71 protein-coding genes, 2 rRNA genes and 2 other annotated features (1 of these 75 only partly in view) are annotated in these 56,478 nt (G+C 39.5%); of the genes, 71 read left to right on the top strand and 2 right to left on the bottom strand.

What is annotated here, in order from left to right:
* From ACM5BR_RS17660 to ACM5BR_RS18005, 70 genes are all read left to right on the top strand, one after another.
* Positions 1 to 84, top strand: a 23S ribosomal RNA gene (locus ACM5BR_RS17660); the annotation flags it as partial.
* A 54-nt stretch (positions 85 to 138) separates the two neighbouring features.
* A 5S ribosomal RNA gene (gene rrf / locus ACM5BR_RS17665) occupies positions 139 to 254 on the top strand.
* A gap of 205 nt (positions 255 to 459) precedes the next feature.
* On the top strand, positions 460 to 921 hold the full coding sequence (locus ACM5BR_RS17670) for a CtsR family transcriptional regulator (protein ID WP_416829395.1): 462 nt from the start codon (positions 460 to 462) through the stop codon (positions 919 to 921).
* Between the two features lie 20 nt (positions 922 to 941).
* Positions 942 to 1,487: a UvrB/UvrC motif-containing protein gene (locus tag ACM5BR_RS17675; protein WP_416829397.1), complete on the top strand. Its 546-nt coding sequence runs from the start codon at positions 942 to 944 to the stop codon at positions 1,485 to 1,487.
* Between the two features lie 4 nt (positions 1,488 to 1,491).
* Positions 1,492 to 2,565 carry a protein arginine kinase gene (locus ACM5BR_RS17680; protein WP_416829399.1) on the top strand — a complete coding sequence of 358 codons (1,074 nt, stop codon included), beginning with the start codon at positions 1,492 to 1,494 and terminating at the stop codon, positions 2,563 to 2,565.
* A 13-nt stretch (positions 2,566 to 2,578) separates the two neighbouring features.
* The gene (gene clpC, locus ACM5BR_RS17685) at positions 2,579 to 5,014 is read left to right on the top strand and encodes an ATP-dependent protease ATP-binding subunit ClpC (RefSeq protein WP_416829401.1); all 2,436 of its coding nucleotides are present in this window, start codon (positions 2,579 to 2,581) and stop codon (positions 5,012 to 5,014) included.
* A 93-nt stretch (positions 5,015 to 5,107) separates the two neighbouring features.
* Positions 5,108 to 6,487, top strand: a complete 1,380-nt coding sequence (radA, locus tag ACM5BR_RS17690) for a DNA repair protein RadA (RefSeq protein ID WP_416829403.1) — start codon at positions 5,108 to 5,110, stop codon at positions 6,485 to 6,487.
* Entirely contained in the window at positions 6,487 to 7,560 is a 1,074-nt protein-coding gene (disA, locus tag ACM5BR_RS17695; protein ID WP_416829404.1) for a DNA integrity scanning diadenylate cyclase DisA, read from the top strand. Before radA ends, disA begins: the two co-directional genes overlap by 1 nt.
* A gap of 146 nt (positions 7,561 to 7,706) precedes the next feature.
* Positions 7,707 to 8,804 (top strand): PIN/TRAM domain-containing protein, encoded by a 1,098-nt coding sequence (locus tag ACM5BR_RS17700; protein ID WP_416829406.1) that lies wholly within the window; start codon positions 7,707 to 7,709, stop codon positions 8,802 to 8,804.
* 13 nt (positions 8,805 to 8,817) lie between these two features.
* Complete coding sequence (gene ispD, locus ACM5BR_RS17705) at positions 8,818 to 9,495, top strand: 2-C-methyl-D-erythritol 4-phosphate cytidylyltransferase (protein ID WP_416829408.1); 678 nt, start codon at positions 8,818 to 8,820, stop codon at positions 9,493 to 9,495.
* Positions 9,496 to 9,507: 12 nt separating this feature from the next.
* Positions 9,508 to 9,987 carry a 2-C-methyl-D-erythritol 2,4-cyclodiphosphate synthase gene (gene ispF / locus ACM5BR_RS17710; RefSeq protein WP_416829410.1) on the top strand — a complete coding sequence of 160 codons (480 nt, stop codon included), beginning with the start codon at positions 9,508 to 9,510 and terminating at the stop codon, positions 9,985 to 9,987.
* A 47-nt stretch (positions 9,988 to 10,034) separates the two neighbouring features.
* Positions 10,035 to 11,492 (top strand): glutamate--tRNA ligase, encoded by a 1,458-nt coding sequence (gltX, locus tag ACM5BR_RS17715; protein WP_416829412.1) that lies wholly within the window; start codon positions 10,035 to 10,037, stop codon positions 11,490 to 11,492.
* A gap of 53 nt (positions 11,493 to 11,545) precedes the next feature.
* Positions 11,546 to 11,760 (top strand) — a binding site (T-box leader).
* A gap of 65 nt (positions 11,761 to 11,825) precedes the next feature.
* Positions 11,826 to 12,491, top strand: a complete 666-nt coding sequence (epsC, locus tag ACM5BR_RS17720) for a serine O-acetyltransferase EpsC (RefSeq protein ID WP_416829413.1) — start codon at positions 11,826 to 11,828, stop codon at positions 12,489 to 12,491.
* Positions 12,472 to 13,872, top strand: a complete 1,401-nt coding sequence (gene cysS / locus ACM5BR_RS17725) for a cysteine--tRNA ligase (RefSeq protein WP_416829414.1) — start codon at positions 12,472 to 12,474, stop codon at positions 13,870 to 13,872. The genes epsC and cysS overlap by 20 nt, the downstream gene beginning before the upstream one ends.
* A gap of 2 nt (positions 13,873 to 13,874) precedes the next feature.
* Entirely contained in the window at positions 13,875 to 14,282 is a 408-nt protein-coding gene (locus ACM5BR_RS17730; RefSeq protein ID WP_416829416.1) for a Mini-ribonuclease 3, read from the top strand.
* The gene (gene rlmB, locus ACM5BR_RS17735) at positions 14,279 to 15,022 is read left to right on the top strand and encodes a 23S rRNA (guanosine(2251)-2'-O)-methyltransferase RlmB (protein ID WP_416829418.1); all 744 of its coding nucleotides are present in this window, start codon (positions 14,279 to 14,281) and stop codon (positions 15,020 to 15,022) included. Before ACM5BR_RS17730 ends, rlmB begins: the two co-directional genes overlap by 4 nt.
* A gap of 2 nt (positions 15,023 to 15,024) precedes the next feature.
* Entirely contained in the window at positions 15,025 to 15,537 is a 513-nt protein-coding gene (locus ACM5BR_RS17740; protein WP_416829420.1) for an NYN domain-containing protein, read from the top strand.
* 64 nt (positions 15,538 to 15,601) lie between these two features.
* The gene (locus ACM5BR_RS17745) at positions 15,602 to 16,270 is read left to right on the top strand and encodes an RNA polymerase factor sigma-70 (RefSeq protein WP_416829422.1); all 669 of its coding nucleotides are present in this window, start codon (positions 15,602 to 15,604) and stop codon (positions 16,268 to 16,270) included.
* A gap of 205 nt (positions 16,271 to 16,475) precedes the next feature.
* Positions 16,476 to 16,622, top strand: a complete 147-nt coding sequence (gene rpmG / locus ACM5BR_RS17750) for a 50S ribosomal protein L33 (protein WP_416829423.1) — start codon at positions 16,476 to 16,478, stop codon at positions 16,620 to 16,622.
* Positions 16,623 to 16,652: 30 nt separating this feature from the next.
* Positions 16,653 to 16,832, top strand: coding sequence for a preprotein translocase subunit SecE (gene secE / locus ACM5BR_RS17755; protein ID WP_416829425.1), 180 nt, complete (start codon positions 16,653 to 16,655; stop codon positions 16,830 to 16,832).
* 126 nt (positions 16,833 to 16,958) lie between these two features.
* Positions 16,959 to 17,492: a transcription termination/antitermination protein NusG gene (gene nusG / locus ACM5BR_RS17760; protein ID WP_416829426.1), complete on the top strand. Its 534-nt coding sequence runs from the start codon at positions 16,959 to 16,961 to the stop codon at positions 17,490 to 17,492.
* 170 nt (positions 17,493 to 17,662) lie between these two features.
* Positions 17,663 to 18,088 (top strand): 50S ribosomal protein L11, encoded by a 426-nt coding sequence (gene rplK, locus ACM5BR_RS17765; RefSeq protein WP_416829428.1) that lies wholly within the window; start codon positions 17,663 to 17,665, stop codon positions 18,086 to 18,088.
* A gap of 164 nt (positions 18,089 to 18,252) precedes the next feature.
* Positions 18,253 to 18,945, top strand: a complete 693-nt coding sequence (gene rplA / locus ACM5BR_RS17770) for a 50S ribosomal protein L1 (RefSeq protein WP_416829430.1) — start codon at positions 18,253 to 18,255, stop codon at positions 18,943 to 18,945.
* A gap of 47 nt (positions 18,946 to 18,992) precedes the next feature.
* Positions 18,993 to 19,132 (top strand) — a sequence feature (ribosomal protein L10 leader region).
* 38 nt (positions 19,133 to 19,170) lie between these two features.
* Complete coding sequence (gene rplJ / locus ACM5BR_RS17775) at positions 19,171 to 19,671, top strand: 50S ribosomal protein L10 (RefSeq protein ID WP_416829431.1); 501 nt, start codon at positions 19,171 to 19,173, stop codon at positions 19,669 to 19,671.
* A gap of 58 nt (positions 19,672 to 19,729) precedes the next feature.
* A complete protein-coding gene (rplL, locus tag ACM5BR_RS17780; protein WP_416829433.1) occupies positions 19,730 to 20,092 on the top strand; it encodes a 50S ribosomal protein L7/L12 in 363 nt (120 codons plus the stop codon).
* Positions 20,093 to 20,263: 171 nt separating this feature from the next.
* A complete protein-coding gene (locus ACM5BR_RS17785; protein WP_416829435.1) occupies positions 20,264 to 20,863 on the top strand; it encodes a class I SAM-dependent methyltransferase in 600 nt (199 codons plus the stop codon).
* A 256-nt stretch (positions 20,864 to 21,119) separates the two neighbouring features.
* On the top strand, positions 21,120 to 24,653 hold the full coding sequence (gene rpoB, locus ACM5BR_RS17790) for a DNA-directed RNA polymerase subunit beta (protein WP_416829437.1): 3,534 nt from the start codon (positions 21,120 to 21,122) through the stop codon (positions 24,651 to 24,653).
* Positions 24,654 to 24,691: 38 nt separating this feature from the next.
* Positions 24,692 to 28,303, top strand: coding sequence for a DNA-directed RNA polymerase subunit beta' (rpoC, locus tag ACM5BR_RS17795; RefSeq protein WP_416829438.1), 3,612 nt, complete (start codon positions 24,692 to 24,694; stop codon positions 28,301 to 28,303).
* Positions 28,304 to 28,564: 261 nt separating this feature from the next.
* A complete protein-coding gene (gene rpsL / locus ACM5BR_RS17800; RefSeq protein WP_416829440.1) occupies positions 28,565 to 28,987 on the top strand; it encodes a 30S ribosomal protein S12 in 423 nt (140 codons plus the stop codon).
* Between the two features lie 31 nt (positions 28,988 to 29,018).
* Positions 29,019 to 29,489, top strand: a complete 471-nt coding sequence (gene rpsG, locus ACM5BR_RS17805) for a 30S ribosomal protein S7 (protein ID WP_416829441.1) — start codon at positions 29,019 to 29,021, stop codon at positions 29,487 to 29,489.
* A 204-nt stretch (positions 29,490 to 29,693) separates the two neighbouring features.
* A complete protein-coding gene (gene fusA / locus ACM5BR_RS17810; protein ID WP_416829443.1) occupies positions 29,694 to 31,772 on the top strand; it encodes an elongation factor G in 2,079 nt (692 codons plus the stop codon).
* A 121-nt stretch (positions 31,773 to 31,893) separates the two neighbouring features.
* The gene (gene tuf, locus ACM5BR_RS17815; protein ID WP_416829445.1) at positions 31,894 to 33,081 is read left to right on the top strand and encodes an elongation factor Tu; all 1,188 of its coding nucleotides are present in this window, start codon (positions 31,894 to 31,896) and stop codon (positions 33,079 to 33,081) included.
* A 415-nt stretch (positions 33,082 to 33,496) separates the two neighbouring features.
* A complete protein-coding gene (gene rpsJ, locus ACM5BR_RS17820; protein WP_416829447.1) occupies positions 33,497 to 33,805 on the top strand; it encodes a 30S ribosomal protein S10 in 309 nt (102 codons plus the stop codon).
* A gap of 38 nt (positions 33,806 to 33,843) precedes the next feature.
* Complete coding sequence (gene rplC, locus ACM5BR_RS17825; protein WP_416829449.1) at positions 33,844 to 34,476, top strand: 50S ribosomal protein L3; 633 nt, start codon at positions 33,844 to 33,846, stop codon at positions 34,474 to 34,476.
* Between the two features lie 22 nt (positions 34,477 to 34,498).
* On the top strand, positions 34,499 to 35,122 hold the full coding sequence (rplD, locus tag ACM5BR_RS17830; protein ID WP_416829450.1) for a 50S ribosomal protein L4: 624 nt from the start codon (positions 34,499 to 34,501) through the stop codon (positions 35,120 to 35,122).
* Entirely contained in the window at positions 35,122 to 35,412 is a 291-nt protein-coding gene (rplW, locus tag ACM5BR_RS17835) for a 50S ribosomal protein L23 (RefSeq protein WP_416829451.1), read from the top strand. The genes rplD and rplW overlap by 1 nt, the downstream gene beginning before the upstream one ends.
* 27 nt (positions 35,413 to 35,439) lie before the next feature.
* A complete protein-coding gene (gene rplB, locus ACM5BR_RS17840; protein WP_416829453.1) occupies positions 35,440 to 36,270 on the top strand; it encodes a 50S ribosomal protein L2 in 831 nt (276 codons plus the stop codon).
* A gap of 57 nt (positions 36,271 to 36,327) precedes the next feature.
* Positions 36,328 to 36,606 carry a 30S ribosomal protein S19 gene (rpsS, locus tag ACM5BR_RS17845; RefSeq protein WP_416829454.1) on the top strand — a complete coding sequence of 93 codons (279 nt, stop codon included), beginning with the start codon at positions 36,328 to 36,330 and terminating at the stop codon, positions 36,604 to 36,606.
* A 17-nt stretch (positions 36,607 to 36,623) separates the two neighbouring features.
* Complete coding sequence (gene rplV, locus ACM5BR_RS17850; RefSeq protein ID WP_416829455.1) at positions 36,624 to 36,965, top strand: 50S ribosomal protein L22; 342 nt, start codon at positions 36,624 to 36,626, stop codon at positions 36,963 to 36,965.
* 3 nt (positions 36,966 to 36,968) lie between these two features.
* Complete coding sequence (gene rpsC, locus ACM5BR_RS17855; RefSeq protein ID WP_416829457.1) at positions 36,969 to 37,628, top strand: 30S ribosomal protein S3; 660 nt, start codon at positions 36,969 to 36,971, stop codon at positions 37,626 to 37,628.
* A gap of 2 nt (positions 37,629 to 37,630) precedes the next feature.
* A complete protein-coding gene (gene rplP, locus ACM5BR_RS17860) occupies positions 37,631 to 38,065 on the top strand; it encodes a 50S ribosomal protein L16 (RefSeq protein WP_416829458.1) in 435 nt (144 codons plus the stop codon).
* Positions 38,055 to 38,255 (top strand): 50S ribosomal protein L29, encoded by a 201-nt coding sequence (gene rpmC, locus ACM5BR_RS17865; protein WP_416829460.1) that lies wholly within the window; start codon positions 38,055 to 38,057, stop codon positions 38,253 to 38,255. The genes rplP and rpmC overlap by 11 nt, the downstream gene beginning before the upstream one ends.
* A 22-nt stretch (positions 38,256 to 38,277) precedes the next feature.
* Positions 38,278 to 38,541, top strand: coding sequence for a 30S ribosomal protein S17 (gene rpsQ, locus ACM5BR_RS17870; RefSeq protein WP_416829462.1), 264 nt, complete (start codon positions 38,278 to 38,280; stop codon positions 38,539 to 38,541).
* Positions 38,542 to 38,586: 45 nt separating this feature from the next.
* Positions 38,587 to 38,955 (top strand): 50S ribosomal protein L14, encoded by a 369-nt coding sequence (gene rplN, locus ACM5BR_RS17875; protein WP_416829464.1) that lies wholly within the window; start codon positions 38,587 to 38,589, stop codon positions 38,953 to 38,955.
* A 38-nt stretch (positions 38,956 to 38,993) separates the two neighbouring features.
* Positions 38,994 to 39,305: a 50S ribosomal protein L24 gene (rplX, locus tag ACM5BR_RS17880; RefSeq protein WP_416829466.1), complete on the top strand. Its 312-nt coding sequence runs from the start codon at positions 38,994 to 38,996 to the stop codon at positions 39,303 to 39,305.
* A gap of 29 nt (positions 39,306 to 39,334) precedes the next feature.
* On the top strand, positions 39,335 to 39,874 hold the full coding sequence (gene rplE / locus ACM5BR_RS17885) for a 50S ribosomal protein L5 (RefSeq protein ID WP_416829468.1): 540 nt from the start codon (positions 39,335 to 39,337) through the stop codon (positions 39,872 to 39,874).
* Positions 39,875 to 39,907: 33 nt separating this feature from the next.
* Positions 39,908 to 40,093 (top strand): type Z 30S ribosomal protein S14, encoded by a 186-nt coding sequence (locus ACM5BR_RS17890; protein ID WP_416829470.1) that lies wholly within the window; start codon positions 39,908 to 39,910, stop codon positions 40,091 to 40,093.
* Between the two features lie 29 nt (positions 40,094 to 40,122).
* A complete protein-coding gene (gene rpsH / locus ACM5BR_RS17895; RefSeq protein WP_416829471.1) occupies positions 40,123 to 40,521 on the top strand; it encodes a 30S ribosomal protein S8 in 399 nt (132 codons plus the stop codon).
* A 27-nt stretch (positions 40,522 to 40,548) separates the two neighbouring features.
* Entirely contained in the window at positions 40,549 to 41,088 is a 540-nt protein-coding gene (gene rplF, locus ACM5BR_RS17900; protein WP_416829473.1) for a 50S ribosomal protein L6, read from the top strand.
* 32 nt (positions 41,089 to 41,120) lie between these two features.
* Complete coding sequence (gene rplR / locus ACM5BR_RS17905) at positions 41,121 to 41,483, top strand: 50S ribosomal protein L18 (RefSeq protein WP_416829475.1); 363 nt, start codon at positions 41,121 to 41,123, stop codon at positions 41,481 to 41,483.
* Positions 41,484 to 41,504: 21 nt separating this feature from the next.
* Positions 41,505 to 42,005, top strand: coding sequence for a 30S ribosomal protein S5 (rpsE, locus tag ACM5BR_RS17910; protein WP_416829477.1), 501 nt, complete (start codon positions 41,505 to 41,507; stop codon positions 42,003 to 42,005).
* Between the two features lie 19 nt (positions 42,006 to 42,024).
* Positions 42,025 to 42,204 (top strand): 50S ribosomal protein L30, encoded by a 180-nt coding sequence (rpmD, locus tag ACM5BR_RS17915; RefSeq protein WP_416829479.1) that lies wholly within the window; start codon positions 42,025 to 42,027, stop codon positions 42,202 to 42,204.
* A gap of 32 nt (positions 42,205 to 42,236) precedes the next feature.
* Positions 42,237 to 42,677, top strand: a complete 441-nt coding sequence (gene rplO / locus ACM5BR_RS17920; protein ID WP_416829482.1) for a 50S ribosomal protein L15 — start codon at positions 42,237 to 42,239, stop codon at positions 42,675 to 42,677.
* Positions 42,677 to 43,978 carry a preprotein translocase subunit SecY gene (gene secY / locus ACM5BR_RS17925; protein WP_416829484.1) on the top strand — a complete coding sequence of 434 codons (1,302 nt, stop codon included), beginning with the start codon at positions 42,677 to 42,679 and terminating at the stop codon, positions 43,976 to 43,978. The genes rplO and secY overlap by 1 nt, the downstream gene beginning before the upstream one ends.
* A gap of 53 nt (positions 43,979 to 44,031) precedes the next feature.
* Complete coding sequence (locus tag ACM5BR_RS17930; RefSeq protein WP_416829486.1) at positions 44,032 to 44,682, top strand: adenylate kinase; 651 nt, start codon at positions 44,032 to 44,034, stop codon at positions 44,680 to 44,682.
* A 444-nt stretch (positions 44,683 to 45,126) separates the two neighbouring features.
* On the top strand, positions 45,127 to 45,345 hold the full coding sequence (infA, locus tag ACM5BR_RS17935) for a translation initiation factor IF-1 (RefSeq protein ID WP_379971409.1): 219 nt from the start codon (positions 45,127 to 45,129) through the stop codon (positions 45,343 to 45,345).
* A gap of 36 nt (positions 45,346 to 45,381) precedes the next feature.
* Positions 45,382 to 45,495, top strand: coding sequence for a 50S ribosomal protein L36 (rpmJ, locus tag ACM5BR_RS17940; protein WP_000868344.1), 114 nt, complete (start codon positions 45,382 to 45,384; stop codon positions 45,493 to 45,495).
* A 19-nt stretch (positions 45,496 to 45,514) separates the two neighbouring features.
* Positions 45,515 to 45,880: a 30S ribosomal protein S13 gene (gene rpsM, locus ACM5BR_RS17945; protein WP_416829494.1), complete on the top strand. Its 366-nt coding sequence runs from the start codon at positions 45,515 to 45,517 to the stop codon at positions 45,878 to 45,880.
* A gap of 24 nt (positions 45,881 to 45,904) precedes the next feature.
* A complete protein-coding gene (gene rpsK / locus ACM5BR_RS17950) occupies positions 45,905 to 46,294 on the top strand; it encodes a 30S ribosomal protein S11 (RefSeq protein ID WP_379971412.1) in 390 nt (129 codons plus the stop codon).
* 179 nt (positions 46,295 to 46,473) lie between these two features.
* Positions 46,474 to 47,418: a DNA-directed RNA polymerase subunit alpha gene (locus tag ACM5BR_RS17955; RefSeq protein WP_416829496.1), complete on the top strand. Its 945-nt coding sequence runs from the start codon at positions 46,474 to 46,476 to the stop codon at positions 47,416 to 47,418.
* A gap of 44 nt (positions 47,419 to 47,462) precedes the next feature.
* A complete protein-coding gene (rplQ, locus tag ACM5BR_RS17960) occupies positions 47,463 to 47,825 on the top strand; it encodes a 50S ribosomal protein L17 (protein ID WP_416829498.1) in 363 nt (120 codons plus the stop codon).
* A gap of 264 nt (positions 47,826 to 48,089) precedes the next feature.
* Positions 48,090 to 48,932, top strand: coding sequence for an energy-coupling factor ABC transporter ATP-binding protein (locus ACM5BR_RS17965; protein WP_416829500.1), 843 nt, complete (start codon positions 48,090 to 48,092; stop codon positions 48,930 to 48,932).
* Entirely contained in the window at positions 48,908 to 49,774 is an 867-nt protein-coding gene (locus ACM5BR_RS17970; RefSeq protein ID WP_416829502.1) for an energy-coupling factor ABC transporter ATP-binding protein, read from the top strand. The genes ACM5BR_RS17965 and ACM5BR_RS17970 overlap by 25 nt, the downstream gene beginning before the upstream one ends.
* A gap of 2 nt (positions 49,775 to 49,776) precedes the next feature.
* Entirely contained in the window at positions 49,777 to 50,571 is a 795-nt protein-coding gene (locus ACM5BR_RS17975) for an energy-coupling factor transporter transmembrane component T family protein (protein WP_416829504.1), read from the top strand.
* Between the two features lie 5 nt (positions 50,572 to 50,576).
* Positions 50,577 to 51,320 carry a tRNA pseudouridine(38-40) synthase TruA gene (gene truA, locus ACM5BR_RS17980; RefSeq protein WP_416829506.1) on the top strand — a complete coding sequence of 248 codons (744 nt, stop codon included), beginning with the start codon at positions 50,577 to 50,579 and terminating at the stop codon, positions 51,318 to 51,320.
* 152 nt (positions 51,321 to 51,472) lie between these two features.
* Positions 51,473 to 51,910, top strand: coding sequence for a 50S ribosomal protein L13 (gene rplM, locus ACM5BR_RS17985; protein WP_416829508.1), 438 nt, complete (start codon positions 51,473 to 51,475; stop codon positions 51,908 to 51,910).
* Between the two features lie 21 nt (positions 51,911 to 51,931).
* Positions 51,932 to 52,324, top strand: a complete 393-nt coding sequence (gene rpsI / locus ACM5BR_RS17990) for a 30S ribosomal protein S9 (RefSeq protein ID WP_416829509.1) — start codon at positions 51,932 to 51,934, stop codon at positions 52,322 to 52,324.
* Between the two features lie 157 nt (positions 52,325 to 52,481).
* Positions 52,482 to 52,904 carry a DUF2521 family protein gene (locus ACM5BR_RS17995; protein WP_416829511.1) on the top strand — a complete coding sequence of 141 codons (423 nt, stop codon included), beginning with the start codon at positions 52,482 to 52,484 and terminating at the stop codon, positions 52,902 to 52,904.
* Positions 52,905 to 52,966: 62 nt separating this feature from the next.
* On the top strand, positions 52,967 to 53,680 hold the full coding sequence (gene cwlD / locus ACM5BR_RS18000) for an N-acetylmuramoyl-L-alanine amidase CwlD (protein WP_416829513.1): 714 nt from the start codon (positions 52,967 to 52,969) through the stop codon (positions 53,678 to 53,680).
* A gap of 122 nt (positions 53,681 to 53,802) precedes the next feature.
* Entirely contained in the window at positions 53,803 to 54,867 is a 1,065-nt protein-coding gene (locus ACM5BR_RS18005) for an Mrp/NBP35 family ATP-binding protein (protein ID WP_416829515.1), read from the top strand.
* 82 nt (positions 54,868 to 54,949) lie between these two features.
* Here ACM5BR_RS18005 and gerD read toward each other — a convergent pair whose 3' ends face one another.
* Positions 54,950 to 55,534 carry a spore germination lipoprotein GerD gene (gene gerD, locus ACM5BR_RS18010; protein WP_416829517.1) on the bottom strand — a complete coding sequence of 195 codons (585 nt, stop codon included), beginning with the start codon at positions 55,532 to 55,534 and terminating at the stop codon, positions 54,950 to 54,952.
* A gap of 181 nt (positions 55,535 to 55,715) precedes the next feature.
* Between gerD and ACM5BR_RS18015 the strand changes: the two genes are divergently transcribed.
* On the top strand, positions 55,716 to 56,324 hold the full coding sequence (locus ACM5BR_RS18015) for a KinB-signaling pathway activation protein (protein ID WP_416829519.1): 609 nt from the start codon (positions 55,716 to 55,718) through the stop codon (positions 56,322 to 56,324).
* 76 nt (positions 56,325 to 56,400) lie between these two features.
* Here ACM5BR_RS18015 and pdaB read toward each other — a convergent pair whose 3' ends face one another.
* Positions 56,401 to 56,478: the end of a polysaccharide deacetylase family sporulation protein PdaB gene (gene pdaB / locus ACM5BR_RS18020; RefSeq protein WP_416829521.1), read on the bottom strand. It continues 687 nt past the right edge of the window; 78 of the gene's 765 nt are visible here — the last part of the coding sequence; its start codon lies off the right edge, out of view; it ends in the stop codon at positions 56,401 to 56,403.

Here is a 56,478-nt window from a genome sequence, read left to right on the forward strand (position 1 = left end):
AAGATGATCAGGTAGATAGGTCTGGGGTGGAAGCGTGGTGACACGTGGAGCTGACAGATACTAATCGATCGAGGGCTTATCCAAAAAGATTTTTTACACCCTGTTACCTAGTTTTGAAGGAACTTACCTTCTAATAGGTCTAGTGATGATGGCGAAGAGGTCACACCCGTTCCCATACCGAACACGGAAGTTAAGCTCTTCAGCGCCAATGGTAGTTGGGACTTTGTCCCTGTGAGAGTAGGACGTCGCTAGGCAAATCGAAAGAACCAGTCATAATGATTGGTTCTTTTTTGCGTGTTTAAGGCAATGAATGATTTTTCCCCGTAGATTCTATCCGTACAAGATTAAAGAGAATTTAATTTGGCAAAAATATAGTTAAGAGCAAAACAGTTGCAAATTTTTATGGGATATATATAATTAAAGTCAAAGATAGTCAAAGTCAATAAAGGTGGAAGGTGAATGAAGAATATATCAGATATCATCGAACAATACTTGAAGCGGGTTATTGACTTAAGTGAAAATAATCATATTGTAATTAAACGTAGTGAAGTTGCAGACAAATTCGATTGTGTCCCTTCTCAAATTAATTATGTGATCAATACTCGTTTTACGTTAGAGCATGGATTTATAGTAGAGAGCAAAAGAGGCGGGGGAGGTTACATTCGCATTATTAAAGTAAAGCTTCATGATGAAATCGATTTAATCGACCAAATGCTACAACTAGTAGGTACTAGTATTGCACAGACTGGTGCAGAGAACATTATTCATCGATTATTTGATGAAAAAATTATATCGAACAGAGAAGCAAAACTGATGATAAGTGTAATTGACCGTGCTATCTTGCAAATAGATTTACCATACAGAGATGAATTGCGAGCTCGAATTGTAGAAGCTATGCTAACCGCGCTCAAATATAAGTAGCTTTAAAGGTGGGATGGAATATGCTTTGTCAGGAATGCCAAACAAGACCAGCTACGATGCATTTCACAAAAATAGTAAATGGACAAAAAACAGAAACTCATATTTGTGAACAATGTTCAAATGAGAAGGGATACTCTAATTTCTTCTCATCACACAACCATGACTTTTCTTTTAATAATCTTCTAGCTGGCTTATTAAATATGCAGCAGGCTGAAGAGGAAAAAACAGAAAATCCGTTTGAACAGCAAGAACCATATTGTCCAAAGTGTCATATGACATATCAGCGTTTTACACAAATTGGACGACTTGGATGTGCGCATTGTTATGAAGCGTTTGCGGATAATTTGAACCCTGTACTTCGCCGCTTGCATAGTGGAAATATGGAGCATCAAGGTAAAATACCCAAGCGTATAGGAGGAAATCTCCACTTACAAAAAGAATTAGATGAATTAAAGCAAAAATTACAGCAACATATTCAAAAAGAAGAATTCGAAGAGGCTGCGAAAGATCGTGATCGTATTCGAATGATTGAAAAACAACTTAGTGATCATAGAAAGGAGGAGTAGTTCTATGTCACTTGATCACATTATGAATGATGCGATCAGTCCTTGGATGAAGGAAAGCGGTCCCGATTCAGACATTGTGCTAAGTAGTCGTATTCGCTTAGCTAGAAATTTACGAGACTTTTTATTTCCTACATTATTAACAAATGAAGAAGTAAAAGTAATTAATACGAAACTAGAACAAATTATTCAAGAACCACTAACTGATTTTGGCAAAATGGAATTTTTAAAAATGAATGATTTACAGCCAATTCAAAGACGCGTTCTCATGGAAAAACATTTAATTAGTCCAGACTTAGCTGGGAATGCAATATCAGGTTCTTGTCTATTATCAGAAAATGAGCAAATCAGTATTATGATCAATGAAGAGGATCATATTCGTATACAATGTTTATTTCCAGGATTTCAATTATCAGAAGCGTTGCAACTAGCAAATACTGTAGATGACTGGCTAGAGATGCATGTAGAATATGCATTTGATGAACATCTCGGATATTTGACGAGCTGTCCGACAAATGTAGGAACAGGACTTCGCGCTTCTGTTATGATGCACTTACCTGCATTAGTATTAACACAGCAAATGAATCGAATTGCAACTGCCATAAATCAACTTGGCTTAGTTGTACGAGGTATTTACGGAGAAGGCAGCGAAGCACTTGGAAATATTTTTCAAGTTTCCAATCAAATTACGCTTGGTAAATCAGAAGAAGATATTATCGAAGATTTAAAGAGTATTGTTGCTCAATTAATTCAACAAGAGAGAGTAGCAAGAAAGGCTTTGATGAATACATCTGGTATTCAGTTAGAAGACAAAGTATTTCGTTCATATGGAACTCTTGCAAACAGTCGTTTAATTGAATCCGAAGAAGCAGCGAGCTGCTTATCTGATGTTCGATTAGGGATTGATTTAGGTTATATCCAGAATATTTCACGTAATATTCTGACAGAACTTATGATATTAACTCAGCCAGGAGTATTGCAGCAATACGCAGGTGGGCCATTGCAACCGGAAGATCGGGATTCTCGTAGAGCCTCTCTTATTCGAGAACGGTTGCTATTAGAACAGAATAAAAATAAATAGGAGGCGAATTCATATGATGTTTGGAAGATTTACTGAACGTGCACAAAAAGTGTTAGCACTATCCCAAGAAGAAGCAATTCGAATTGGTCATAACAATATTGGTACAGAGCACATTTTGTTAGGGCTTGTTCGAGAAGGAGAAGGTATTGCTGCTAAAGCACTTCTTGCTCTTGGACTAAGTCCAGAAAAAATCCAAAAAGAAGTAGAAGCTTTAATTGGCCGCGGCACGGAAGTAACCCAAACCGTTCACTACACACCGCGTGCAAAGAAAGTCATTGAGCTTTCCATGGATGAAGCAAGAAAACTTGGTCATTCTTATGTTGGTACTGAACATATTCTTCTTGGCCTCATTCGAGAAGGAGAAGGTGTTGCAGCCCGTGTTCTCAACAATCTTGGCGTAAGCTTAAATAAAGCAAGACAGCAAGTTCTTCAGCTTTTAGGAAGCAATGAAGCAACTCCAGGAAGTCAATCTGGAACGACGTCACATGCGAATACACCAACACTTGATAGCTTAGCAAGAGACTTAACCGCTATTGCTCGTGAAGGACGACTTGATCCTGTAATCGGACGAAGCAAGGAAATCCAAAGAGTTATTGAGGTGTTAAGTCGCAGAACGAAAAATAATCCAGTATTAATCGGTGAACCTGGAGTAGGGAAAACAGCGATTGCAGAAGGATTAGCACAACAAATCATTCAAAACGAAGTACCTGAAACATTACGTGATAAACGAGTTATGACACTTGATATGGGAACTGTAGTTGCTGGAACAAAATATCGCGGTGAATTTGAAGATCGTTTGAAAAAGGTTATGGATGAAATCCGTCAAGCTGGAAATATCATTCTCTTTATTGATGAGCTTCATACGTTGATTGGTGCAGGCGGGGCAGAAGGCGCCATTGATGCATCTAATATTTTAAAGCCATCCTTAGCTCGTGGTGAACTACAATGTATTGGTGCAACAACACTTGATGAGTACCGTAAATATATTGAAAAGGATGCAGCCTTAGAAAGACGCTTCCAACCTATTCAAGTAGATGAACCGAGTGCTGCAGAATCTATTCAAATTCTAAAAGGATTACGTGATCGCTACGAAGCACATCATCGTGTATCTATTACCGATGAATCGATTGAGGCAGCTGTAAAATTGTCCGATCGTTATATTACCGATCGTTTCTTGCCGGATAAAGCCATTGATTTAATTGATGAAGCTGCATCAAAAGTGCGCTTACGCTCCTATACAGCACCACCAAACCTAAAGGAATGCGAACAAAAGCTAGAAGAAGTGAGAAAAGAGAAAGATGCAGCAGTGCAAAGTCAAGAGTTTGAAAAGGCTGCATCATTACGTGACACAGAACAACGCTTACGTGAGCAATTAGAGGATACGAAGCAACAATGGAAAGAGAAACAAGGAAAAGAAAATTCTGAAGTGACGGTAGAAGACATTGCAAGTGTTGTATCAACTTGGACTCGTATTCCAGTATCGAAACTTGCACAAACCGAAACAGATAAATTGTTAAATCTTGAAAATGTTCTACATGACCGTTTAATTGGGCAAGATGAAGCAGTTGTCGCTGTAGCGAAAGCTGTACGCCGTGCAAGAGCTGGATTAAAGGATCCAAAACGTCCAATCGGATCGTTCATTTTCCTAGGACCAACAGGAGTCGGAAAAACAGAGCTGGCTCGTGCATTAGCAGAATCTATGTTTGGTGATGAAGACGCCATGATTCGAATTGATATGTCAGAATACATGGAGAAACACTCAACCTCTCGTCTTGTAGGTTCTCCTCCAGGATATGTAGGATATGACGAAGGTGGTCAGCTTACAGAAAAGGTTCGTAGAAAACCATATTCTGTAATCTTACTTGATGAAGTAGAAAAGGCACATCCAGACGTATTCAACATTTTACTTCAAGTGTTAGAAGATGGTCGATTAACAGATTCAAAAGGCCGCACAGTTGATTTCCGAAATACAATTGTTATTATGACATCTAACGTTGGAGCAGCAACATTAAAACAAACGCAGCATCTTGGATTTAATGTACAGGATGAAAGCAGGGAATTTAACGATATGAAAGAGAAAGTGATGAAAGAATTAAAGCAAGCATTTCGTCCAGAATTCTTAAACCGTATCGATGAAATCATCGTGTTCCATCCATTAGAAAAGAAACATATTCGACAAATTGTAACACTTATGGCTCATCAACTGCAAAATCGTTTAAATGAACAAGAAATTGAACTAGAATTAACGGATGCAGCACTTGATTTAGTAGCAGATAAGGGCTTTGATGCAGAATATGGAGCACGTCCATTACGCCGTGCTATTCAAAAGCACATTGAAGACCGATTATCTGAGGAACTTCTAAAGGGTACAATTGAAAAGGGACAGAAGGTTGTACTCGATGTAGAAGGAGAATCATTTGTCATTCGCAGCGTAGAAAAGGTAAAATAATAAATAAGGAAAAGAAAAGGGCTGGTCAGTAGCCCTTTTTCTTTTATCGAAAAACGAAACCTTAAAGTATGTGAATGATGGTAGGGGGAAACAATGGCCAAAAAGAAAACAAAATTTGTTTGTCAAAATTGCGGTTATGAGTCACCGAAATGGATGGGTAAATGCCCTGGATGCTCAGAGTGGAATACACTTGTAGAGGAAATAGAAGCGCAGGTATCTTCTCATCGAGTCATGTTTGCCACAATAAAACAATCGGAAGAAACGAAGCCTCGGCCTATAACAAATGTAGAGACAAAAAATGAAGCACGTATTACGACTAAATTCCAGGAACTAAATCGTGTATTGGGAGGCGGAATAGTGGATGGCTCCCTTGTGCTTATTGGTGGCGATCCCGGAATTGGCAAGTCCACGTTACTTCTACAAGTATCATCCCAACTCGCTGAAAAATCCTATCAAGTTCTATACATATCAGGAGAAGAGTCACAGAAGCAAATTAAGCTTCGTGCTGACCGTCTTCAAGTTAGTAGTGATCAATTATATGTATATTCCGAAACAGATTTACAGCGTATCGTAGAGCATGTAGAGAAAATGAATCCTTCCTTTGTTGTAATCGATTCAATTCAAACCATATATTTACCAGAGGTGACATCTGCGCCAGGAAGCGTTTCACAAGTACGTGAATGTACAGCAGAATTAATGAAATTAGCAAAATTTAAGGGTATTCCTATTTTCATTGTCGGTCATGTTACAAAGGAAGGTAATATTGCAGGTCCGCGTATGCTAGAGCATATGGTAGATGCAGTGTTGTACTTTGAAGGAGAAAGACATCATACATATCGTATTTTGCGAGCAGTAAAAAACAGATTTGGTTCTACAAATGAAATTGGAATATTTGAAATGAAAGAGCTAGGGTTACAAGAAGTTTTAAACCCATCCGAAATTTTTCTAGAAGAACGACCAGTAGGTGTTGCAGGCTCCACCGTAGTAGCCTCTATGGAAGGAACTCGCCCCGTTCTTGTTGAAATTCAAGCATTAATATCTCCAACCAGCTTCGGAAATCCTAGACGTATGGCGACAGGGATTGATCATAATCGTGTATCTCTTATTATGGCTGTACTAGAAAAACGAGCAGGCATGCTTTTGCAAAATCAAGATGCCTATTTGAAAGTTGCAGGTGGCATGAAGCTAGATGAACCAGCAATTGATTTAGCAGTCGCCTTAAGTATTGCGTCAAGCTTTCGGGATAAGGCTACTTCTCCTACAGATGCAGTTATCGGTGAAGTTGGACTAACAGGGGAGATTAGAAGAGTTTCACGGATTGAACAGCGCGTACAGGAAGCAGCAAAGCTTGGATTTAAGCGGGTTATCCTCCCAAAGAAAAATATAGGTGGCTGGACCATCCCAGACGGAATTGAAGTAGTCGGTGTATCCAATATTGGAGAGGCTCTTCGATATACACTAGGAGGATCGTAATGGAAGAAGCAAAACAAAAATCAAATAATATTATTTCTATCTTACAGTTAGTCGCTCCTGGAACTCCATTACGGGAGGGAATTGAAAATGTACTTCGTGCACAAACTGGTGGACTCATCGTGCTTGGTTACAATGAACAAATTAAAGCGATTGTTGATGGAGGCTTTCATATTAATTGTTCCTTTTCTCCTTCTAATTTATATGAGCTAGCAAAAATGGATGGGGCACTTATTCTAAATGAAACAGGTACAAAAATTATATTAGCTAATGCGCAGCTAACGCCAGAGGCTCATATTGGATCAATTGAAACAGGTATGCGACATCGTACAGCAGAGCGAGTTGCTAAACAAACAGGAAATCTCGTTATTGCAATTTCACAAAGAAGAAATGTCATAACGTTGTATCAGGGACATTTGCGGTATACATTAAAGGATATCGGAGTCATTTTAACGAAAGCAAATCAAGCAATACAAACATTAGAAAAATATAAAGCCGTATGGTTAGAAGGAATAACGAACTTAGGTGTATTTGAATTTGAGGAGATTGTGACAATTTCTGAAGTCGTACACGTTTTACATAGTGTAGAAATGGTACTTCGTATTAAAAATGAAATTTATAATTATATCCATGAGCTTGGTACGGAAGGAAGACTGATTCGCTTGCAATTAACGGAATTAATTGCAGATTTAGAGGAAGAAGCGGCACTGCTCATAAAGGACTATTATCAAGGGAAAACACAAGATTATAAACAAGTACTAAAGAAACTTCAAGAATTTTCGAATACAACTTTACTAGAAGACAGTGATATATTAAAGCTTCTAGGATTCTCTATTCAAGTAAACATGGAAGAAAGTATTATGCCTCGTGGCTATCGAATCTTAGGAAAAATTTCAAAACTTCCTCCACTAATTATTGAAAATTTAATCCAACGCTTTAAAAATTTGCATGGGATTTGTCGAGCAACTATTGCAGATTTAGATGAAGTAGACGGAATTGGAGAAGTACGTGCGAAGAAAATACGTGATGGATTAAAACGAATCCAAGAGCATTTATACATGAGTCGGCACAATTAATTTTGTGACATATATGTGACAATATCGTAAGATTTAAACCTTAGTTAAATATGGTATGATATATTGGTAAGCAAACTATTTAAATGCTTTGTTATTACATGTTTTTAATATAGCAAGAATGTCTATAATGTGTAGGAGGTGGTTTCATGATAAAACGAATCGTACAGCTTTTCTTTATCGTTATAGGAGGAGCGTTAGGAATATTTTTAATTCCTAAAATCATAGATGTATTAAATATTGGTCCTGATAGTTGGTTATCTTTATCATATGTGCGTGCCATCATTGGTGCGATAGTGTTATTTCTCGCTACGTTTTGGGTGGTTGATTATATCGTCCGTTTTATTAAAACTGTAGAAGAAGCGATGGTTAAAGCACCAGTTACAGATGTATTATTTGGTAGTTTGGGACTTATTTCTGGACTTATAGTGGCCTACTTAATTCTTTTACCTATTAAATCAATTACCATTCCAATGATTAGTACTGTGTTGCAAATATTTATTACATTGCTTCTTGGTTATTTAGGGTTTCAAGTTGGATTTAAGAAACGTAATGAGCTTGTTGCATTGTTTTCACTCCCGCAGCGTGGAAGCAAGAAGAAGAATGCAACGGAGGAAGAAGGGGAAGAAGCACCCCAAGATAACTTTAAATTATTGGATACAAGTGTTATTATCGATGGCCGCATTGCAGATATTTGTCAAACAGGCTTTTTTGAGGGAACAATTTTAATTCCTCATTTTGTATTAGAAGAACTTCAGCATATAGCAGATTCCTCTGATACATTAAAGCGTAATCGTGGTCGCCGAGGTCTGGATATATTAAATAAAATTCAAAAAGAACTTGCGATTAAAGTTGAAATTTATGATGGTGATTTTGAAGATATTCAAGAAGTAGATAGTAAATTAGTAAAGCTAGCTAAAATATTAAATGGTGTTGTTGTAACGAACGACTTTAATTTAAATAAAGTTTGTGAGTTGCAGGGAGTTAAGGTGTTAAACATTAATGACTTAGCAAATGCCATAAAGCCTGTTGTGCTTCCTGGTGAAGAGTTAAATGTTTATGTTGTAAAGGATGGAAAAGAGCACAATCAAGGTGTAGCATATTTAGATGATGGTACGATGATAGTAGTAGAAGATGGAAGGGATTTCATCGGTACACAGCTTGTTGTTTTAGTAACGAGTGTACTTCAAACATCAGCTGGCCGTATGATTTTTGCTAAAAGAAAGTTACTCGAAAAAGCACAATAAGCAGGAGTAATCTATGAAATATACACTTATCATTCCAGCAGCGGGACGAGGGAAACGGATGGGAGCAGACAAAAACAAATTGTTTTTGTCAATCTCTTCTGTTCCTCTTATTATTCATACATTACGTGCATTTGAACAAGATGTAAAATGCGAACGAATCATACTTGCAATTCACGAAGATGATCAGGCATTGTTCGAACATTTTATTTTAAAGTACGATATAAAAAAAGAAATAGTGTTTGTTAAGGGCGGGCAAGAACGACAAGATAGTGTCTATAATGCTGTTATGAAGGCAATAGACTCGAGCTATGTACTTGTCCACGATGGAGCTCGTCCTTTTATTACACAAGCAGTTATCGATGATGTATTACGTATGGCTCAGTGTAAGGGAGCATCCATTTGTGCTGTTCCTGTAAAAGATACAATTAAGCGCGTACAGGATATGTCAGTGGTTGAAACCATTGAACGTTCTAGCCTTTGGTCTGTACAAACACCACAGGGCTTTCAAACATCTATTCTATATGAAGCGCATGAACGTGCTAAGAAAGATGGTTTTTTTGGAACAGACGATGCAAGTCTTGTTGAATATATCCAAAAAGAAGTAGGAGTCGTACAGGGAAGCTATTATAATATAAAAATAACAACCCCTGACGATTTGGTTGTAGCAGAAAGTTTTCTTTCAGATAGGTAGGGAGGGAGTTCCATGTTTCGAATTGGACAAGGATTTGATGTACATGCATTTGCAGGAGGAAGACCGCTCATTATCGGAGGAATAACCATTCCCTATGAGAAGGGCTTGCTCGGTCATTCGGATGCGGATGTATTGCTCCATGCAATAAGTGATGCATGTCTAGGGGCAATTGCAGCAGGAGATATCGGAAAGCATTTCCCTGATACAGATGTAGCCTTCAAAGATGCAGACTCTGCAGTATTACTTGAAAAGGTATGGGAATTTGTCCAAGAAAGAGGTTATGAATTAGCAAATCTCGATTGTACAATTATTGCGCAAAAACCGAAAATGGCACCTTATATTGAGCAAATGAGACAGCGTATTAGTAACATTTTATCTACATCTATTGAGAATATAAATGTAAAAGCTACCACAACAGAAAAACTAGGATTTACAGGACGTGAAGAAGGAATTGCATCCCAAGCAGTTGTATTGTTGAAAAAAAAGCAATAACCTTATACACTTTATAGGTATGAAATATAGACGGAAGGTGTCCACACATGTCAAACAAAGTAAGATTGAGATATGCACCAAGCCCTACGGGACATTTGCATATTGGGAATACAAGAACAGCGCTATTTAACTATCTATTTGCTAAGCACCATGGAGGAGACTTCATCATCCGCATTGAAGATACGGATTTAAAGCGGAATGTTGAAGGCGGAGAGGAAAGTCAATTAAATAATTTAAAATGGCTTGGAATCGGTTGGGATGAAGGTCCCGATATCGGAGGCCCATATGGTCCTTATCGCCAAACAGAGCGTTTAGATATTTATAAAAACTTGTATGAACAACTGTTAGAACGCGGGTTAGCATATAAATGTTATGTGACAGAAGAAGAACTAGAAGCTGAACGAGAAGCACAAATGGCTGCAGGGGAAACACCTCGATACTCAGGAGCGCACCGCAATTTAACGGAAGAACAAATGAAGGAATTTGAAGCACAAGGACGCGTGCCTAGCATTCGTTTCCGTGTGCCTGATAATAAAGACTATACATTCCATGATCTTGTAAAAGGTGATGTAACATTTAATTCAAGTGATTTTGGTGATTTTGTTATTGTGAAAAAAGACGGCATCCCAACTTATAACTTTGCAGTAGCAATAGATGATCATTTGATGGAAATTTCCCATGTACTTCGCGGCGAAGAGCATTTGTCCAATACACCAAAGCAACTAATGATTTATGAAGCATTTGGCTGGGAAGTACCTGAATTTGGTCATATGACACTCATCGTCAATGAAAATAGAAAGAAATTGAGTAAGCGTGATGAATCGGTTCTTCAATTTATTTCACAATATGCAGAGCTAGGATACTTACCAGAGGCATTATTAAACTTCATTGGTCTTTTAGGATGGTCTCCTGTTGGAGAAGAGGAAATTTTTACAAAGGAACAGTTTATTGAAATGTTCGATGCTGCTCGTTTGTCAAAATCTCCAGCTGTATTTGATACGCAAAAGTTAAAATGGATGAATAACCAATATGTGAAGCAACAATCGCTTGAACGTGTTGTTGAACTAAGCTTGCCTCATCTTGTGAAAGCTGGTCTCGTAAGTAATAATATGAATGACCAAGAAATAGCTTGGGTTACAGATTTGATCGCACTGTATCATGATCAAATGAGCTACGGGGCAGAAATCGTGGAATTGTCTGAACTGTTCTTCCAAGATGAAGTAGTTTATGACGAAGCAGGTCAAGCAATTTTAGGAGAAGAACAAGTACCTGTAGTATTAGCTGCCTTTGCAGAAGAGCTAGAAGTACTAGAAGAATTCACACCTGAGAACATTAAAGCCGCTATTAAAGCAGTTCAAAAGAAAACAGGAAATAAGGGTAAGAAGCTCTTTATGCCAATTCGTGTGGCTGCAACAGGAGAAGAGCACGGACCTGAGCTTCCAAATGCTATCAAGCTATTAGGCAAGGAAAAGGTAATAAATCGAATTAATAAATTGATTCATTAACAAATGGGTCTATTTTGAAATATAATGAATGTACATCTAATAAAAACGTACATGATAAAGCGAAGAGAAGGAAGAGTAAGTTAAACAAATTCTTGTTAGAGAGAACCACCACCCGGCTGAAAGTGGTTTAGGAATTGTTTTTCTGAAGTGCGCCTTCGAGTCTTCTGTTGAATAAAGTAGGCAGAAGCGGCAACGACCGTTATCCCATTAGAGTTAAGTTGCAGTTTGACTTAAACAGAGTGGAACCGCGCACATAGGCGCCTCTGTATACACAGAGGTGTCTTTTTTTTGGCTTTTGAATACTGGAAATAGATAAAGAAGGGGGAGAAACGAATGTTTAAGAGGCTCCGTGAGGATGTGAAAGTTATTTTCGAACAAGATCCAGCAGCAAGAAATTATGCTGAGGTCATTTTGACATATTCAGGCTTACATGCGATTTGGTCACATCGTATCGCTCATGCTTTATATAAACGTCGCTTTTTCTTTCTCGCTAGGGCCACCTCGCAAATGAGTCGCTTTTTTACAGGCATTGAAATTCATCCAGGAGCAAAAATTGGGCGACGTTTCTTTATCGATCATGGTATGGGAGTTGTGATAGGGGAAACGTGTGAGATTGGAGATAACGTTAGTGTGTTTCAAGGTGTCACTTTAGGCGGTACAGGAAAAGAAAAGGGAAAACGACATCCAACCATTCAAGATAATGTATTAATTGCTACTGGGGCAAAGGTGTTAGGTTCTATCACGGTAGGAGAAAATTCAAAAATCGGAGCTGGTTCGGTTGTATTAAAAGAGGTACCGCCGAATTCAACCGTAGTGGGGATCCCGGGCCGAGTCGTCATTCGTGATGGTGTGAAAATAAAGAAGGATTTAAATCATTCAGATTTACCGGATCCGATTGCGGATAAATTACGGGATATGGAAAAAGAAATTCACCAATTAAAGCATCAATTGGAGATCAGGAAGGAAGGGAAGAATTCTAATGACTATTTATCTTTATAATACGTTAACGCGCATAAAAGAAGAGTTTATACCGCTAGAAGCAGGCAAAGTAAAAATGTATGTATGCGGTCCTACGGTTTACAACTATATTCATATTGGGAATGCACGTCCAGCAATCGTCTTTGATACGGTAAGACGCTATTTAGAATATAAAGGGTACGAAGTGCAGTATGTTTCCAATTTTACAGATGTAGATGATAAATTAATTCGTGCTGCAAAAGAACTTTCAGAAGATGTGCCATCTATTGCGAATCGTTTTATAAATGCTTATTTTGAAGATGTGGAGGCACTTGGCTGCCGTCATGCGGACGTTCATCCCCGCGTAACAGAAAATATGGATATCATTATTTCCTTTATTCAGGAATTAGTGAACAAAGGCTTTGCTTATGAATCGGAAGGCGATGTGTATTATAAAACTAAGGCATTTGAAGAGTACGGGAAGCTATCCCATCAGTCTATTTCCGATTTGCGTTCTGGTGCACGTATTGAAGTAGGTGAGAAGAAGCAAGATCCGCTTGATTTCGCATTGTGGAAGGCTGCCAAGGAAGACGAAATCTCATGGGATAGTCCATGGGGAAAGGGACGTCCAGGCTGGCATATTGAATGCTCTGCAATGGCACGTAAATATTTAGGAGACACGATTGATATTCATGCAGGCGGGCAAGACCTCTCTTTTCCACACCATGAAAATGAAATCGCACAATCTGAGGCATTGACAGGAAAACCATTCGCTCATTACTGGCTTCATAATGGCTATATCAATATAAACAATGAAAAAATGTCAAAGTCACTCGGGAATTTTGTTCTTGTTCATGATATTATTCAACAATATGAAGCAAGATTAATTCGATTCTTCATCTTGTCTGTTCATTATCGTCATCCTATTAACTTTAGTGAAGAACTGCTGCAAAGTACACAAAATGGGCTGGAACGAATTCAAACTTCGTATCTTAATTTAAAGCATCGTCTGAAAAGCAGTACGAACTTAACGGAAAACGATGATGCATGGCTTCAGGACCTAAAGGAATTCCGTAAACAATTTGAAGAGGCAATGGACGATGACTTTAATACTGCAAATGCAATAACGATCCTGTATAACTTAGCGAATTTTGCAAATCAATATTTGTTAGAGCCGCACACGTCTACATCTGTTATCGAAGCATTAATAAACGAATTGAGTGATTTATTTGGCATAATAGGATTATCACTTGATGAGCAAGAAGATTTACTGGACGAGGAAATTGACTTGCTTATTCAAGAACGTATAGATGCACGTAAAAATCGCAATTTTGCACGGGCAGATGAGATTCGTGATGAATTAAAGGCGCGTAATATTATAATCGAAGATACGCCTCAAGGCCCTAGATGGAAAAGAGGATAAGTATGGTAGACGCAAAACAGTTGAATAGTCTAGCGTTAGCGTATATGGGTGATGCGGTGTATGAACAATACATCCGTCATCACCTTCTAATGCAAGGAGCAATAAGACCCAATCATCTCCACCGCACTGCAACGAAATACGTTTCCGCTAAGGCTCAAGCTAAAATTATTCTAACTTTGATAGAGAGTGAACAAATAACGGAAGAAGAACTAGATGTCGTGAAGCGAGGAAGAAATGCAAAGTCTGGGTCCGTACCAAAAAATACAGACGTTGTAACCTATCGCTACAGTACGGCGTTTGAGGCCCTTCTTGGTTATCACTATTTATCAGGAAACATGGAACGTATGGAAGAACTTGTGAAACAAAGCATTAATATTATAGAAAGAGAGAAAGGGGGACAAGCAAGGTGAATGAAGAATACATCATTGGTAGAAATACAATTATCGAAGCCCTTCGGTCAGGTCGCGACATTAATAAAATTTGGGTGGCAGAAGGTGCAGGCAAAGGTCAAATCCAAGTGGTTTTACAGCTTGCTAAAGAAAAAGGCATTATCGTACAACAGTCTCCGAAAAAAAAGCTCGATCAAATGGTGGAAGGAAATCATCAAGGTGTAGTTGCTCAAGTAGCTGCGTATGCCTATAGCGAGCTTGATGATTTATTTATCCGGGCTAAAGAGCGAGGAGAAGAGCCGTTTTTCTTACTTCTAGATGAGATTGAAGATCCGCATAATCTTGGCAGTATTATGAGAACAGCAGATGCTGTAGGTGCACATGGAATTATTATCCCAAAACGCAGGGCGGTAGGACTTACTGCTACAGTAGCAAAGGCATCTACCGGCGCAATCGAGTATATACCGGTTGTGAGAGTTACGAACATCTCACGAACGCTAGATGAGCTGAAGGATCGTGGAGTTTGGGTTGCTGGTACTGACGCAAAAGGTAAAGAAGATTTTCGTAATCTAGATGGTACAATGCCTCTATGTGTTGTAATCGGAAGTGAAGGGAAAGGTATGAGCCGTCTCGCAACAGAAAAGTGCGATTTTCTTGTACAATTGCCGATGGTCGGAAAAGTAACCTCCTTAAATGCTTCCGTTGCCGCAAGCCTTTTAATGTATGAGGTATTTCGAAAGCGACACCCAATCGGTATATAGTTATGAAAGAAATTCTGCTCGTAGATGGATACAACATAATAGGAGCTTGGGAATCACTGCGAATCTTACGTGACAAAGATTTGCAGGGTGCCCGGGACCTTCTCATAGATAAGATGGCCGATTATCAGGCGTTTACGGGAATTAGAGTGATTATCATATTCGATGCATACATTGTACAAGGAATCGAAAAGAAGATGAAGCAAGCCAAGGTAGAGGTTATTTTTACACGTAAAAATCAGACAGCAGATGAAAAAATCGAGCAGCTAGCGATACAGCTTCGAAAGATTGATACGCGTATCCATGTTGCTACATCCGATTATACAGAGCAATGGGCAATCTTTGGACAAGGAGCGCTGCGGAAATCTGCGCGAGAGCTCGAAATTGAAGTGCAGTCCATTGAGAAACAGGTAAGAAGGGAAATTAAGGAAAAATCTATTTCGAAAGGTATGTTCGAACCAAGGTTTAGTAAAGAAGTTACAGAAAAATTAGAAAAATTACGGCGTGGGAAGCGTTGAGGTTATTGACGCTTCTAAAGCGCTTACTGTATAATATTTCTAACTAACTTTTGGGGGCGGTGCGATGAAAGTGGAATCAGAAATCTTACGTGAAAGCGGCTCACAGTTTTTAGGCCTAGAGGATGAGGAAATCGTAGAATTTGTACGAACAGGAGACGACGAAGCGCTAGAGTACCTGATTCATAAATACAAAAATTTCGTACGTGCGAAATCAAGATCCTACTTTTTAGTGGGTGCAGATCGGGAAGATATTGTTCAAGAAGGTATGATTGGATTATTTAAAGCCATTCGTGATTACAAAGAGGACAAGCTATCTTCATTTAAAGCATTTGCTGAATTATGTATTACTCGTCAAATTATCACCGCCATTAAAACAGCTACTAGACAAAAACACATCCCTTTAAATTCCTATGTTTCGTTAGACAAGCCAATTTATGATGAAGAATCTGATCGAACCTTATTGGATGTCATTTCAGAAACAAAGGTTTCAGACCCCGAAGAGATGATTATTAGTCAAGAAGAATATATCGATATCGAGCTGAAAATATCTGAATTATTAAGCGATTTAGAAAGAAAAGTTCTTTCTCTCTATTTAGACGGTCGCTCGTACCAAGAAATCTCAGAACAATTGAACCGTCATGTGAAATCAATCGATAATGCACTGCAGAGGGTAAAACGTAAGCTAGAACGCTATGTAGATATGCGTGAAAGCACCGCTTTACATTCGATATAAAAGAAATGGTATTTAAAAAAGGCAGCAGTAGAATCTCGTAAATTTAGAGTTTCTGTTTCTGTCTTTTTTTAGCGATAAGTTATTCCTTTATAGGCGGAAGTTGTGGGTTGAATCAGGTTTTCTTATACTAGATGCATAATTGACATGCTCTTTGAAACTATGTTACATTTTTTATATACATGGTATTATGAGGTTGGTGTATCTTATGCGCAAAAAAATCATGCTTGCATGTTCACAATGTAATAGTAGAAATTACTCCACGATGAAAAATACGAGCTCAACAGAGCGTCTTGAAATGAAAAAGTTTTGTAAGGTATGTAATGCTCAAACAATTCATAAAGAAACAAAATAATAATGGTTATTCATATTGGAGGTTCCATAGATGCATTTGACTGACTTTTTTAGTAATGTAGGTCGTGAAATGAAGAAGGTAAGCTGGCCGAAAAGAAAGGAACTTTTCCGCTATACTCTTACAGTAATTGGCACTGTACTATTCTTTGCTGTGTTTTTTGCGTTTCTAGATATGGGTATTTCTTCATTAATTCGCTTAATACTTGAATAAAACCGCTATGTACATGATATAATGAATCGTATATGTACAGTATTGAGAGAAGCCCGGTAAACGGGTTTTTTCATTTGAGCAAAAATGCATAAGTGTCAGGGAGGGAAGGACGGCTGTCCTAACGGAATGGAAAAAAATTGGTTTGTGGTGCATACGTATTCTGGATACGAGAATAAGGTAAAAATGAATCTCGAAAAACGTGTTGAAACGATGAATATGCAAGATAAAATTTTCCGCGTTGTTGTGCCAGAGGAAATTGAAGTAGAAAAGAAGAATGGGAAAGAAAAGCTGATAAAGCGTAAAGTATTCCCAGGTTATGTACTCGTAGAAATCATTATGACAGATGATTCTTGGTATGTTGTACGTAACACTCCAGGTGTAACAGGCTTTGTTGGTTCAGCAGGATCTGGTTCTAAGCCAACACCTCTATTAGATGAAGAGGTTATTGGTATTCTCAAACATATGGATATTGAGAATGATAAAGTAGATTTTGATTTTGAAATGAAAGAAACGATTCGTGTGAAAGAAGGACCGTTTGCAAATTATACAGGTACCATTGAAGAAGTAGATAAAGAAAAGAAAAAGGTTACTGTATTGGTAGATATGTTCGGTCGTGAAACTCCAGTTGAGTTAGATTTTGCTCAAGTTGCGAAATTGTAAAAGAATATCTTGAAATGGTTAAAGAATAATGATATTATTTCTTAGTCAGACTGTCTTTAATCGGATACGATAGACATTATAATAATACTTTTATCTTCTAAAAGATAAAAGGTGTAAGTGGGAGGGCTAACGCCCATTTACCACATCACGGACTTAAGGAGGTGTGTCTCGTGGCTAAAAAGGTAATTAAAGTTGTAAAACTACAAATTCCTGCAGGTAAAGCAAACCCAGCTCCACCGGTTGGTCCGGCACTAGGACAAGCGGGTGTTAATATTATGGGATTCTGTAAAGAGTTTAACGCTCGTACAGCAGACCAAGCTGGTTTAATTATTCCTGTTGAGATCTCAGTTTTTGAAGATCGTTCTTTCACTTTTATTACGAAAACTCCGCCAGCTGCTGTTCTTCTTAAAGTAGCTACTGGAATTCAATCTGGTTCTGGTGAACCAAATAAGAAAAAAGTGGCAACGATTAAACGCGACAAAGTACGCGAAATTGCTGAACAAAAAATGCCTGATCTAAACGCTGCTAATGTAGAATCAGCTATGCGTATGGTTGAAGGTACTGCACGTAGCATGGGTATTGTTGTCGAAGATTAATTTGTTTTGCCTTGAACTAAAAAGAAGGTTGCGGGTCTTAACAATTCGCAACCTTTATTATCGTGATTGGTGAATTAACATGTAAGGATTCGCGTCTAATCCTAAATAAAGACGTATACGTGGGAGGTTATTCCGCTAAAACCACAATAAGGAGGAACTTCAAAATGGCAAAAAGAGGTAAAAAGTATCTAGAAGCTGCGAAGCTTGTAGATCGTTCAACTGCATACTCCGTTGCAGAAGCAATCGAGCTTGTTAAGAAAACAAACGTTGCTAAATTTGATGCAAGTGTAGAAGTTGCATTTCGTTTAGGTGTAGACCCTAAGAAAGCTGACCAACAAATCCGCGGTGCTGTAGTACTTCCGAACGGAACTGGTAAAACACAACGTGTATTGGTTTTCGCAAAGGGTGAAAAAGTGAAAGAAGCTGAAGCTGCTGGAGCTGACTACGTTGGAGATGCTGAATACATTGCAAAAATCCAACAAGGTTGGTTCGACTTTGATGTAGTAGTAGCAACTCCTGATATGATGGGTGAAGTTGGTAAATTAGGTCGTGTGCTTGGACCTAAAGGTTTAATGCCAAACCCTAAAACAGGTACTGTTACATTTGACGTAACAAAAGCAGTAAATGAGATCAAAGCTGGTAAAGTAGAATACCGCATTGATAAAGCCGGTAACATTAGTGTTCCAATCGGTAAAGTTTCTTTCGAAGATTCTAAACTTGTAGAAAACCTACAAACTATGTACGATACAATGGTTAAAGTAAAACCATCTGCTGCAAAAGGTACGTACATGAAAAATGTTTCTGTAGCATCTACAATGGGACCTGGTGTAAGAGTAGACGTTTCTACTTTTGCTTAATAAGAATGGTTGACTTCGTTAAGAAGTTTTAATATAATACTTGGTGTTGCAATTAAATATCTGTACCGTAGACAGTAGGTGCCAATGCGGCTTAATTTCCTACCGAGGTGTTGGAATAGAAACAGATTCGATCTGTATCCAAAAACCTCCATGCCTATGATAAACATGGAGGTTTTTCTATAACGCACGGTGTCGGTACAATCCAGTCCTACAGGAGGTGTAACGATGAATAACATTAAGGAAGCAAAGCAAGCAGTTGTATCTGAAATCACTACGAAGCTTCAAGAAAGTAAATCAACGGTAGTTGTAGATTATCGTGGATTAACTGTAGCTGAAGTAACAGAATTACGTAAGCAATTACGTGAAGCTGGCGTAGAGTTCAAAGTTTACAAAAACACATTAACTCGTCTTGCTGCAACAGAAGCTAACGTAACAGAATTGAACGAATTTCTAACAGGCCCTAACGCAATTGCATTCAGTAATGAAGATGTAGTTGCTCCTGCGAAAGTGCTTAATGATTTTGCGAAAGCTCATGAAGCATTAGAAATTAAAGCTGGTGTAATTGAAGGTAAAATCACAAGTGCAGCAGATGTGAAAGCAATCGCTGAACTTCCATCTCGCGAAGGATTACTTTCTATGTTGCTTAGTGTTCTTCAAGCTCCAATTCGCAACCTTGCACTTGCTGCAAAAGCTGTTGCTGATCAAAAAGAAGAACAAGGTGCTTAATTTTTCATTTTGTTTAAATGCGATTTGAATGATATGTAAATAAGGGAGGATATTTAAAATGACGAAAGAACAAATCATTGAAGCAGTTAAAAACATGACTGTATTAGAACTTAACGAATTAGTAAAAGCAATCGAAGAAGAATTCGGCGTAACTGCAGCTGCACCTGTAGCTGTTGTAGCTGGTGGCGGAGCTGCTGAAGCTGCTGAACAAACTGAATTTGAAGTAGTTCTTGCTGGCGCAGGCGCTCAAAAAATCAAGGTTATCAAAGTGGTTCGTGAAATCACTGGCCTTGGCTTGAAAGAAGCAAAAGCTCTTGTTGATGAAACTCCTAAATCAATCAAAGAAGGCGTTTCTAAAGAAGAAGCTGAAGAAATCAAAGCTAAACTTGAAGAAGTTGGAGCATCTGTTGAAGTTAAATAATTTCAATAATGCTTTGGTAGGAAAAGCTCGCTCTTTTGCGGGCTTTTTTTATACCATAAGAAATTTTATGATAGTCTTAAGGCTAAGCGGCCGGATCCGCTTTTCTTGGGATCTAGTCCCTCGGCTAACTGAACAAACCGGGTCCACTTTTCTTAAAAAGGAAGTGATTGTATGACTGAACATTATTTTTCAAATCAACCGACAAGTAAAAGTGAACGTCATAAATGGGATTTTCCCCTTCGTGGTCACTCGTTTACTTTCCTTTCCGATTACGGTGTTTTTTCAAAACGCGAGGTTGATTTTGGTTCTAGGTTACTAATTGAAACGTTTCAAGCCCCTGATGCACAAGGTTCATTTTTGGATGTTGGCTGTGGCTATGGCCCGATTGGTCTATCGATTGCAAAAGATTTTGGGTCAAGACAGGTCGACATGATTGATGTGAATGAACGCGCCTTACAACTTTCGAAGGAAAATGCCGCTCTGAATTCCATAGATAATGTTCGGATTTTTGCAAGTGATCTATATGCAAATGTGGAAGGTGAGTACGCAGCCATCTTATCAAACCCTCCTATTCGAGCGGGTAAGAAAACCGTTCATGAAATTTTAGTGAAGGCACATGACCATCTTATCTCTGGAGGAGAATTGTGGATTGTCATTCAAAAAAAACAAGGAGCACCGTCAGCTCTTGAAAAATTGAATGAAGTGTTTTCGTGTGTAGAAGTTGTTGCAAAGAAAAAAGGGTATTATATCATAAAATCAAAAAAATATTGACGGTAATTTTAGCATGTGATAAAATCATAAAATGCCAATATGTATTTTTGCAGGTTTTACACATGTATATTTTTCCATTTATCGGAAATGCTAGTAAAATCGGTACAGTCAGAAACAAAATGAATGGTTTTCTTTAAAGAAACCATTTTTCTTTTTTGCACGATATGAGATTCACATAGGAATGTGAATGCTTGCATTTGTGTTTTTTGCACATTTGTGCATTTATATAATACTCATGATTTGAGGGGTGAAGCAGTTGACAGGTCAACTAGTTCAATACGGACGCCACCGCCAACGAAGAAGTTATGCCCGTATTAATGAAGTATTAGAGTTACCAAATCTTATTGAAATTCAAACCTCTTCATATCAATGGTTTCTTGATGTGGGTTTGCGAGAAATGTTCCAGGATATCTCTCCAATTGAGGACTTCACAGGAAATCTATCTCTTGAATTCATTGACTACAGTTTAGGTGAACCGAAGTACTCAGTACCAGAATGTAAAGAGCGTGATGTTACATACGCTGCGCCGCTTCGGGTAAAGGTACGTCTTATCAATAAAGAGACTGGTGAAGTGAAGGAACAAGACGTGTTCATGGGTGATTTCCCATTAATGACAGAAACAGGGACATTTATGATCAACGGAGCAGAACGTGTTATCGTTTCTCAGCTTGTTCGTTCTCCTAGTGTATACTTTAACGGAAAAATTGATAAAAACGGCAAACATGGCTTCACAGCTACTGTGATCCCAAACCGCGGTGCATGGCTAGAATATGAAACGGATGCTAAGGACGTAGTTTATGTGCGAATTGATCGTACACGTAAACTTCCTGTAACTGTGTTATTACGTGCTCTTGGATTTGGATCCGATCAAGAAATCGTTGATCTTATAGGTGAAAACGAGTACTTGCGCAACACGTTAGACAAAGATAACACAGATAGTACAGATAAGGCGTTGCTCGAAATCTATGAGCGCTTACGCCCAGGTGAACCTCCTACAGTGGAAAATGCAAAGAGTTTACTTGTTTCACGTTTCTTTGATCCAAAGCGCTATGACTTAGCCAATGTAGGACGTTACAAAATTAATAAAAAGCTACACATAAAAAATAGACTATTTAACCAAACGCTTGCAGAAACACTCGCTGATCCTGAAACGGGTGAAATTCTAGCAACGGAAGGAACAATACTAGATCGTCGTACATTAGACCGTATATTGCCGGCTTTAGAGAAAAACATCGGCTTTAAAACGGCAAGACCTAACGGCGGGGTAGTAGAAGAAGATGTTACCTTACAATCTATTAAGATTTTCGCTCCGGATGGAGAGAATGAACTAATCTTGAATGTAATTGGTAATGGTAATGTGGAACGAGAAATTAAGCATATTACACCTGCTGATATTATTGCATCTATTAGTTATTTCTTTGATTTACTATACAAAGTCGGAGATACAGATGATATCGATCACTTAGGAAATCGTCGTCTTCGCTCTGTTGGAGAACTATTACAAAACCAATTCCGCATTGGGCTTTCTCGTATGGAACGTGTTGTTCGTGAAAGAATGTCAATCCAAGATACGAATGCAATTACACCGCAAGCTTTAATTAATATTCGCCCTGTTATTGCATCTATTAAAGAATTCTTTGGAAGCTCACAGCTTTCGCAATTCATGGACCAAACGAATCCTCTTGCTGAATTAACACATAAACGTCGTCTTTCTGCACTAGGACCTGGGGGTCTGACTCGTGAACGCGCAGGCTTTGAAGTACGTGACGTTCACTATTCTCACTATGGTCGTATGTGTCCGATTGAAACGCCGGAAGGTCCGAACATCGGTTTGATTAACTCATTGTCTTCTTTTGCGAAGGTAAATGAATTCGGATTTATTGAAACACCGTATCGTCGTGTTGATCCAGAAACAGGACGTGTAACCGGTCATGTTGATTACTTAACAGCGGATGAAGAAGATAACTATGTAGTTGCACAAGCAAATATGTTACTTAACGAAAATGGAGAATTCATTGATGATGATATTATTGCACGTTTCCGCGGTGAGAACATCGTAACAAAACGTGAGCGTATCGATTACATGGACGTATCTCCAAAGCAAGTAGTATCTGCTGCAACGGCTTGTATTCCGTTCTTAGAAAACGATGACTCTAACCGTGCATTGATGGGAGCGAACATGCAACGTCAAGCGGTTCCTTTGTTAAACCCAGAATCACCTATCGTAGGTACAGGTATGGAATACGTATCTGCAAAAGACTCAGGGGCTGCTGTTATTTGTAAGCATCCTGGTATTGTAGAACGCGTAGAAGCGAAGGAAGTTTGGGTTCGTCGTTACGAAGAAGTGGATGGCCAAATGGTCAAAGGAAACTTAGATCGTTACAGAATGCTTAAATTTATCCGTTCTAACCAAGGAACTTGCTACAATCAACGCCCAATCGTTAGTGTTGGTGATCGCGTTGTGAAGGGTGAAATTCTTGCTGACGGTCCTTCCATGGAAAAAGGTGAACTTGCGCTTGGACGTAATGTTCTCGTAGGCTTCATGACATGGGAAGGATATAACTATGAAGATGCGATTATCATGAGTGAACGACTTGTCAAAGATGATGTGTATACATCTGTTCATATTGAAGAATATGAATCAGAAGCGCGTGACACAAAACTTGGACCTGAAGAAATCACACGTGATATTCCGAACGTAGGGGAAGATGCACTTCGTCACTTAGACGAACGCGGCATTATCCGTATTGGAGCTGAAGTGAAGGATGGGGATCTTCTTGTAGGTAAGGTAACGCCAAAAGGTGTAACAGAGTTAACTGCAGAAGAACGTCTTTTACATGCTATCTTTGGTGAAAAAGCTCGTGAAGTACGTGATACTTCCTTACGTGTACCGCATGGCGGCGGGGGTATCGTTCTTGATGTGAAGGTATTCAACCGTGAAGACGGGGATGAGCTTCCACCAGGGGTAAATCAACTCGTTCGTGTATATATTGTACAAAAACGTAAAATTCGTGCCGGTGATAAGATGGCCGGACGTCATGGTAACAAAGGGGTTATTTCGCGAATCTTACCTGAAGAAGATATGCCGTATCTTCCAGATGGTACACCAATTGATATCATGTTAAACCCACTTGGCGTACCTTCTCGTATGAACATCGGGCAAGTTCTAGAGCTTCATTTAGGTATGGCTGCTCGTCGTCTTGGTCTTCATGTTGCAACACCAGTATTTGATGGTGCTCGTGAAGAAGATGTTTGGTCAACAATTGAAGAAGCTGGTATGGCTCGCGATGCGAAGACACTTCTTTATGATGGTCGAACAGGTGAACCATTTGATAATCGTGTATCAGTTGGTATTATGTACATGATCAAACTTGCTCACATGGTTGATGATAAATTACATGCTCGTTCTACGGGACCATATTCACTAGTAACACAACAGCCTCTTGGAGGTAAAGCTCAGTTTGGTGGACAACGTTTTGGGGAAATGGAAGTTTGGGCTCTTGAAGCATACGGAGCAGCTTATACGCTTCAAGAAATTTTAACTGTGAAATCTGATGATGTAGTTGGTCGTGTGAAAACATACGAAAGCATCGTGAAAGGTGAAAATGTACCTGAGCCAGGGGTTCCAGAATCATTTAAAGTATTAATTAAGGAACTTCAAAGTTTAGGTATGGATGTTAAAATGATGTCCAGTGATGATAAAGAGATTGAAATGCGTGACATCGATGAAGATGACGATCATCAATCTGCCGATAAGTTAAGTATCGAAGTTGAATCAACGAAAGAATAATTGGGTATAACCTGTAGATTAAAAGGGAGGTAGGCCCCTTGATAGACGTAAACAACTTTGACTATATGAAGATTGGACTTGCATCACCTGATAAGATTCGTTCTTGGTCACATGGTGAAGTCAAAAAACCAGAAACAATTAATTATCGTACGTTAAAACCTGAAAAAGACGGTTTGTTCTGCGAACGCATTTTCGGTCCTACAAAGGACTGGGAATGCCATTGCGGAAAATATAAACGTGTTCGCTATAAGGGAGTCGTATGTGACCGATGTGGAGTAGAAGTTACACGCGCCAAGGTTCGCCGTGAGCGTATGGGTCATATCGAACTTGCAGCTCCTGTATCTCACATTTGGTACTTTAAAGGTATTCCAAGTCGTATGGGTCTTGTATTAGATATGTCTCCTCGTGCGTTAGAGGAAATTATCTATTTCGCATCCTATGTTGTAACAGATACAGCAGATACATCTCTAGAGAAGAAACAACTATTGTCTGAGAAAGAATACCGCGCATATCGCGAAAGATACGGAAATACATTCCAAGCATCTATGGGTGCAGAAGCAATTAAAAAGCTATTAAAAGATGTTGACTTGGAAAAGGAAGTCGACTTCTTAAAAGAAGAACTAAAAACAGCACAAGGTCAACGCCGTACACGTGCTATTAAACGTCTTGAAGTGCTAGAAGCATTCCGTGGTTCTGGAAATGAACCATCTTGGATGGTTTTAGATGTGCTTCCGGTTATACCTCCGGAACTTCGTCCAATGGTTCAACTAGACGGTGGACGTTTTGCTACTTCCGATTTAAACGATTTATATCGCCGTGTTATTAATCGTAACAATCGTTTAAAACGTCTGCTTGATTTAGGGGCACCTGGCATTATTGTTCAAAACGAAAAACGTATGCTACAAGAAGCAGTTGACGCTTTAATTGATAATGGTCGTCGCGGTCGTCCTGTAACGGGACCTGGTAACCGTCCATTAAAATCTCTTTCTCATATGTTGAAAGGGAAGCAAGGACGTTTCCGTCAAAACTTGCTTGGTAAACGTGTTGACTACTCTGGTCGTTCTGTAATCGTTGTAGGACCTAGCCTACGCATGTACCAATGCGGTCTACCGAAAGAAATGGCGATTGAGCTATTTAAGCCTTTCGTAATGAAAGAGCTTGTAGCGAAAGGATTAGCACATAACATTAAGAGTGCAAAACGAAAAATTGAACGCCTATCACCTGATATTTGGGATGTTCTTGAATCGGTTATTAAAGAGCACCCAGTACTATTAAACCGTGCTCCGACTCTTCACCGTCTCGGTATTCAGGCTTTCGAACCGACGCTTGTAGAGGGCCGTGCAATCCGTCTTCATCCGCTTGTATGTACTGCATACAACGCTGACTTTGATGGAGACCAAATGGCATGTCACGTTCCGCTTTCATCAGAAGCACAAGCTGAAGCACGTATGCTTATGCTTGCTGCACAAAACATCTTAAATCCGAAAGACGGAAAACCAGTTGTTACGCCGTCTCAAGATATGGTATTAGGAAACTATTACTTAACGATGGAGCGTGCTGGAGCAATTGGTGAAGGTATGGTATTTAAAGATATAAACGAAGCGCTGCTTGCTTACCATAATGGATATGTACATTTCCATACTCGTATCGCAGTAGCTGCTAGTTCTGTAAATAACGAAACATTTACAGAAGAACAAAACGGAATGTTATTATTAACAACCGTAGGTAAATTGATCTTCAATGAAATATTACCGGAATCTTTCCCTTACATTAATGAACCGACGAAAGTAAACTTAGAAAAAGAAACACCTGCTAAGTACTTCGTTCCTAAAGGTGCAGATGTAAAAGCAATCATTGCAGAGCGGGAAGAAGTAACACCATTTAAGAAGAAAATCTTAGGAAATATTATTGCCGAAGTATTTAAACGTTTCAAAATTACCGAAACGTCTTGCATGCTTGACCGCATGAAAAATCTCGGATTTAAATATTCCACTAAAGCTGGTATTACAGTTGGTGTGGCAGACATCGTCGTATTAGGTGAAAAGGAACAAATTCTACACGAAGCTCAGATTAAAGTTGATTCCGTTACGAAGCAGTTCCGCCGTGGTTTAATTACCGAAGAAGAACGCTACGATCGTGTCGTATCGATTTGGAGTAACGCCAAGGATGTTATCCAAGGAAAACTAATGAAATCCTTGCATAAACGGAACCCAATCTTTATGATGAGTGATTCTGGAGCCCGTGGTAACGCCTCTAACTTTACGCAACTTGCTGGTATGCGTGGTTTGATGGCTAACCCATCTGGACGTATCATTGAACTTCCAATTAAGTCAAGTTTCCGTGAAGGATTGACAGTACTTGAATACTTCATATCTACACACGGTGCTCGTAAAGGTCTTGCCGATACAGCACTTAAAACGGCCGACTCTGGTTACTTAACACGTCGTCTTGTAGACGTAGCACAGGATGTTATTGTTCGTGAGGATGACTGTGGTACAGACAAAGGCTTACTTGTTCATGCAATTAAAGAAGGCAATGAAGTAATTGAATCTCTATATGATCGTCTTGTAGGCCGCTTTGCAAGAAGAACTGTAAAGCACCCAGAAACGCAAGAAATTATCGTAAGAGAAAACGAGCTTATTACAGAAGATATTGCAACTCAAATTGATGAAGCGGGCATTCAAAACGTGCATATTCGCTCTGCGTTTACATGTAACACACGCCATGGGGTTTGTAAGAAATGTTACGGACGTAACTTGGCTACAGGTACAGATGTAGAAGTAGGGGAAGCAGTTGGTATTATTGCTGCCCAATCAATCGGTGAACCAGGTACACAGTTGACAATGCGTACGTTCCATACAGGCGGCGTTGCCGGAGACGATATTACGCAAGGTTTACCGCGTATTCAAGAAATATTTGAAGCTCGTAATCCGAAAGGGCAAGCGGTCATTACGGAAATTGATGGTACGATAGCAGCGATCAATGAAGTGAAGGATCGTCTGGAAGTAGCCGTACAGGGCGAAGTTGAAACTCGTACGTATACCGTTCCTTATGGAGCTCGTATGAAAGTTACAGAAGGACAGATGGTTCATCATGGAGATGAGCTAACAGAAGGTTCTATCGATCCGAAGGAATTGTTAAAGGTATCAGATATTACAACTGTTCAAGAATACCTATTGCACGAAGTACAAAAAGTATATCGTATGCAAGGGGTAGAAATTGGTGATAAGCACGTTGAAGTTATGGTACGCCAAATGCTTCGCAAAGTACGTGTTATGGATGCTGGTGAAACAGATGTATTACCAGGTACATTGCTTGATATTCACCAATTTACAGATGCAAACGAAAAAGTATTGCTAGAAGGAAAACAACCGGCAACAGCTCGTCCAATTCTTCTAGGTATAACGAAAGCTTCACTCGAAACAGATTCATTCTTGTCTGCAGCTTCATTCCAAGAAACAACTCGTGTTCTTACTGATGCAGCAATTAAAGGAAAACGCGATGAACTTCTTGGACTTAAGGAAAATGTTATCATTGGTAAGCTTGTTCCTGCCGGTACTGGTATGAGCCGTTACCGTAAGATTTCGCTTACAAAGCAGTCTCCTGAAGAAGCAAACGAACAAAATGATGAAGTTTATGTAGAAAATTAATCGGTTTTGAATAAAATTTGAGTAATTTCCTATTGTAGTAGTTGACATTTTATAAATCAAAATGTTAATATAAGCAAGGTTGCTCTTAAAAGGTATTATTACTAGGATAAGAGCAAAACGCTTCGATGCAATTTAAAATCAGTTTAAACTGTTTTTGTGAGGAAGAGGATTCCCCTCTTCTTTGCAAAAACTTTGTTTTGAACTATTAATGAACCACCTGGATGTGTGGTCTTAAAAAATGATGTGAAGGGAGGATGAACCATGCCTACTATTAACCAACTAGTTAGAAAAGGTCGTACTGATAAAGTATGGAAATCCAAATCACCTGCGTTAAACAAAGGATTTAACTCTTTGAAGAAGAAAGCAACTGACTTGGCTGCACCACAAAAGCGCGGTGTATGTACTCGTGTTGGTACAATGACTCCAAAGAAACCGAACTCAGCGCTTCGTAAATACGCTCGTGTACGTTTAACAAATGGTATTGAAGTTACAGCTTATATCCCAGGTATCGGCCATAACTTACAAGAACACAGCGTTGTACTTATTCGCGGTGGTCGTGTAAAGGACTTACCAGGGGTACGTTATCATATCGTCCGCGGTGCGCTTGATACAGCTGGTGTAACAAACCGTGCTCAAGGACGCTCTAAATATGGTACTAAGAGACCGAAAGCTGCTAAGAAATAATATAACTTTTGAATGAAAGGAGGAAATATACATGCCTCGTAAAGGACCTGTCTCAAAAAGAGACGTATTACCAGATCCAATTTACAATTCAAAGCTTGTAACTCGTCTTATCAATAAAATGATGATCGACGGTAAAAAAGGTACTTCCCAAGCAATTCTTTATAGCTCATTTGACATCGTTCGTGAACGTACTAATAAAGATCCTATGGAAGTATTCGAACAAGCTCTTAAAAATATCATGCCTGTACTTGAAGTTCGTGCTCGTCGTGTTGGGGGTGCTAACTACCAAGTTCCTGTAGAAGTTCGTCCAGAACGTCGTACTACTTTAGGACTTCGTTGGTTAGTAAACTACGCTAGACTTCGTGGTGAAAAGACAATGGAAGAACGTCTTGCAAACGAAATTCTTGATGCTGCTAACAACTCTGGTGCATCTGTAAAGAAACGCGAAGATACGCACAAAATGGCTGAAGCAAACAAAGCGTTTGCTCACTATCGTTGGTAATTCATATAATGTAATTTATTTGCTCAAAAGCTGCCAACTCTCGTTCATCAAGGTAGAGTGGAAAAGAAATTTTTCACTCTTCAATGAACGTCTTACATAACGGAGATGTTTTTTGATATACTTACGATGTGTAATGAGAATGGCAGCTTTTATGCTAGCAACTAAAAAAATCCAATCCACTAATAGGAAGGAGAAAAACATCACATGACAAGAGAGTTCTCCTTAAATAACACTCGTAATATTGGTATCATGGCTCACATCGATGCTGGTAAGACGACTACAACTGAGCGTATTTTGTTCTACACTGGTCGCGTACATAAGATCGGTGAAGTTCATGAAGGCGCTGCAACGATGGACTGGATGGAGCAAGAGCAAGAACGTGGTATCACAATCACGTCTGCTGCTACAACAGCTCAATGGAAAGGCCATCGTGTTAACATCATCGATACTCCTGGACACGTAGACTTTACAGTAGAAGTTGAACGTTCATTGCGCGTACTTGATGGTGCAGTAGCAGTACTTGATGCACAATCTGGTGTTGAACCGCAAACTGAAACAGTTTGGCGCCAAGCAACAACTTATGGAGTACCACGTATCGTGTTTGTCAACAAAATGGACAAAATCGGTGCGGATTTCTTATACTCTGTAGGAACAATCCATGATCGTCTTCAAGCAAATGCTCATCCAATCCAACTACCAATTGGTGCGGAAGATCAATTCCAAGCAATCATTGACTTAGTAGAAATGAAAGCTCATTTCTATACGAATGATTTAGGCACTGATATTCAAGAGAGAGAAATCCCTGAAGAATATCTTGAAAAAGCAGAAGAACTTCGCGGCTCTCTAATTGAAGCGCTTGCTGATCATGATGAAGAGCTTATGATGAAGTATCTTGAAGGTGAAGAAATTACGGTTGAAGAATTAAAAGCTGCAATCCGTAAAGCTACTCTAAGTGTAGAATTCTTCCCTGTGGTTGTTGGATCTGCCTTTAAAAACAAAGGTGTTCAATTAATGCTTGATGCAGTAATCGATTATTTACCATCACCAATCGACGTACCTGCAATTAAAGGTACACTTCCTGATAGCGAAGAGGAAGTAACACGTCCTGCTGATGATGAAGGTCCATTCTCTGCATTAGCATTTAAAATCATGACTGATCCATATGTAGGTAAATTAACATTCTTCCGTGTATACTCAGGTAAAGCGGAAGCTGGTTCTTACGTTATTAACTCTACAAAAGGTAAGCGTGAACGTTTAGGTCGTATCTTACAAATGCATGCAAACGCTCGTAAAGAGATTTCTGTATGTTACTCAGGTGACATCGCTGCTGCTGTAGGATTAAAAGATACTACTACTGGGGATACATTATGTGACGAAAAGAATCAAGTAATTCTTGAATCTATGGTATTCCCTGAACCAGTTATCTCTGTAGCTATCGAACCTAAATCAAAAGCTGACCAAGATAAAATGGGTACAGCTCTTGTTAAGCTTTCAGAAGAAGATCCAACATTCCGTGCTCATACTGATCAAGAAACAGGTCAAACGATCATTTCTGGTATGGGTGAACTTCACCTTGACATTATCGTTGACCGTATGCGTCGCGAATTCAAAGTAGAAGCAAATGTGGGTGCACCTCAAGTAGCTTACCGTGAAACATTCCGTGCAGCTGCACGAGTTGAAGGTAAGTTTGCTCGTCAATCCGGTGGTCGTGGACAATTTGGTCACGTTTGGATTGAATTCGAACCGAATGAAGAAGGTAAGGGCTTCGAATTTGCTAACAAAATTGTCGGTGGGGTTGTTCCTCGTGAATACATTCCTGCGGTACAAGCTGGTTTAGAAGATTCACTTAAGAATGGTGTTCTTGCTGGTTATCCACTAGTAGACGTGAAAGCTGCATTAGTAGACGGATCTTATCATGATGTCGATTCATCTGAAATGGCATTTAAGATCGCTGCTTCTATGGCACTTAAGGCTGGCGCTTCTAAATGTAAACCAGTTCTTCTTGAACCAACGATGAAGGTTGAAGTAGTAATCCCTGATGAATACCTAGGTGACATCATGGGTGATATTACATCTCGTCGTGGACGCGTTGAAGGTATGGATGCTCGTGGTAATGCACAAGTAGTTCGTGCAATGGTTCCACTTTCTGAAATGTTTGGTTATGCAACGGCCCTACGTTCTAATACGCAAGGACGCGGAACATTCTCAATGGTATTTGACCATTATGAAGAAGTTCCAAAGAGCATTTCTGAAGAAATCATTAAGAAAAATAAAGGAGAATAATTGATTTTTATCAATTGTTCCAGTATAAATACTATATGTAAGCCTAGGATGCGGAGTGGCAACCGCCTTCTCCGCATTCTATCCTATATAAAAATAGTGATAAATTAAGGAGGATATTATAATGGCTAAAGCTAAATACGATCGTTCTAAACCCCATGTTAACATTGGTACAATCGGACACGTTGACCATGGTAAAACAACTTTAACTGCAGCAATCACAACTGTACTTTCTAAAGTAGGTGGAGCAGAAGCTCGTGCTTACGATCAAATCGACGGTGCACCAGAAGAAAGAGAACGTGGTATCACAATCTCTACTGCACACGTAGAATACGAAACTGAAACTCGTCACTATGCACACGTTGACTGCCCAGGACATGCTGACTATGTTAAGAACATGATCACTGGTGCTGCTCAAATGGACGGAGCTATCCTAGTAGTATCTGCTGCTGATGGCCCAATGCCACAAACTCGTGAACACATCCTTCTTTCTCGTCAAGTAGGTGTTCCTTACATCGTAGTATTCATGAACAAATGTGACATGGTTGACGATGAAGAATTACTAGAACTAGTTGAAATGGAAATTCGTGATCTATTATCTGAATACGATTTCCCTGGCGATGACATTCCTGTTATTAAGGGTTCTGCTCTTAAAGCTCTTGAAGGCGAACCTGAATGGGAAGAAAAAATCCATGAATTAATGGCTGAAGTTGACTCTTATATCCCAACTCCAGTTCGTGAAACTGACAAACCTTTCTTAATGCCAATTGAAGATGTATTCTCTATCACTGGTCGTGGAACAGTTGCTACAGGCCGTGTAGAACGTGGTACAGTTAAAGTTGGTGACGTTGTAGAAATTATCGGTCTACAAGAAGAAAACAAATCTACTACTGTAACAGGTGTAGAAATGTTCCGTAAGCTTCTTGACCAAGCTCAAGCTGGAGACAACATCGGTGCACTTCTTCGTGGAGTTGCTCGTGAAGATATCCAACGTGGACAAGTTCTTGCTAAAACAGGTTCTGTTAAAGCTCACTCTAAATTTAAAGCACAAGTTTACGTTCTATCTAAAGAAGAAGGTGGACGTCATACTCCATTCTTCTCAAACTATCGCCCACAATTCTATTTCCGTACAACTGACGTAACTGGAATCATCCAATTACCAGAAGGCGTTGAAATGGTAATGCCTGGCGATAACATTGAAATGACTGTAGAACTTATCGCTCCTATCGCTGTTGAAGAAGGAACTAAGTTCTCTATCCGTGAAGGTGGCCGTACAGTAGGCGCTGGAGCAGTTGCAACAATCATGGAATAATTCAAACGAAAAAAAGCTTAGAGCATATTGTTCTAAGCTTTTTTTATTTGAATAAATTTGTGGACATTCTTACTTCCTGGCTAACGGCTATGGAAGTTTTTTTATTAGATTTTTATCAGCTGAGTAACGAAATAGACATGGATCAAATTGCAAAAAAAATCTCATGCTCTAAGATTGATTTGCTGGCTTGAAATCATGATTCCCTCCATGTATAATAGTTAAAGTGTTCAATAAAGAAAAGATCTATATTTTAGTTGCTTCTTTAGATATTTTAGAGTATAATTTAAATGTTGGTCTTTGACTGCGTTGAAGTGGAAGGTTACCGACACACCCGGCCGCTTTGCCATGGCGCGTGTGAGGAAAATTTCCATGGAGAATGTCTATTTTAAAAATAGGCGAAGAAGGAGGGAAAATAATGGCAAAAGAAAAGATTCGCATTCGTTTAAAAGCATACGATCATCGCATTCTTGATCGTTCTGCGGAGAAAATTGTAGAAACTGCAAAACGTTCTGGTGCAACGGTATCAGGTCCGATTCCGTTACCAACTGAAAAGTCTGTATATACAATTCTTCGTGCTGTGCATAAGTACAAAGATTCTCGTGAGCAGTTTGAAATGCGCACGCATAAACGCTTAATCGACATCGTGAACCCTACTCCACAAACTGTAGATTCACTTATGCGTTTAGATCTACCGTCTGGTGTAGATATCGAAATCAAACTATAAATGAAATAAAATTTAAATTTTAGCAGGAGGTGTGACTCATGACTAAAGGAATCTTAGGAAGAAAGATCGGAATGACTCAAGTATTTGTTGAAAACGGAGAGTTAGTACCAGTAACAGTTATCGAAGCTGCTCCAAACGTAGTTCTTCAAAAGAAAACTACGGAAACTGATGGCTATAACGCTATTCAATTAGGTGTAGACGACAAACGTGAAAAGCTTGCTAACAAACCAGAAGCAGGACATGCGAAAAAAGCAAATACTGCTCCTAAGCGCTTCATTCGCGAATTGCGCGATGCTAACGTTGATGAGTACGAAGTTGGTCAAGAGGTTAAGGTAGAAATTTTCGCACAAGGCGATAAAGTAGATGTAATCGGTACATCAAAAGGTAAAGGGTTCCAAGGTCCTATCAAACGCCACGGACAATCACGTGGACCTATGGCTCACGGATCTCGTTACCATCGTCGTCCAGGTTCAATGGGACCTGTTGCTCCAAACCGTGTATTCAAAGGTAAAAAACTTGCAGGACGTATGGGCGGAGTACAAATTACTGTACAAAATCTAGAAATCGTAAAAGTAGATGCTGAACGCAACCTACTTTTAATTAAAGGTAATGTTCCAGGTGCTAAAAAGTCATTCGTGGTTATCGAAAGCACTGTTAAGGCTGGAAAATAAAAAATAGAAAGGAGGACATCCAATGCCAAAAGTAACGTTATTCAATCAAGGTGGATCACAAGTTGGAGAAGTTGAATTAGCAGATGCTATTTTCGGTATCCAACCTAATGAAGCTGTACTTTTTGATGCTGTGATCATGCAACGTGCATCACTTCGTCAAGGTACACATAAAACAAAAGGTCGTTCGGAAGTACGCGGTGGTGGACGTAAGCCATGGAAACAAAAAGGAACTGGACGCGCTCGTCAAGGTTCTATCCGTTCTCCACAATGGCGTGGTGGTGGTATCGTATTCGGACCAACTCCAAGATCATACGCTTATAAATTACCTAAAAAAGTTCGTCGCTTAGCTGTTAAGTCGGCGTTATCTGCAAAGGTTCTTGAAAACAATGTTATTGTTCTTGAAAGCCTAGTAATCGACGCACCAAAAACAAAAGAAATGTCTTCTGTACTTAAAGGATTGTCTGTAGATAAGAAAGCTCTTATCGTTACTGATGATAGCAACGAAGTAGTTGAATTATCTGCTCGTAACATTCCTGGAGTAACAGTTGTTACTGCTAATAGCGTGAACGTATTAGATGTTCTTTATCATGATACATTAATCATGACGAAATCAGCAGTTGAGAAAATAGAGGAGGTGCTTGCATAATGAAAGATCCTCGTGATATTATTAAGCGCCCGGTTATTACTGAACGTTCTATGGAAGTTACAGCTGAAAAGAAATATACTTTCGATGTTGATGTGAAAGCAAACAAAACGGAAGTAAAACAAGCTGTTGAAGAAATCTTTGGCGTGAAGGTTGAAAAAGTTAACATTATGAACTATAAACCTAAATTTAAACGCGTTGGTCGCTACTCTGGTTTAACAAACCGTCGTAGAAAGGCTATCGTGAAGTTAACTGCCGACAGCAAAGAAATCGAAATCTTCGAAGGTATTTGATTCTAATAGAGAAGGAGGGAAACCGAGATGGCAATTAAGAAGTATAATCCAACATCTAATGGTCGTCGTAATATGACTTCTTTAGATTTTGCTGAAATTACAACTGATACTCCAGAAAAATCATTGCTTAAACCACTAAGCAATAAAGCTGGACGTAACAACCAAGGTAGAATTACTGTACGTCACCAAGGCGGCGGACACAAACGTCAATATCGTGTAATTGATTTTAAACGCGATAAAGATGGAATTCCAGGACGCGTTGCTACGATTGAGTATGATCCAAACCGTTCTGCTAACATTGCATTAATTCATTATGCTGACGGAGAAAAACGTTACATCATTGCTCCTAAGAACCTAGTAGTAGGTATGGAAATTGTGTCTGGCGCTGATGCAGACATTAAAGTGGGTAATGCACTTCCTCTTGTTAACATGCCTGTAGGTACAATGATTCATAATATCGAACTTAAACCTGGTAAAGGTGGACAGTTGGTACGTTCCGCAGGTTCATCTGCACAAGTACTAGGTAAGGAAGGAAAATACGTTTTAGTACGTTTAACTTCCGGCGAAGTTCGTTTAATTTTAGCAACATGCCGTGCTACAGTAGGCCAAGTAGGAAACGAACAACATGAGCTTGTTAACATTGGTAAAGCTGGTCGTTCTCGTTGGTTAGGTAAACGCCCTACCGTTCGTGGTTCTGTAATGAACCCTAATGATCACCCACATGGTGGTGGTGAAGGTCGTGCTCCTATCGGACGTAAGTCTCCAATGAGCCCATGGGGTAAACCGACTCTTGGATACAAAACTCGTAAGAAAAACAAGGCTACTGACAAATTCATTGTTCGTCGTCGTAAAAAATAACGGGGTTGAAGTACGGTTCCTTAGAACCGTACAACAATCACGAAGGGAGGTACAAAAATGGCTCGCAGCTTAAAAAAGGGACCATTTGTCGATGATCACTTAATGAAGAAAATCGAACAATTAAATGGAGCTACTGGTAAACAAGTTATTAAAACTTGGTCTCGTCGTTCCACTATTTTCCCACAATTTATCGGTCATACAATCGCTGTTTATGATGGACGTAAACACGTGCCTGTTTTCGTTACAGAAGACATGGTCGGTCATAAATTAGGTGAATTTGCGCCTACACGTACGTACAAAGGCCATGATGCCGATGATAAGAAAACGAAAAGATAAAGAGAGGAGGAACTTACATGCAAGCTAAAGCAGTAGCGAGAACAGTTCGTATTGCTCCTCGTAAAGTTCGTCTTGTAGTAGATTTAATTCGAGGAAAGCAAGTAGGAGAAGCGATCGCAATCCTTCGCCATACACCAAAAACTGCATCTCCAGTTGTAGAGAAGCTTTTAAATTCTGCAATTGCTAACGCAGAACATAACTATGATATGGATCCTAACAGCTTAGTTGTTAGCGCAACTTTCGTTGATGAAGGTCCAACTTTAAAACGTTTCCGTCCACGTGCTATGGGACGTGCAAGCCAAATTAACAAACGCACTAGCCACATTACAATCGTGGTATCAGAAAAGAAGGAGGGATAATCGATGGGTCAAAAAGTTAATCCGGTCGGTCTTCGCGTCGGCATCATCCGTGATTGGGAATCAAGATGGTATGCTGAAAAAGACTTTGCTGATCTTTTACATGAAGACATTAAGGTTCGCGAATACATCGCTGCTCGTTTAGCGGATGCTGCGGTTTCTAAAGTGGAAATCGAACGTGCTGCAAACCGTGTAAACGTAACAATCCACACTGCGAAACCAGGTATGGTTATTGGTAAAGGTGGTACAGAAGTAGAAGCACTTCGTAAAGCTCTTAACCAATTAACTGGCAAGAGAGTACACATCAACATTTTAGAAATCAAGAGAGCGGATTTAGATGCTAAGCTAGTTGCTGAAAACATCGCTCGTCAATTAGAAAATCGTGTTTCATTCCGTCGTGCGCAAAAGCAAGCAATCCAACGTACTATTCGTTCAGGAGCGCAAGGAATTAAAACTCAAGTTTCTGGTCGTCTTGGTGGAGCTGATATAGCTCGTTCTGAATCTTACAGTGAAGGTACTGTTCCACTTCATACTCTTCGCGCTGACATTGATTATGCTACTGCAGAAGCAGACACAACATACGGTAAGCTTGGCGTAAAAGTATGGATCTACCGTGGAGAAGTTCTTCCTACTAAAAAGAAAGCTTCTGAGGAAGGAGGAAACTAAACATGTTAATGCCTAAACGCGTTAAATATCGTAGAGAACATCGTGGCAAAATGCGCGGCAAAGCAAAGGGCGGTACTGAAGTTCATTTCGGTGAATTTGGTCTTCAAGCTCTTGAAGCACATTGGATTACGAATCGTCAAATCGAAGCTGCTCGTCGTGTAATGGTTCGTTACATGAAACGTGGCGGTCAAGTTTGGATTAAAATTTTCCCTTCTAAGCCTTACACTGCAAAGCCATTAGAAGTACGGATGGGTTCCGGTAAAGGGGCTCCTGAAGGTTGGGTAGCAGTTGTTAAGCCTGGTAAGGTTATGTTTGAAATTGCTGGTGTATCGGAAGAAATAGCTCGCGAAGCATTACGTTTAGCAAGCCACAAGCTTCCAATTAAAACGAAGATTGTAAAACGTATAGAAAATGGTGGTGAAGCAAATGAAAAGTAATGAAATTCGTGATTTAACCACTGCCGAAATTGAACAAAAAGTTAAGACGTTAAAGGAAGAATTATTTAACCTTCGCTTCCAACTTGCTACAGGTCAACTTGAAAATACTGCTCGCATTCGTGAAGTACGTAAAGCGATCGCTCGTATGAAAACTGTAGTTCGTGAAAGAGAAATTGGAATTAACGGATAAAATTTGAGGGGAGGTTTGCATGGTGAGCGAACGCAACCAACGTAAAGTTTACACTGGACGTGTTGTTTCTGACAAAATGGATAAAACGATCACTGTTTTAGTTGAAACTTACAAGACTCATTCACTATATGGTAAACGCGTAAAATACTCTAAAAAGTACAAAACGCATGACGAGCAAAACCAAGCAAAAATCGGCGATATCGTTAAGATTATGGAAACTCGTCCGCTATCTGCAACGAAGCGTTTCCGTTTAATAGAAATCGTTGAAGAAGCAGTTATTATTTAATAGACGACTCGGATAAATAAGAAATCCGAAGGGAGGTTTCATAGCATGATCCAACAAGAAACTCGTTTGAAAGTTGCTGATAATTCTGGTGCCCGTGAACTATTAACAATTAAAGTACTAGGCGGCTCTGGTCGCAAGTTTGCTAACATTGGTGATGTCATCGTGGCTTCTGTTAAACAAGCAACACCAGGTGGCGTTGTTAAAAAAGGTGATGTTGTTAAAGCGGTTATCGTTCGTACAAAGAGCGGTGCACGCCGTGTAGACGGATCTTACATCCGTTTCGACGAAAATGCAGCAGTTATCATTAAAGATGATAAGAGTCCTCGTGGAACTCGTATCTTTGGACCAGTTGCCCGTGAATTGCGTGATAACAATTTCATGAAAATCGTTTCTTTAGCTCCGGAAGTTTTATAATTTAAAGTATTGCCTTTCTAAGGAGGTGCACAAGCAAGATGCATGTAAAAAAAGGTGACAAAGTACAAGTAATCACTGGTAAAGACAAAGGAAAACAAGGCGTAATTTTAGCATCTTTTCCTAAACAAAGCCGTGTCATTGTTGAGGGCGTTAACATCGTTAAAAAGCACTCCAAGCCATCTCAATTAAATCCACAAGGTGGAATTGAGACGAAGGAAGCACCAATCCATGTATCTAATGTAATGCCATTAGATCCAAAAACAGGTGAACCTACTCGTGTAGGTTATAAAGAAGTGGACGGTAAGAAGGTTCGTGTAGCGATTAAATCTGGTGAAGCACTAGATAAATAATAAATTTTTTTCGAAAGGAGGTCCCTTCATTGAATCGCCTTAAAGAAAAGTTCCAAAAAGAAATTTCAGCTGCTCTAATGGGCAAGTTTAATTATAAATCCGTTATGGAAGTACCTAAGCTTGAAAAAATCGTGATTAACATGGGTGTTGGCGATGCAGTATCAAACTCTAAAGCATTAGATAATGCAGTAGAAGAGTTAACTATGATCGCTGGTCAAAAGCCAGTTATTACACGTGCAAAGAAATCAATCGCTGGATTCCGTCTTCGTGAAGGAATGCCGATTGGTGCGAAAGTTACGTTACGTGGAGAACAAATGTATGAGTTTTTCGAAAAACTAATCTCTGTTTCATTACCTCGTGTACGTGATTTTCACGGTGTTTCTAAAAAATCTTTTGATGGTCGCGGTAACTACACTCTAGGTATTAGAGAACAGTTAATCTTCCCTGAAATTGAGTATGATAAGGTCAGCAAAGTACGCGGTATGGATATCGTTATCGTAACAACTGCGAACACTGACGAAGAAGGCCGTGAATTGTTAGCACAATTCGGCGTACCTTTCCAAAAATAATGGAAGCAAGCACGAAGTAGAGGAGGCGAAAACGTGGCTAAAAAATCAATGATTGCGAAGCAAAAACGCGCTCCAAAGTTTAAAGTGCAAGAGTATACGCGCTGCGAACGTTGCGGTCGTCCACACTCTGTATACCGTAAATTCAAACTTTGTCGTATTTGTTTCCGTGAATTAGCGTATAAAGGTCAAATTCCAGGTATTAAGAAAGCAAGTTGGTAAAACCCGAAAATGGGAAGGAGGTAACATAAATGGTGATGACAGATCCTATTGCAGATATGCTTACTCGCATCCGTAATGCGAATATGGTACGTCACGATAAATTAGAAGTTCCAGCTTCTAATGTTAAGAAGGAAATTGCAGAAATCTTAAAACGTGAAGGTTTCGTTCGCGATGTAGAATACATTGAGGATAACAAGCAAGGTATCCTTCGTATTTTCTTGAAATATGGTCCAAGTAACGAACGCGTAATCACTGGATTAAAGCGTATTAGTAAACCAGGCCTTCGTGTATATGCAAAAGCTGACGAAGTACCTCGCGTACTTAATGGATTAGGTATTGCAATCGTTTCTACATCTCAAGGTGTTATGACAGACAAAGAAGCTCGTCAAGCACAAACAGGTGGAGAAGTCGTAGCATACGTTTGGTAATTTTTGAAACGAATGGAGGTGTGACATATGTCTCGTATTGGTAAAAAGATTCTTGAAATCCCTGCAGGCGTAACAATTACAGTTGACGAACATAATACTGTAACAGTTAAAGGACCTAAAGGTGAACTTACTCGTGTTTTTCACGCTGACATGCTTATTAAAATAGAAGATAATACTCTTACAGTAGAGCGTCCTTCTGATGATAAAGCTCATCGTGCTCTTCACGGAACAACTCGTTCTTTAATCGGAAACATGGTGGAAGGAGTTACAAACGGCTTCCAACGTGGTCTTGAATTAATCGGGGTAGGTTACCGTGCACAAAAGCAAGGTAAGAAACTTGTACTTAACGTTGGTTACTCTCATCCGGTTGAATTTGATCCTGAAGAAGGAATTGAAATCGATGTTCCTGCAAACACAAAGATTGTTATTAAAGGGATCGACAAGCAACGTGTTGGTGAAGTAGCTGCTAATATCCGTGCCGTTCGTGCTCCAGAGCCATATAAAGGTAAGGGTATTCGTTATGAAGGCGAATTTGTTCGTCGTAAAGAAGGTAAAACAGCTAAGTAATTTCGTTAAGTGATAGGAAAGGAGTGACATAAATGATTACGAAGCCTGATAAAAATGCTACTCGTAAGAAGAGACATGCTCGTGTACGTGCAAAGCTTACAGGTACAGCTGAACGTCCACGTTTAAATGTATATCGTTCGAATCAACACATTTATGCACAAGTAATTGACGATGTAAATCGTGTTACATTAGCAAGTGCATCTACACTTGATAAAGAGCTTTCTTTTGAAGGTACTAGCAATATTGCAGCAGCTACAACTATCGGAGAAGCAGTTGCAAAACGTGCTATTGAAAAAGGCGTTAAAGAAGTCGTATTTGATCGCGGCGGATATATTTACCACGGTCGTGTTAAAGCACTAGCTGAAGCTGCACGCGAAGCTGGATTACAATTTTAATGGTCAAAGGAGGGAAAATAGATGCGTAATATTGACCCAAGCAAGTTAGAACTTGAAGAACGTGTAGTAACGATTAACCGTGTTGCGAAGGTTGTTAAGGGTGGACGTCGTTTTCGTTTCGCTGCATTGGTTGTTGTTGGAGATAAGAACGGTCATGTAGGTTTCGGTACTGGGAAAGCACAAGAAGTTCCTGATGCAATCCGTAAGGCTATCGAAGATGCTAAGAAAAACTTAATTTCTGTACCACTTGTTGGAACAACGATTCCACACGTAATCCTAGGCCAATTTGGAGCTGGATCTGTATTCTTAAAACCTGCTGCAGAAGGTACTGGAGTAATCGCTGGTGGTCCAGTTCGTGCGGTACTTGAGTTAGCAGGAGTGCAAGATATCCTATCTAAATCTTTAGGATCTAATACACCAATTAACATGGTTCGTGCTACAATTAGCGGCTTAAACAACCTAAAGAGCGCTAACGAAGTAGCAAAATTGCGTGGAAAATCTGTAGAAGAGCTATTAGGCTAATAATAAGGAGGGAAATGAAATGGCAAAATTAGAAATCACCCTCACTCGTAGTATAATTGGTCGTCCGCAAGATCAACGCGCAACAGTAGAAGCTCTAGGCTTACGCAAGCTTCAACAAACTGTAGTGAAAGAAGATACTCCTTCTATGCGCGGTATGATCACAAAAGTTTCTCATCTTGTAACAGTTAAAGAAGCTTAATTATCAATTTTACTATAAGGAGGTGCCTAAGAATGAAACTTCACGAATTAAAACCTGCTGAAGGTTCTCGTAAGAATCGTAACCGTGTCGGCCGCGGTATCGGTTCTGGTAACGGTAAAACAGCTGGTAAAGGTCATAAAGGACAAAATGCTCGTTCAGGTGGAGGCGTTCGTCTTGGATTTGAAGGTGGTCAAACACCATTATTCCGTCGTCTGCCAAAACGTGGATTCACGAATATTAACCGTAAGGAATTCGTAATCGTGAATCTTGACGCATTAAATCGCTTTGAAGATGGTACAGAAGTAACACCTGAATTATTACTTGAAACAAGAGTAATTAGTAAAGTAAACAATGGTGTTAAAATTCTTGCAAACGGTAAGTTAGAAAAGAAGCTTACTGTTAAAGCTCACAAGTTCTCTTCAACTGCGGTAGAAGCAATTGAAGCAGCTGGTGGCAAAACTGAGGTGATCTAATGTTTCGCACAATCTCCAACTTTATGCGCGTTGCTGAGATAAGACGTAAGATTTTATTCACCCTTGCTATGTTGGTCGTTTTTCGCATCGGGACTTTCATTCCGGTGCCAAACGTCAACGCAAATGTTTTAAAAACAGCAGACTCATTAAATGCACTAGGTATATTAAATACATTTGGTGGCGGAGCCTTGAAGAACTTTTCAATCTTTGCAATGGGGATTATGCCTTACATTACTTCATCCATTATTGTACAGCTCTTACAAATGGATGTAGTTCCAAAGTTTACAGAGTGGAAAAACCAAGGTGAGATGGGACGTCGTAAATTAAATCAATTTACTCGTTACTTTACGATCATCTTAGCCTTTGTGCAAGCGATTGGTATGTCCATTGGATTTAACAATTTAGCAAACGGACAATTGATTTCAAATCCAGGTTGGACTACGTATTTGTTAATTGCAGTCGTGTTAACGGCTGGCACAGCATTTTTGGTGTGGCTAGGGGAACAAATCACAGCAAAAGGAGTAGGGAATGGTATTTCCATTATCATTTTTGCGGGGATTGTTGCTGCAATTCCAAATATCGCCAACCAGGTTTATATTCAGCAGTTTCAAAATGCTGGAGACCAAGCATTCTTAAGTGTTTTGAAGCTTATTATAATCCTAGTAGCTATATTAGCAGTCGTTGTTGGTGTTATCTATATCCAGCAAGCGACACGGAAAATTCCGATTCAGTACGCAAAAAGTACTGCAGGAAGTAACCCATATGGTAGTGGTGTGCAAAATACACACTTACCATTAAAGGTAAATAGCGCCGGTGTAATTCCAGTTATTTTCGCTGTATCTTTCTTGATTACACCACCAACAATTGCTCAGTTTTTTCCACAGTATGCTGTATCGCAATGGATTATTCAGAACTTTAACTATTCTCATCCTGTGGGAATGATCGTATATGTTGCATTAATTATTGCCTTTACGTATTTCTATGCATTCGTTCAAGTCAATCCTGAACAGATGGCTGAAAATCTAAACAAGCAAGGCGGGTATATTCCAGGTATTCGCCCAGGTAAGAATACGGAACAATACTTAACAAAAACCTTGTATCGTTTAACGTTCGTAGGTGCATTCTTCCTTGCAGCAATTGCAATTCTGCCTGTTATATTCATTAAAATAGCTAATCTCCCACCTTCTGCACAAATTGGTGGAACGAGTTTGCTCATCGTAATCGGTGTTGCATTAGAGACAATGAAGCAGCTAGAAAGCCAGTTAGTAAAGCGCCATTACAAAGGCTTTATTAAAGAATGAGGTGCCTGGGAAGGCTTTCTTCCCTTCATGCTCATTATATAGGGGGAATAAAGATGAATCTTATTTTAATGGGATTGCCTGGTGCCGGAAAAGGCACACAAGCTGAACGGATTGTTGCTGAGTATAAGATCCCGCACATTTCCACAGGAGATATGTTTCGCGCTGCAATTAAGGAAGGCACTGAACTTGGATTACAAGCAAAGTCCTTTATGGATAAAGGAGAGCTTGTACCAGATGAAGTAACGATCGGTATCGTTCGTGAACGTTTAAGCAAAGAGGATTGTAAGAAAGGTTTTTTGCTTGACGGTTTTCCAAGAACTGTAGCACAAGCTTCTGCTCTTGAAGAGATTATGCAAGATCTTGGCAAGAAAATTGACTATGTATTAAACATTCAAGTTAATCCTGATCTGTTGCTTAAACGGCTTACAGGTAGACGAATTTGTAAGAGCTGCGGTTCTACGTATCATTTAATTTTCAATCCTCCTCATAATGAAGGAGTTTGTGATAAATGTGGTGGAGAACTTTATCAACGCTCTGATGATAATGAAGAAACAGTTGCAAACCGTTTAGAAGTAAATATGAAACAAACTCAGTATTTACTCGACTTCTACGGAGAGCTTGGTTATGTTAGAAGTATTAACGGTGAGCAGGAGATTGATACTGTATTTGCAGACATTCGTGAGCTTGTTAGCAAATTAGTGTAATCTACTCAAACACGTTAGCATCAACATTGATTCTAACTGTAATGGATATTAGATAGTTGCTGTATGGACGTATCCGGTCGGAAAGATTTTAGAATCTGTTCAAAAAGCTTCTTGATGTTACAGAGAAATCGTTGTATCTTGGTTTGGAGCACGCAAATTCTATCAAACGGCTTCTGATAATTCTTGCCTGGGATTTTTTCCATCGTAAGAGGGTATGTCAGGTTTGAAATTGGGCAACACTGACATGAAACTTGTTATATTTTATATTTCTGGTTTTGTCTTTGGATCCAAGAAAAATGGTCATTTGCACTCCAGCCTATGTTTGATCAAGGATGACGATATGTGAAACCATTGTCTTACGTGACATTGGTGCCAAGTAGCTTACCTCTCCGAGATTTCAGGGCAGTCTAGACGCTTACTGATTTGAAGAAGGGAGAACATGGAATGGCTAAAGATGATGTAATTGAAATTGAAGGCAAAGTTGTTGAAACACTACCAAACGCTATGTTTAAAGTAGAATTAGAAAATGGGCACATCATATTGGCTCACGTGTCTGGTAAAATTCGTATGAATTTCATTCGTATTTTACCTGGTGATAAAGTTACGGTAGAATTATCACCGTACGACTTGAATCGTGGACGTATTACGTACCGTTTTAAATAATAATAGCACTCCGTAATCTTTAAGGAGGTTAGAGATATGAAAGTAAGACCATCTGTCAAACCAATCTGTGAAAAATGTAAAGTTATTCGCAGAAGAGGCAAAGTAATGGTTATCTGTGAAAATCCTAAACATAAGCAAAAACAAGGATAATTGAAGGAGGTGTAGTAGAATGGCTCGTATTGCAGGTGTAGATATTCCTCGCGACAAGCGCGTCGTAATTTCTTTAACATATGTATACGGTATCGGTCGCCCCACTGCAGAACAAGTTTTAGCAGAAGCTGGTGTGTCTGAAGATACTAGAGTTCGTGATTTAACAGAAGAAGAATTAGGTAAAATCCGTGATATCATTGATCGTCTAAAAGTAGAAGGTGACCTTCGTCGTGAAGTATCCCTAAACATTAAACGTTTAATGGAAATCGGTTCTTTTCGTGGTTTACGCCACCGCCGTGGTTTACCAGTTCGTGGACAAAATACGAAAAACAATGCACGTACGCGTAAAGGTCCTCGTCGTACAGTAGCGAATAAGAAGAAATAAGTAAGTAAAGGAGGTTGAACATCAATGGCACGCAAAACAAATACTCGTAAACGTCGTGTGAGAAAGAATATTGAAGCTGGTATCGCCCACATTCGTTCTACTTTCAACAACACAATCGTAACAATTACAGACGTTCATGGTAATGCACTTTCTTGGTCCAGTGCAGGTGCACTTGGATTCCGTGGCTCTCGTAAGTCTACACCATTCGCAGCACAAATGGCTGCTGAAACAGCTGCAAAAACATCTATGGAACATGGTTTAAAAACATTAGAGGTAACAGTTAAGGGTCCTGGCGCTGGTCGTGAAGCTGCTATTCGTGCGCTTCAAGCAGCAGGTTTAGAAGTAACAGCAATCCGTGACGTTACTCCAGTACCTCATAACGGATGTCGTCCGCCAAAACGTCGCCGTGTGTAGTTTTTCTGTATAGATTTTCTTACATTGTCTATAATGGGATATGATACAATATTTTTGAAAATTACTTACAGAAACATCGCTTTGTCTTGCACAATCGGGAACTGCCTAAGGGGGACTTTCGGTTAGACAATACCTATTGTCTAGCCGGGGTTTCGACGTTTTGAAGGAGGGCTGAATATATGATCGAAATTGAGAAACCGAAAATCGAAACGGTTGAAATTAACGAGGATGTTAAGTACGGTAAATTCGTTATCGAGCCACTTGAGCGTGGATATGGTACTACTCTAGGGAATTCCCTACGTCGTATTCTTCTATCCTCACTCCCTGGTGCTGCTGTAACCTCTATCCAAGTTGACGGAGTATTACATGAATTTTCTACAATTGAGGGCGTTGTGGAAGATGTCACAATGATTATCTTAAACATTAAGAAATTAGCTCTTAAAATCTACTCCGACGAAGAAAAAACACTTGAGATTGATGTACAGGGGCAAGATACTGTCACAGCTGCAGATATTACTCACGATAGCGATGTAGAAATCTTAAATCCTGATTTGCACATTGCAACGTTAGCAAAAGACGCACATTTCCGCATGCGTTTAACTGCAAAGCGCGGTCGTGGTTATACACCAGCTGATGCAAATAAGGGAGAAGATCAACCAATAGGTGTTATTCCTATTGATTCAATTTATACTCCAATTTCTCGCGTTACGTATACGGTTGAAAATACGCGCGTTGGACAAGTGGCGAATTATGATAAATTGACTCTCGATGTTTGGACGGATGGAAGCATCGGGCCAAAAGAAGCAATATCATTAGGCGCTAAAATCATGACGGAGCATTTGAATATATTCGTTGGCTTAACAGACGAAGCGCAAAATGCTGAAATCATGGTTGAAAAAGAAGAAGATCAAAAAGAGAAAGTTCTAGAAATGACAATTGAGGAATTGGATCTTTCTGTTCGTTCTTATAACTGTTTAAAACGTGCTGGTATTAACACAGTACAGGAGCTTGCTAACAAGACAGAAGAAGATATGATGAAAGTACGTAACTTAGGACGTAAATCCTTAGAAGAAGTAAAGCATAAGCTAGAAGAACTTGGTTTAGGCTTACGAAAAGACGACTAAGGTTTCTTTGTTTTGTTATAAACCAACGAAGGAGGGAACTACGAATGGCATACAGAAAATTAGGCCGTACAAGCGCGCAACGTAAAGCTATGCTACGTGACTTGACTACAGACTTAATCATTAACGAGCGTATTCAAACGACTGAAACTCGTGCGAAGGAACTTCGTTCTGTCGTAGAAAAAATGATTACTTTAGGTAAACAAGGAGATCTTCACTCTCGTCGCCAAGCAGCTGCTTACGTTCGTAACGAAGTTGCAAATGAAGAAACAAAGCAAGATGCAGTGCAAAAATTATTTGCAGACATCGCTCCACGCTACACAGACCGTCAAGGTGGATACACTCGTATCGCTAAGATCGGTCCTCGTCGCGGTGACGGTGCTCCAATGGTAATTATTGAACTTGTTTAAATGATAGATAATGAAAGGGCAGGACAGTGCTTTTTAAGGTACTGATCACAGCCCTTTTTTTGTATACACTGTTTTATTGATAGTTGGTTCTTATCCATAGGAAAGGATTTTGCTGTTTGTTTAGATAGGAACTAACATAGCCACAGAATTTTTATATCTAAAGAGAAAAGAGTTCCCTAGGGCTAGTGCTAAATAATTCGGCTATACATATCGATGTCATTTTATAATATTTCTTAGGAAATAATACGAGAGGGTGTCGTAATTTTGAAACGGGAGAAGCTTCGTATAGATCAATTATCCTTTCAATATCCGCGTTCAGAATACAATGCCTTACAGGAGGTATCCCTTTCCATTTATGAAGGAGAATGGGTTTCCATCATAGGGCAAAACGGCTCAGGTAAGTCTACGCTGGCAAAACTATTAAATGGTTTATTGCTTCCTACATCCGGTCGTATTATAGCGAATGGTGACATTGTCCTATCCGAGGAAACCATTTGGGACATTCGTAAGCAAATCGGAATGGTATTTCAAAACCCAGATAATCAGTTTGTTGGAACGACGGTAAAGGATGACGTGGCGTTTGGATTAGAAAACTTAGGTATACCACGTGAAGATATGGCCCGGCGTATGGATTATGCCCTGTCGTTAGTAGGCATGAATGATTTCATAGACCAGGAGCCGCATTCGTTATCCGGTGGTCAAAAACAGCGTGTTGCTATTGCTAGTGTATTAGCACTTGAACCTTCTATCCTTATTTTGGACGAAGCTACTTCTATGCTTGATCCAAAGGGTCGAAAGGAAGTGGTTGATACAGTTCGTCATTTAGTACAAACGAAGGGTATAACCGTTCTTTCAATTACGCATGATTTGGAAGAGGCTGCACAATCTGACCGAATTATCGTGTTAAACAAAGGAAATTTAGAGATTGAAGGCACTCCTGAACAAGTATTTGCGCATGCAAATGATCTTTGGCAAATCGGATTAGATGTTCCCTTTTCTGTGAAATTAACGGATCTATTAAAGCGAAATGGAATCGATGTAACGGACATGCATTTGACAATGGAAAGTTTGGTGAACGAGCTTTGGACATTATATTCGAAAAGGTAGAGCATCGTTATCAACGAAATACGCCGTTTGAACGATTAGCGATCTATGATATTAACGTCTCCATTGAGGGCGGAAAATATTACGCGATGATTGGTCATACGGGATCAGGAAAGTCGACTATGATTCAGCATTTAAACGGACTACTGCAACCAACAGAAGGAACCGTACAAATTGGAGATTTCACGATTTCTTCAACTAAGAAAGAAAAGAAGTTAAAGCCTTTACGAAAACGGGTAGGTGTAGTCTTTCAGTTTCCGGAGCATCAGCTCTTTGAGGAAACGGTAGAAAAAGACATATGCTATGGCCCGCGAAATTTCGGCATGGGTGAAAAAAAGGCGAAGGAAAAAGCATCTGAAGTTTTGCAAATGGTAGGATTATCTGCAGATCTATTATCGAAATCACCATTTGAACTGAGCGGCGGACAGATGCGACGAGTGGCGATTGCCGGTGTACTTGCGATGTCTCCTGAAATTCTTGTATTAGATGAGCCAACTGCTGGCTTAGATCCGAAAGGGCAGAGAGATCTAATGAAGATGTTTTACAATCTTCATAAAGAGCATGGCATTACGGTTGTTCTCGTTACGCATAATATGGAGGATGCGGCTGCTTACGCAGATCAAATTATTGTTATGCATAAAGGAACGGTTTTATTAAAAGGAACGCCTGAAGAGGTATTTGCACAGGGAGAGCAGCTTGAACAGATTGGTGTATCTCTACCAATTACTTTGCAATATAAACAAATAATTGAAGAGAAATTTGGAGTTATCTTACCATCTACACTGCTCACAATGGATCATTTAGCAGAGGAAGTAGTAAAAATTATGAAAAAAGGAGAAGCTTGAACATGCAACAGCTTATTATAGGAAAGTATATTCCAGGGCAATCTTTTGTTCATCAGCTTGATCCAAGAGCTAAGCTAACAATCGTTTTCTTATACGTTTTCATCGTTTTTTTAGCGAATAATGTAGCTTCTTATAGTTTATTACTCGTGTTTTCACTCCTTCCTCTCTTATTATCTCGTGTACCCGTACGCTATATAGCAGGTGGATTAAAGCCTGTACTTTGGATCATTCTGTTTACGTTTTTTCTCCACCTTTTTACTACACCAGGAGGAGCTGTCTTGTTTCACTTTGGCATCATTTCCATTTATCAAAAGGGCTTAGAGCAAGGCATTTTCATATCCTTGCGATTTCTCGTCATCATTCTTATTACTACATTATTAACTCTAACAACTACACCGATTGAAATTACCGATGGAATGGAATCATTGCTTCATCCATTTAAACGATTTGGAATTCCTGTTCATGAAATTGCACTGATGATGTCCATATCGCTACGGTTTATACCGACTTTGATGGAAGAGACAGAGAAAATTATGAAAGCGCAAGCATCACGTGGCACTGATTTTTCAGGAGGACCCATTGGCGACCGTTTAAGGGCTGTTGTATCGTTGCTTGTTCCCTTGTTTATTAATGCATTTAGACGGGCTGAAGATTTAGCGATTGCAATGGAGGCGAGAGGCTACCGAGGAGGAGAGGGACGAACGAAATTTCGTCAGCTTCTTTGGAAACGAAAGGACACTGCAGCACTTTGTAGTTTATTACTCCTCACAGTACTATTACTTTTAACACGATGGTGAACACAATGGAACGAATAAAATGTACGATTATGTATGATGGAACAAATTTTTGCGGTTATCAAATCCAGAACAAACAACGTACGGTTCAGTTTGTAATTGAGGATGTATTACAAAAAATCCATAAAGGAACAAATGTTCGTATTTATGCGTCGGGCAGGACAGACGCAACGGTTCATGCTAGAGGCCAGGTGATTCATTTTGATACTCCGCTTCATTTAAAGGAGGAGCGATGGCTGGCAGCTCTCAATTCTCAGTTACCGGAGGATGTGGCAGTGAGAATAGTAGAAAAGGTTAGCGATGACTTTCATGCACGCTTTGGGGTTATGCGTAAAGAATATCGCTACTTTGTTCATCTTTCCCGGTATAGAGATGTGTTTAAGCGACAGTATGCTTATCAGGTTCCGTACCAGCTCCAGCTAGATAAAGTTCGCGAAGCGATCCCCCATTTTATTGGTACCCATGATTTCACCTCGTTTTGTTCAGCTAAAACAGAGATCGAGGATAAAGTGCGAACGATTTATACATTAGAAATGATTGAGCAGGAAAATGAGCTTGTTTTTCGCTTTGTTGGAGATGGGTTTCTTTATAATATGGTACGAATTGTGGTAGGTACTTTACTAGACATTGGCCAAGGAAAAATCGAGCCAAGTCAGATCCCCCATATTCTCGAAATGCGTGATAGACGCCTTGCAGGTAAGACCGCTCCGGGTCATGGACTGTATTTATGGCAAGTTACGTATAACAACTAATCCTGGCGTAACATTTGCTTGACATTGCTATCTCTTAACGATATCATAACATATGGTATTGTTTCTAAAACCACGATTAGCCCCGGAAATTAATCGTGTTTAAGATAAACAATGAATAGTAACGATAAATAACAAGTAGGAGGGAAATCCACATGCGTACGACTTTCATGGCAAAAGCTAGCGAAGTTGAGCGTAAATGGTATGTGATCGATGCTGAAGGTAAAACTTTAGGTCGTCTTGCAACTGAAGTTGCATCCATTTTGCGCGGAAAAAACAAACCAACTTTTACACCAAACGTTGACACTGGTGATCATGTAATTATTCTTAACGCTGAAAAAGTACATTTAACAGGTAACAAGTTGAACGGTAAAATTTATTATCGTCACAGCATGCATCCAGGCGGATTAAAACAAAGAACAGCTCTAGAAATGCGTACTAACTATCCTGTACAAATGATCGAAAGAGCAGTTAAAGGCATGCTTCCAAAGAACAGCTTAGGTGCCCAAATGATTAAAAAATTAAAAGTGTATGCTGGTACTGAGCATCCACACGAAGCACAAAAACCTGAAGTTTACGAACTTCGCGGATAATAGATTAAAGGAGGGTTTATATTGGCACAGGTACAATACTATGGTACTGGACGTCGTAAGAGTTCAGTTGCGCGTGTACGCTTAGTTCCTGGCGAAGGACGCGTTATCATCAACGGTCGTGAATTTGAAAACTATATTCCATTTGCTGCATTACGTGAAGTTGTAAAACAACCTCTAGTAATTACAGAAACTCTAGGCAACTATGATGTTCTTGTTAACGTAAGCGGCGGCGGTTACACTGGTCAAGCTGGTGCAATTCGTCACGGTATTTCAAGAGCACTTCTAAAAGCAGATCCAGAATACCGTTTACCACTAAAACGTGCTGGATTGTTAACTCGTGATGCACGTATGAAAGAACGTAAGAAATACGGTCTTAAAGGCGCTCGTCGCGCACCTCAATTCTCAAAACGTTAATTTTATATTACGTTTCAAGGCTCTCAACCTGTATTGGTTGGGAGTCTTTTTTTTGCCTGCATTTTGTTATGGACAGGGCTTAGAGCTTTATTGGAATATTTTAATTCGAATCATCTGTACAAACTCGCTCAAAATATTGGATAGGGAGGTGAATTCGTTGACAGTTATTACAACGATGAAACAACGACGAAACGAAAAGCAACGTAGGTTTGAGCGAAGAATACTTCGGGACCTTACCCTTCCTTATCTTCGAAAACGAGTGCGTAGTACTTTTTTCCCGTACGTACCTCTTTATAATGCCTTTGAAGAATATTGTATGGAGGTGGCCATCGAAGCCTATTTACTTGGAGGAAAGTATAGTAAATTTGGCTATCTTGGTGAATCCTATATAGATGTAAAGCACCGTTCTCAATTAGAAGAGCAGCGTTTAGCGGATTCATTGTTTGATTTTCTTACGTTTAGCCCGAATCAAATTCCGGAACATGATGCGTTGTATGATGTATGTCAGGCATATATTTCATTTTGGTGGAAGGAAGGCTTTGACAAGGGAGAACGAAGTTACAAACTTCGTCTTCCGTAACTATTCATAATCCTGCATCTTGTCCCATATAAGTAAGTATAGGACTAGCAGGAGGGAAAAGTATGAGGAAATTTAAAATCATGTCCATAGCTGTAGCAAGTATTCTCTTCATTCTTCTCATACGGCAGGAATTTCAAAGTACAGAGACCTGGAAGCCTTGGAACTTGCCTTTAACAGGAAAGATTATTGTCTTAGATGCTGGACATGGAGGACCTGATGGCGGGGCTGTCGGGGGAAGTGATATCATTGAGAAAGACATTACATTATCAATTACAAAAAAAGTACAGGATTTTCTGCAGGAGCAAGGTGCCCTTGTCATCTTAACAAGGGATGAGGATGAGGATCTAGCAGATAAAGATACGAAAGGGTATAGCCGAAGAAAAGTAGAGGATTTACGTAACCGAGTGAAACTTATTAATGACTCAGGCTCAGATTTATTTGTAAGTATCCATTTAAATGCAATTCCAATTAGCAACTCAACGGGAGCACAAACCTTCTACAATCGTTCATTTGTAGAAAATGAACGAGTGGCAAAATTCATACAAGCAGAATTACGAACGAGTCTTGAGAATACGACACGCTTGGCAAAACCGATTAGCCACGTATACTTACTAAAGCATGCACAGACTCCTGGGGTATTAGTAGAAGCTGGATTTTTATCAAATGTGAATGAACGCTATATGCTAAACACCGATAAATATCAGCAGAAAGTAGCGGCCGCTATTTACAGAGGAATTCTTCGTTATTTTACTGAAAAAGGAAACCCTCCCGATTGATACGCGGGAGGGTTTTCAATAGTCAGTCAATAGAATTATTGGTATACTGGAAATGAAAACGCATTATCGACTCGGGGTAGAGCCAGATACGTTTAATAATGAACAGGTGGTGGATTTTTTACATGGTAACGAAGGAACAAGTGGAACAAGTATTAGAACAAGTGGTTGATCCGTTTTTACATAAAACATTAAAGGATACGAATGCAATTCGGGAAATTAGTGTGAAGCCTGAAAAAGAGCATGTGAGTGTTAAAATTGCGATTGTTAAAACAGGTACAGCTGAGCAAATGCAATTGCAAGCTGAAGTTGTAAACCTAGTAAAAGAACTAGGAGTACAAACTGTAGGGCTTCGTTTTACGGAATTTACAGAAGAAGAGCTACAGGCGATCGGTACACCACAAGAACAAGAACCAAACACATTATTAGCTAAAGGCTCAAAAACAGTTTTCTTAGCCATTGCAAGTGGTAAAGGAGGCGTAGGGAAATCTACTGTTTCTGTTAACCTAGCGATCGCTTTAGCACGCCTTGGCAAAAAGGTTGGTATTATCGATGCCGATATTTATGGCTTTAGTGTACCAGATATGATGGGAATTACGAATCGACCTGTTGTTCGAGGAGAACGAATTATTCCGGTTGAACGATTAGGTGTAAAGGTTATTTCAATGGGTTTCTTTGTTGAGGATAATGCACCTGTTATTTGGCGCGGACCTATGCTAGGAAAAATGTTAAATCATTTCTTTACAGAGGTTGAATGGGGCGATTTAGATTATCTTGTGCTGGATTTACCACCAGGAACAGGGGATGTAGCATTAGATGTTCACTCTATGCTTCCTGCTTGTAATGAAATTATCGTGACAACACCACATCCAACAGCAGCATTTGTGGCAGCGCGTGCAGGTGCAATGGCGCTTCGTACAGAGCATAAAATTGTTGGTGTTGTGGAAAATATGTCTTACTTTGAAAGCAAATTAACGGGAGAGAAAGAGTATGTGTTTGGTAAAGGCGGCGGCAAAAAATTAGCTGAAGACTTACAAACGAAGCTTTTAGGCCAAATCCCACTTGAACAACCAGATTGGAATAAAGAAGATTTTGCTCCATCTGTTTATGATGAACAACATCAAATTGGGCAAATCTACAATCAAATTGCAGGTAATGTCATTGAAGCAACATCTGCTTTACGTAAATAACCTCATCCTAGGATGAGGTTATTTTTATGTAGGCAGCTTTCCCAAAAGTAGGGGAGAAAAACCCCTACTTGGGAAGCTCCACTTAACTGCTTGGTTTTGTTTCAGAGCCGGAGCTACCGCCACCACTTTTCTGCTGCATCGCTTTGGAAAGTGTATCAATCATTTTTGATTGGAAGAGCGGGCTACTTGCCGTTTCATTTATGACTTGCTGAACGTACTTGCGATAGTCTGTGCTTTGCATTACATTAAGCATAATTTTCTCAACATCTGGGTTCTTCATAATATCTGTTAGGCCCTTTTGATAATCAGGGTCCTTTAGCAATGTTTTCATTAGATTGGTTTGTTCCTTCTCCATGCTTTTTGCAAAGGTTGTGGCAAACTGCGGGTCACTAAAGGCTTTTTGCCAAAACTTCTGCCCTTGATCAGATAGCAAGACATCCCCGATTGTTTTTTTAACAACAGCTTCATCTAAAACAAGTTCATTTTTGACTTTATCATCCGCTAAAACGGATTGAATTGCTTTTTTTCCATCGTCTGTTTTTAATATGTCGACAATCATTTTTTTTGTTTGATCATATCCTTGGTCAGATGATTTAGAGGAACTTCCCTGTGCACATGAAGCTAAGAAGAGAGCAATACATACGATTAGCAACGGAATCCGTTTCATTGGCCGGAGCCCCTTTCACGTCTATTTTCTTTTTTAATATAAATAATTAGGGGAAAATTATGCATAAAGGTGACGAGCTTTTTGTAAAATAGGTTATTACCCAATTAAATCGCAAGATGGAAGGTATTGGAATGTGGATTGTGGAAGTAAAACGGATAGGATTTTGGTGGAGGTGGCATTAGTGACAAGCCGAAAATGGATTCGCTTCTTCTTCTCAACCTTATGTCTCGGAGGTGTAAGTACGATAATAACGGGCTTTCTCTTGCGATGGAATACGTACATGCATATGTTTTACAATCTCCAGGCAAAAGAAATTCTTACGGTTATGCTTGGGCTTTTAGGGATCGGTTTTATTTTTAGTGTAATGAGTCAAATGGGCTTTTTTGCGTATTTAACCATACATCGTTTTGGGATTCTTATGTTTCGTTCTCCATTACTTTGGAATGGAGTTCAGGTTATCTTCATAGTGTTCTTTCTCTTTGATTTTGTTTATTTGCGTTCTTTCGTATATACAAGTAGCATTTTAACGAATATTCTTCTCGCACTTGTCCTATTTAGTATAGCAATTTTAACAGCGCTTATTAAAAGTAAAGAAACGAAGAGGCAAGCCTTCATTCCCGCTGTCTTTTTCATGGTTGTAGTTACAATAGTGGAATGGACTCCAGCTCTTCGTATAAACAATCTTGACTGGATTTATATGATGCTTGTGCCATTATTACTCTGCAATGCATACCAGATGCTCCAATTGCACCGAATTGTAAGTAAAGAAAAGGTCATGTATAAGGGATAAAGGAAATCCCTTATACATGACCTTTTTGTTTTAGCGGTGCTAGCACCTCTATAGACTGTTTTTATATCTGCAATTCTTATTGTATTTCCTTACTATTTGCTTTCGTGTTTGCAAGCAGCTCTGATATGGATACATTCGAATAACCATCTGCTTG

Origin of the sequence: Ectobacillus polymachus (assembly GCF_048159605.1) — a bacterium.
Classification (GTDB): domain Bacteria; phylum Bacillota; class Bacilli; order Bacillales; family Bacillaceae_G; genus Ectobacillus; species Ectobacillus polymachus.

Coding starts and splice junctions, on each gene's coding strand:
- cwlD (WP_416829513.1), top strand. CDS start 52,967: ATGAGGAAATTTAAAATCATGTCCATAGCTGTAGCAAGTATTCTCTTC.
- rplD (WP_416829450.1), top strand. CDS start 34,499: ATGCCAAAAGTAACGTTATTCAATCAAGGTGGATCACAAGTTGGAGAA.
- ACM5BR_RS17785 (WP_416829435.1), top strand. CDS start 20,264: ATGACTGAACATTATTTTTCAAATCAACCGACAAGTAAAAGTGAACGT.
- tuf (WP_416829445.1), top strand. CDS start 31,894: ATGGCTAAAGCTAAATACGATCGTTCTAAACCCCATGTTAACATTGGT.
- ACM5BR_RS17700 (WP_416829406.1), top strand. CDS start 7,707: ATGATAAAACGAATCGTACAGCTTTTCTTTATCGTTATAGGAGGAGCG.
- ACM5BR_RS17730 (WP_416829416.1), top strand. CDS start 13,875: ATGGTAGACGCAAAACAGTTGAATAGTCTAGCGTTAGCGTATATGGGT.
- rpsM (WP_416829494.1), top strand. CDS start 45,515: ATGGCTCGTATTGCAGGTGTAGATATTCCTCGCGACAAGCGCGTCGTA.
- ACM5BR_RS17955 (WP_416829496.1), top strand. CDS start 46,474: ATGATCGAAATTGAGAAACCGAAAATCGAAACGGTTGAAATTAACGAG.
- secY (WP_416829484.1), top strand. CDS start 42,677: ATGTTTCGCACAATCTCCAACTTTATGCGCGTTGCTGAGATAAGACGT.
- secE (WP_416829425.1), top strand. CDS start 16,653: ATGCATTTGACTGACTTTTTTAGTAATGTAGGTCGTGAAATGAAGAAG.
- gerD (WP_416829517.1), bottom strand. CDS start 55,534: ATGAAACGGATTCCGTTGCTAATCGTATGTATTGCTCTCTTCTTAGCT.
- rplC (WP_416829449.1), top strand. CDS start 33,844: ATGACTAAAGGAATCTTAGGAAGAAAGATCGGAATGACTCAAGTATTT.
- ACM5BR_RS18005 (WP_416829515.1), top strand. CDS start 53,803: ATGGTAACGAAGGAACAAGTGGAACAAGTATTAGAACAAGTGGTTGAT.
- ispF (WP_416829410.1), top strand. CDS start 9,508: ATGTTTCGAATTGGACAAGGATTTGATGTACATGCATTTGCAGGAGGA.
- rplA (WP_416829430.1), top strand. CDS start 18,253: ATGGCAAAAAGAGGTAAAAAGTATCTAGAAGCTGCGAAGCTTGTAGAT.
- rplN (WP_416829464.1), top strand. CDS start 38,587: ATGATCCAACAAGAAACTCGTTTGAAAGTTGCTGATAATTCTGGTGCC.
- rplQ (WP_416829498.1), top strand. CDS start 47,463: ATGGCATACAGAAAATTAGGCCGTACAAGCGCGCAACGTAAAGCTATG.
- rplF (WP_416829473.1), top strand. CDS start 40,549: ATGTCTCGTATTGGTAAAAAGATTCTTGAAATCCCTGCAGGCGTAACA.
- rplP (WP_416829458.1), top strand. CDS start 37,631: ATGTTAATGCCTAAACGCGTTAAATATCGTAGAGAACATCGTGGCAAA.
- rpsE (WP_416829477.1), top strand. CDS start 41,505: ATGCGTAATATTGACCCAAGCAAGTTAGAACTTGAAGAACGTGTAGTA.
- rpmC (WP_416829460.1), top strand. CDS start 38,055: ATGAAAAGTAATGAAATTCGTGATTTAACCACTGCCGAAATTGAACAA.
- nusG (WP_416829426.1), top strand. CDS start 16,959: ATGGAAAAAAATTGGTTTGTGGTGCATACGTATTCTGGATACGAGAAT.
- rplX (WP_416829466.1), top strand. CDS start 38,994: ATGCATGTAAAAAAAGGTGACAAAGTACAAGTAATCACTGGTAAAGAC.
- rpsS (WP_416829454.1), top strand. CDS start 36,328: ATGGCTCGCAGCTTAAAAAAGGGACCATTTGTCGATGATCACTTAATG.
- rplM (WP_416829508.1), top strand. CDS start 51,473: ATGCGTACGACTTTCATGGCAAAAGCTAGCGAAGTTGAGCGTAAATGG.
- ACM5BR_RS17670 (WP_416829395.1), top strand. CDS start 460: ATGAAGAATATATCAGATATCATCGAACAATACTTGAAGCGGGTTATT.
- radA (WP_416829403.1), top strand. CDS start 5,108: ATGGCCAAAAAGAAAACAAAATTTGTTTGTCAAAATTGCGGTTATGAG.
- infA (WP_379971409.1), top strand. CDS start 45,127: ATGGCTAAAGATGATGTAATTGAAATTGAAGGCAAAGTTGTTGAAACA.
- rplV (WP_416829455.1), top strand. CDS start 36,624: ATGCAAGCTAAAGCAGTAGCGAGAACAGTTCGTATTGCTCCTCGTAAA.
- ACM5BR_RS17745 (WP_416829422.1), top strand. CDS start 15,602: ATGAAAGTGGAATCAGAAATCTTACGTGAAAGCGGCTCACAGTTTTTA.
- rpmJ (WP_000868344.1), top strand. CDS start 45,382: ATGAAAGTAAGACCATCTGTCAAACCAATCTGTGAAAAATGTAAAGTT.
- rplR (WP_416829475.1), top strand. CDS start 41,121: ATGATTACGAAGCCTGATAAAAATGCTACTCGTAAGAAGAGACATGCT.
- ispD (WP_416829408.1), top strand. CDS start 8,818: ATGAAATATACACTTATCATTCCAGCAGCGGGACGAGGGAAACGGATG.
- epsC (WP_416829413.1), top strand. CDS start 11,826: ATGTTTAAGAGGCTCCGTGAGGATGTGAAAGTTATTTTCGAACAAGAT.
- rpsK (WP_379971412.1), top strand. CDS start 45,905: ATGGCACGCAAAACAAATACTCGTAAACGTCGTGTGAGAAAGAATATT.
- rpmG (WP_416829423.1), top strand. CDS start 16,476: ATGCGCAAAAAAATCATGCTTGCATGTTCACAATGTAATAGTAGAAAT.
- rpsJ (WP_416829447.1), top strand. CDS start 33,497: ATGGCAAAAGAAAAGATTCGCATTCGTTTAAAAGCATACGATCATCGC.
- gltX (WP_416829412.1), top strand. CDS start 10,035: ATGTCAAACAAAGTAAGATTGAGATATGCACCAAGCCCTACGGGACAT.
- truA (WP_416829506.1), top strand. CDS start 50,577: ATGGAACGAATAAAATGTACGATTATGTATGATGGAACAAATTTTTGC.
- ACM5BR_RS17675 (WP_416829397.1), top strand. CDS start 942: ATGCTTTGTCAGGAATGCCAAACAAGACCAGCTACGATGCATTTCACA.
- ACM5BR_RS17975 (WP_416829504.1), top strand. CDS start 49,777: ATGCAACAGCTTATTATAGGAAAGTATATTCCAGGGCAATCTTTTGTT.
- ACM5BR_RS17740 (WP_416829420.1), top strand. CDS start 15,025: ATGAAAGAAATTCTGCTCGTAGATGGATACAACATAATAGGAGCTTGG.
- rpsC (WP_416829457.1), top strand. CDS start 36,969: ATGGGTCAAAAAGTTAATCCGGTCGGTCTTCGCGTCGGCATCATCCGT.
- ACM5BR_RS17680 (WP_416829399.1), top strand. CDS start 1,492: ATGTCACTTGATCACATTATGAATGATGCGATCAGTCCTTGGATGAAG.
- rpsH (WP_416829471.1), top strand. CDS start 40,123: ATGGTGATGACAGATCCTATTGCAGATATGCTTACTCGCATCCGTAAT.
- disA (WP_416829404.1), top strand. CDS start 6,487: ATGGAAGAAGCAAAACAAAAATCAAATAATATTATTTCTATCTTACAG.
- clpC (WP_416829401.1), top strand. CDS start 2,579: ATGATGTTTGGAAGATTTACTGAACGTGCACAAAAAGTGTTAGCACTA.
- rpsG (WP_416829441.1), top strand. CDS start 29,019: ATGCCTCGTAAAGGACCTGTCTCAAAAAGAGACGTATTACCAGATCCA.
- cysS (WP_416829414.1), top strand. CDS start 12,472: ATGACTATTTATCTTTATAATACGTTAACGCGCATAAAAGAAGAGTTT.
- rplL (WP_416829433.1), top strand. CDS start 19,730: ATGACGAAAGAACAAATCATTGAAGCAGTTAAAAACATGACTGTATTA.
- rplW (WP_416829451.1), top strand. CDS start 35,122: ATGAAAGATCCTCGTGATATTATTAAGCGCCCGGTTATTACTGAACGT.
- fusA (WP_416829443.1), top strand. CDS start 29,694: ATGACAAGAGAGTTCTCCTTAAATAACACTCGTAATATTGGTATCATG.
- rplB (WP_416829453.1), top strand. CDS start 35,440: ATGGCAATTAAGAAGTATAATCCAACATCTAATGGTCGTCGTAATATG.
- rpmD (WP_416829479.1), top strand. CDS start 42,025: ATGGCAAAATTAGAAATCACCCTCACTCGTAGTATAATTGGTCGTCCG.
- rplJ (WP_416829431.1), top strand. CDS start 19,171: ATGAATAACATTAAGGAAGCAAAGCAAGCAGTTGTATCTGAAATCACT.
- rpsL (WP_416829440.1), top strand. CDS start 28,565: ATGCCTACTATTAACCAACTAGTTAGAAAAGGTCGTACTGATAAAGTA.
- ACM5BR_RS17930 (WP_416829486.1), top strand. CDS start 44,032: ATGAATCTTATTTTAATGGGATTGCCTGGTGCCGGAAAAGGCACACAA.
- rplO (WP_416829482.1), top strand. CDS start 42,237: ATGAAACTTCACGAATTAAAACCTGCTGAAGGTTCTCGTAAGAATCGT.